Source organism: Paenibacillus sp. ACRSA (assembly GCF_022346845.1).
Lineage (GTDB): Bacteria > Bacillota > Bacilli > Paenibacillales > Paenibacillaceae > Paenibacillus.
On sequence record NZ_JAKRNP010000019.1, the window covers coordinates 1 to 57,671 of the forward strand.

The following is a 57,671-nucleotide window of genomic DNA, read 5'->3' on the forward strand; positions in this document are numbered from 1 at the left end:
TCCCGAACACGACCGTTAAGCCCTCTAGCGCCGATGGTACTTGGACCGCAGGGTCCTGGGAGAGTAGGACGCCGCCAAGCAAAGAACCACTGCCGATGTTATTCGGTGGTGGTTTTTATTTGTTTATTGCTCTTTTCTGAAAATATGATATCGTTTTGACATTTTCTAACGAAAAGAAGGTAACAGTTTTGTTACGGAAAGAAAGCTCAAAACCAGTATAATAGGACTATGTTAATTATGCTAAAAGTACCTCAACACAGAGCTGGAATGTGCAGCTGTGAAAAGGAGGGTGTGTGTGTTAAGTCGGCGAAGACTCGGACTATGTTCATTTCTAATGATCTGCATGTTGGTTATACTAACCGCTTGCGGTGAAACAGGAGTCGCATGGACTTCTTATGAAGGAGCGGTTAATGAGAAAGGATTCCCCGTTCCCAAGGTAGCCAATAAATCTGACCAATCTGAAGGTAATTCGGATATGGATTATGTACGATATACATTGTCTGGTATCAGTGAAAGCACAAGCTTGCCTGAAGTATATCTAAACGAAATCAAAAATTGGGGCTGGACAGAGGAGCAAGCTAAGCGTAATTCCAATACCTCAAGCTCCCTACGTGTATTTGCTAAAGAGGGACATATCGTACAGTTAGCTGTGCATGATGGATTCTTTACGCTAATGGTTCCAAAGAATGATACAGCCCAAACGACTGTGAAATCATTGGATGACGAGGACTAGCGATGTCCGTGCATGATCATGAAGTAGTTTAGATTGATGAAATCAAGCCTATATATAAAAGCGCTCGTTACATTGACGAGTGCTTTTTTGTTTGGAAGTAGTGGACTTTATTTAATGCGAGAGGATACACTTGAGAGTTTAATATTAAAGAACCTTAAGATTGGACAAGTAAGCCCAATGACGTTTAACAATTTTCTCAAGACTAAGGTAGCTAAAAGGGAAATAAGCGCAGATGGAGTAGGGCGAAGACAGAAGCATTAAGGTAATCATATTCCCGATATGAAGGGCATAGAGAGAAACAGAGAAGGCAAGGTGCAGAAGCTGTATAAGATACGGTTGGGATCTGTGTGAAGCCCAGGCATAAGGGGCATAAGATTTGACGTCATCTCTATCTTCCTCCGGTTTGTTACTGGCAGTAGCAGTCACCTTAGGTTGAGGGGAGAGTGAGCTATAGAGGCAGGAAGATACGGGACATTATCTAAACTAATTGGTGGGGATAACTCTGATGGCTTGTACCCAACGTGTGGATAAAGGAGTATTTAAGCGAAAGGAAAAAAGGTTATCCACAGTGGATAACCTTTTTTATGTTGGTCGATTACTTATCTTGAATATGGAGTGATTCAATTTTAAATTAGGGTAGTAGATAAGCGACAATAGTGAAAACAATATGTAGTACTTAAAATTGATCTCAATCTGCATGAGACCGGATTCATTATTGAAGATAATAAGAGACATCTTGATTAGTCAATTTAATCAGACCATCTTTGCGTTCTCTGGAAAGAAACAGAATTACATATAAGCGAGGTACAAGCAGCCAGGTATGCCAGAATATTAACGCAAACGTAAAGGATAGCGGTGACCAGATCAGACATACTGTGATGATGCATAGGCCAATCCAGCAAATATTAAGATGTACGCGAACAAACATACGGTAGCTGAAATGCTGGTCAGGAATATACCCAAGCCAAGGCATACGGAGGCTCCAGCGCCAGCGTTTGGTATAAGAGCTACGCACTAGAAGGAGTATCGTCCTGGCGATGACATAGTGAATCCAAATTGTAATGGGGCCTGCTAGTACAAAAGATAACAGACCCATCCAGGAGAATGCGAGTAAGTTAAAGAAAAGCATGATAATAGGCAAGCAGAGATAGCTGTAGATGACACTACGAGCGATGACCTTTTTTTTCAGAAGCCGGTATTGATAGAATGTAGCTTTATTCTCCGGTTCAGCGACCATACGTGGACAAATCCTCCTTCAGGGATCACGTTAATGTGCAAAGATGCTTCAATCTAGTTGTGGTGTGAATCCTTATGCTTATATGAACCTTGTAAGTCATGGTGGGATGATGTACAAGATGTTTAACCTTATTGAGTCTAGAATCAATTATACTCCCGATGAGACAGACTGTCAGTTTCCAATGGTGATGTATTATATATCGGCTGAAAATACAAGATTTTTTAAGGTAATAGAATATTAGTTTTGGAGCGCATCCTAAAAGGTGATATTTAACGTTTAAAACATAAGCACGTAGACTGCCTAATCCAGCCCTAAGATCGTAGAACATGCATGAATAGACGCTTTTTAAAATGATGGTGATGTTTATTATAGGTACAGACACCCAAGAGGGGGGAAGTGAATATATATATTTTGTAAAAGAAATGCACTATGAAAAGGTTTAAAATAATAGAAACTGTGCAATACTGATAGTAAACGTAAAACAAGGTGGGATGGTTGATGGAAGAACACACCGAACACACATGTATCATATGCGAGCAACGTAAACGAGACGGCATTTTTATTGTATCCGAATTTATATGTGATACTTGTGAAGCTGAGATGGTTCATACCGATGCGCAGGATGCGAAGTACAATTATTTTGTCCATCAGATGAAGCAAATATGGGTGCAAAAGAACGCTTAAAGAAAACAAAACAATATATAGGTGTAGGTATGATCGAGACCCCGGGAGGGTCTTTTTTCTGTGTATTCAAGGGTATGAGTGAGAAAGAGGGGAAATCATCTCATGAGTGCGGTAAAAAGGGATATGCTAAAATGGAGATTGAGTTAAGAAATCAATTGAGTTCAACGGATAGAGGATCATTGGTGGAGAGCTTCGTAGATCATATAGGAAGAGTTATGGAGTCAGTGTTATTTTTAATCTTAAAAGAAAGATGGATTAGCACTAGATTTATTAAAATACTGAGCGTATGGGAAGGTTAAGATATGAAATTGAAATCACATCGTGCACCGCTTTATGAAGCATTACTTGCGTATCGGGACTCTGGACAACGATCATTTCATGTACCCGGACACAAAAATGGACAAGTATATCGAGCTGTATTGCAAAAGGAAGAAAACGCACATTCTGATGATAAAGTTGCAAAGCTTAATAAGAGTCATTTAGGGAGAGAGCCCTTAGAGCAATCACAACTACATATAGTAGAGGGAGAGCATGTAAGTACCGGTGATAGACAGGTGCCTTTACAAGATACTACTCTATGGGAAGAGAAGGATCAGGAGGGGCAGCCCCAATTCAATATTGTACCCACGAGAGCATTCCTAGAGATGATGCGTATGGATGTGACAGAAATCTCGGGTACGGATGATTTGCATCATCCTGAGGGAGTTATTTTGGAGGCGCAGCAGTTGGCAGCGGATTGTTATGGTGCTGAGGAAAGTTTCTTTTTGGTCGGGGGGAGCACGGCTGGCAATCTATCGTTACTCTTAACCGTGTGTGATGAGCCGGAAAGTATCGTACTGGTACAACGTAATGTACACAAGTCCGTTATTCATGGGCTGATGCTCGCCGGTGCCAAGGCTGTATTCCTAGAGCCTTGGGTTGATCCTACGTCTGGACTTGCCGTTATGCCGTCTGTTCAGACGGTGCAAGCAGCTGTCCAGGTATATCCCGAAGCAAAGGGACTACTTGTCACTTTGCCTAACTATTATGGGATGGGCGCTGATCTAACGCCTATAGCCCGTATTTGCCACGAGGCCGGTATGCCGTTGCTCGTGGATGAAGCGCATGGCGCGCATTATGGGCAGCATCCGGAGCTGCCTGCATCTGCACTGTCCTGCGGAGCGGACGGTGTAGTGCAGTCTACGCATAAGATGCTGTCTGCCTTCACCATGGGAGCCATGCTGCATGTTCAGGGAACACGGATTAACCGTTCCCTGCTGCGTCAGCGACTGGCCATGGTGCAGAGCTCAAGCCCATCATACCCGGTGATGGCTTCGCTCGATCTTGCGCGCCGGCTCCTGCATGTGCAGGGCGCGCAGACTTTCACGGCGGGGCTCGCCGCCGTGAGCACCTTCAAGCGCGGCCTCGCGGAGCTGCCGCGCTTTCGATTGCTGCAGCCTGCGGCGCTGCAGCAGCAAGAGCTGTCAGCCGAGGTGGAACCGGCTGACCAAACCTTCCGTGCATCTGCTGCACAGCCAGAGCAGATGCACGGACAATCGGCGGCAGAGCTGGGCCACGCCGCCGCAGGATACACCGCTCAGGATCCATTCAAGGCCGTCATTTATGACGGATTAGGAATACTGAGCGGTTATGGCTTGCAGCAGCAGCTTGAAGCGCGCGGCTGCATACCCGAGATGAGCGACGAACGATACGTCGTCTTGCTCTTCAGTTTGGGCTCTACAGAGGAGGATGCCCAGCAGGTGTTACAGGCTTTGCAGGACATCAGCTTGGCTCCTACTGAGAGACGTATACTTTCTCCTGAGGAATCAGGGGAACATATGAGAGAAGAGAAGCATTACATTTCCACGTGGAACAATTTTCAAGAAAAGGTAACCTACTCAGAGCCGATCCCATTTTCACTCCAGCCCATTAGAGAAGAGCACACAATAGAAGTACCTATTAATGAATGTGCTGGGCGCTATTCTGCAGAGATGGTTATTCCATACCCTCCAGGTATTCCTCTCATATATCCTGGGGAGCGTATAAGCCCCACAATACTTGCACGTATACAGCTTCTGCGGGATGAGGGAGCTAAGTTCCATGGCGTAACCGATGCTTCTCTGCAAACGATGAAGGTAATGAAGAACCAATAGAGAGAGTTATTTATTTTCAATAGAGAGAAAGAAGGTACATCGTTGGGTATTCCGCTAAAAAAATATACAGGAATAGTCCTACAAGTCATATATATGTATGGCTTCTATTGGATAGGAAACATGATTCAAACCATACTGAATCTACCGCTTACGGGTAGCATCATAGGGATGTTAGTATTGTTCATTGTTATTCAACTAGGCTGGATCAAAATAAGCTGGGGTGAAGAAGGCTCGTCTTGGCTTCAGTCCAATCTGCAATTGTTATTTGTGCCACCAACTGTCGGTATTATTAATCATTTCGATTTCTTCCGAGCCAATACCATCTTACTTGTCCTTGGCCTAATTGTAAGTACACTAATTACTTGTCTGTTATCTGCCTTAACCAGTCATTGGATTATGGCTTGGAGGGAGAAGCATCAACAGAAGGAGGAACTCTCGTGTCATCAATCCTCCTTGGATTAGGAATGATTATATTGACGGTTGTGATGTATGTGGGAGCGACATATATGTATCGCCGATTCAAATGGCCTATTGTTATGCCTGTTCTAACGACAACGGCTGTCATTGTTCTAATTTTGGTTATCACAGATATCCCGTTAGATACGTACATGCTTGGGGGGCAATGGATTCAGGAACTGCTCGGCCCTGCTGTTGTTTCCTTGGCGTTTCTCTTATCCAAACATATCCATGTGTTAAAAAAGAATATCCTTCCCGTTATAGGTGGCACCATTATAGGTAGCGTTACAGGCATGTTTACAGGTGCATCGGTGGCAATTGTGCTAGGATACCCGAAAGAGATGGTCATCGCCATTTTGCCCAAATCGGTAACTACACCTGTTGCTATTCAGCTTGCTGATCAGGTTGGAGGAAATGCCTCTTTTACTTCACTGTTTGTGATGATCGCGGGTTTCTCCGGTATATTACTGGGTCCCATGCTGCTAAGGTGGGCAAAAATAAAGAGCAGCCATGCCTATGGGGTTGGTCTAGGTTCAGCATCTCATGCACTGGGAATGGCTAGATCTTTCGAGTATGGGGAGAATGCTGTGGCATTAAGCTCTGTTTCGATGATTATGAGTGCGATTATTGGATCAATGATGCTTCCGCTCTGGGTATGGGTGCTGTATTAGAGGCATCTCAGCGTCGAGTATGGGATTCAGCCAAAATAAGTGGATAGTTACGAAGTTTGTTTTCTTCGCAAACAATGAGTTGCTCACGTAGTTTGGTCTACGCTCCGCTACTCCATTTCTAGCTTCATCCCATCTTCTCGGTACTGAAAACCGTCCTTTTTGAACATGATTATAAGGGAATTGCTGACCATCAGCCATTGATCATGTATAGTAATATAAATAGAAGCTTGTACAAAAGTAGACAGTGAGGCTTCTGGGTGCATGGTCATACACCTTCAAGCAGGCTACTTCATAGTCTGGAGTATGTAGCCCAGTGTAAGACATGATAAATTCAGCTATGTGAATTTAACTAACGGCAATCTGGATGAGTTTTTATTATCAGAGATCAGTCGTAGAAGTTATGTAGCTGAACTTACACAGAGCATATTCATTACACAGTACTCACGATCACACATTTAGACGCAATAATCGATATAGAAAGCAGGGAAGCATATGCAGGGCAGAGGTAAATTCATTACGCTGGAAGGGGGAGAGGGTTCCGGAAAAACAACGATGATCAGCAGGTTAGGTTCTTACTTGGAAGAACAGGGTATACCATTGCTAGTTACTCGTGAGCCTGGTGGGATTGAGATTGCTGAGAAAATACGTTCCATCATCCTTGACCCTCTTCATACGTCAATGGATTCACGAACCGAAGCACTGCTCTATGCGGCTGCTCGTAGTCAGCATCTGGCAGAGAAAGTGGAGCCAGCACTGAAGGCAGGTAAGATGGTAGTCTGTGACCGGTTTGTTGACAGCAGTCTGGCTTACCAAGGATATGCTCGTGGACTTGGCATGGAATCCGTGTGGTCTATTAATAAGTTTGCGATCGGTGACCTAATGCCAGATGTGACGCTGTATCTGGATATTGAACCTGAAGAAGGGCTTGCCCGGATCAATGCTCATAATGGACGTGAAGTAAACCGTCTAGACTTGGAAAGTTTAGAGTTTCATCGAAAAGTACGTGAGGGTTATTTTCTTCTAAAGGAACAATTCCCAGATCGGATTCAAATTATTGATGCTTCCCGCAAGCCAGATGAGGTTGCTGCTTCAATGATTTTGTCGCTTAAGGCAGGGATTTTGAAGGATTTTGACGAGTAATTGTCTAATATATAAACATGGCATTTATGAAGTGCTTATTATTGAAGGAGGTTATGCAGGATGAAACTAATTGTTGCGATTATACAGGATAAAGACAGCAACCGATTATCCAGCGCCCTGGTCAAAGCGAATTATAGAGCTACGAAGCTGGCCAGTACCGGTGGGTTTTTGAAGGCAGGCAACACGACGTTTATGATCGGTGTCGATGATGGTCAGGTCGAATCCGTAATGAACGTCATTCGCAGCAGTTGTAAGGTTCGTGAACAGCTCGTAACGCCAGTTACGCCAATGAGTGGAACAACCGACTCTTACCTGCCGCTACCTGTTGAAGTTCAAGTCGGGGGAGCAACCGTGTTTGTTCTGCCAGTTGATCGTTTTGAGCACTTTTAAGAGGAATTAAGCGTAATCTCTAATACGCCTTGGATGAATCATGCCTCAAGGCATAATAGAGAAAAGTTACGTCTTTCTTAAGATCAACAATCGACATTCTTTGTCCAAGAAAAATAATCCATAATAGTGCATGTTCAAAAGCTTTTTGAACAACCTCAACTATATAGGACGGCTCTTCTTGGACGAAGGCTGACTATTCTAGAAATGAATAAATTGCACATGATGGTGAATTTTCTCTACCATTATATATAGAGGTTTATACAGCTCATAATAAAGGCTAATTTCACGCACAGGCGCAATGCGCACTGTGCTGATGGGCGATTGCCCTACAGAGGACGTATTTTGATAACACGTATTATAATAGAAAGCGGGCGTATCCATGAAAATCAATCCTGGGTTCCGGCCAATGCAGAGCGGTATCAGTTCTTCTGATTCTAGCTCTAAGCCGGTTCAATCCAAAAACTTCTCTGATATGATGAATCACCAGGGTGAACGAGCGTCACAGGCTGAATTGAACCGTAGATTAAGTGAGATTCAAATGCAGGGTGACCGCTTGTCTCGATCCATGACGATCCGCGAACTCAAAGCTTATAAGCAGCTCGTAAAGCGGTTTTTAGAGGAAACGGTTCGTCGCGGTGTCTCTATGAAAGAAACTCGGGGATGGGATCGCAGAGGACGGGGTAAACGGTATAAATTGATTGATGAAGTCGATGCAGCCCTGTTAATAATGGCAGATGAGCTGCTTGAGACTGAGGATGGAAAAATTACACTGCTTCAACAAGTCGGTGAAATTCGGGGAATGCTTATTAATTTAAGCTTCTGAGGAGGAAGTATGTCTTTTCAACAAATTATGGGTCAGCAGGCAGCGAAGCAGATGTTACAGAGCAGCTTAAGGCGTGAGGCGGTCAGCCATGCATATTTGTTCAGCGGGCCATCTGGCAGCGGGCAATTGCAGACAGCGATTACGTTTGCCAAGGCGATATTCTGTACAGAGCTAGAGGACGATGCCTGCGGTCAATGTTTAGAATGTCGAAAGGTAGAGCATGGCAATCATCCTGATCTAACTATGCTTGCTCCAGATGGAAACAACATCAAAATTGATCAAATTCGGGATTTACAGCGCATTTTCTCTTATCGTTCAGAGGCTGGACATCCTAAAGTGTACATTATAGAGCAGGCTGAAAAAATGACGGTTCAAGCGGCTAATAGTTTGCTGAAGTTTCTGGAAGAGCCTCAGGTACCTGCAGTAGGTATCCTGATTACCGATAACGGGCAGGCAATGCTACCAACCATTCGTTCACGTGCGCAACTCGTTCCATTTAACGCGCTCAATCCGGAAGAAATGCTTCAAATATTGATTTCGGAAGGACACCCAGCTAATCTAGCTCGTTCTGCAGTCCATTTAGCGTCAGGTTTGGAAGCATGTAGAGAAATTCTCCAGCAGAATTGGTTTGCAGAAATTAGAAACGTAATGTTACAATTAGGGAAGGAGTCCCTGGGTAGAGGAAGTACATCGTTGATCTCTGCACAGCAGAAGCTTTTCAAAACCGGACTCTCAGAACATCTGGATATGATGCTTAGTCTATTCCATTTATGGTTTAGAGATATGCTCTATATTCAGTACGGTAGGCATGAACATATCGTTTTTATAGATCAGTTGGACATGCTGTCTCAATTGGCCAGAACCCGGAGTACAGATCAGTGGGTCTCCTATATGGATTCGGCCGCGGCATGTAGAAAAAAATTGCGTTTCAATGTCAATGGCCAGCTTTGTCTGGAGCAATTTTTGATCGGTTTGGCATAAGACTGGGAGAGGACAGGTTTGTTCCAATCATATGCAAACGGTTATAACTTCGGGGGGTTCCTTAAGAAGATAGGGCTTCAGACGAAGTGGGATTGGCTTACAAGGGGGTTAATTTTTTGTATAGTGTAGTGGGTGTCCGTTTCAAAAAAGCGGGCAAAATTTATTACTTCGATCCCCTGGACCTTCCCATTGAGAAAGAAAACTGCGTTATCGTGGAGACAGCGCGGGGGGTAGAGTACGGTAAGGTTGTAGTTGGTAAGAAGGAAGTAGGCGAGTCCGATGTGGTATTGCCGCTGAAGAAAGTCATCCGCGTAGCAGGTGAGACAGATGCTCGTGTGGTAGACGAGAACAAGCGTGCAGCCAAAGAAGCATTCGGTACTTGTTTAAATAAAATCAAAGACCATGCTCTCAAAATGAAGCTGGTCGATGTGGAATTTACGTTTGATCGCAATAAAATTATTTTTTATTTTACAGCTGAAGGAAGAGTTGATTTCCGAGAGCTGGTCAAGGATCTAGCAAGCATTTTTCGAACGCGGATTGAGCTTCGTCAGATTGGAGTTCGAGATGAGGCGAAAATGCTTGGAGGAATCGGACCTTGCGGCCGTGTATTATGTTGTTCTTCCTGGCTGGGAGACTTTGAGCCGGTATCAATTAAGATGGCTAAAGATCAGAGCCTGTCACTGAATCCGACGAAAATTTCCGGGTTGTGCGGAAGACTCATGTGCTGTCTGAAGTTTGAGCATGATAACTATGAAAGTGTGAGAGAAGAACTTCCGGCTGTAGGCAAGTTGGTCGTCACCTCAATGGGTGAAGGAAAAGTTGTTGGGATCAACGCCGGTAATCGCACAGTCCATGTTCAACTGTTCGACATCAGTAAAGTCAAAGAACTTCCGCTGGATGACGTCGTTATCAAGTAAACCATAAAGGTTGCTTCGGGGTGGAAACTTGGAAAAGAAAAATCTGTTTACGCACATTCATGAAATGGAAACTCAATTGGGTCAGTTGCACAGTGATTTAGGTGAGTTAAAAATGATTGTCAAAGAGCTGCTTGAGGATAATCAGCGGCTTACGATTGAGAATGAGCAGTTACGTAAACTGCTTAAGCGTGAAGCTCCAGCTGATCTGCCTGCTGCTTCTGCACTAGCTCCGATCGCAAGGCCCGCAGGGCCGGCTACCGGAGAAGATGTTGTAGGTGAAGGGTATGATAACTTAGCTCGGTTGTATCACGAAGGCTTCCATATCTGCAATGTCTATTATGGACATTTACGGACGGAAGGCGATTGTCTGTTCTGCCTGTCTTTTCTTAATAAATGAAGTGACCGTAGGGAAGATACCCTACGGTTTTTTTTAAGGTTAAAGCATTTTGAGGTTAAAGAATGTAACGAAGCATAGCTTACCGGAGGATGAGTGCATCATATGACAGAAAATTCAGTAATGTTACATGAGTCAGAGCGGATTGATGACTTGCTCTCTCACGATCTGAAGATTATTCAAAGTGACGAAGTGTTTAGCTTTTCCATGGATGCTGTGTTATTAGCGAGGTTTGCCTCTGTACCTAAACGTGGTCGGGTGCTTGATCTATGTACAGGTAACGGGGTCGTTCCGATTTTGTTAACGACACGCACACAGGCTAATTTGGAGGCGATTGAGATTCAGCCACGATTAGCAGATATGGCAAGACGTAGTGTGCAGCTCAATGGACTGGGCGAGTCGATCACCATTCGTGAAGGGGATTTGCGCGAGCTTGTCAAAGTGACCGGACATGCAGCTTACGATGCAATAACGGTTAATCCACCATACATGCCACTGAATGGTAGTGATCTGAAGATGAATACCCATCAGGCTATGGCACGCCACGAGGTCGGATGTACATTAGAAGAAGTAATTCAAGCATGTAGTAGACTGCTTCGCAATGGCGGAAAAGTTTCGATGGTTCATCGTCCTCAGCGTATTGCCGAGATCATTTCTCTCATGCGGGAATACAAACTGGAACCCAAGCGGATTCGAATGGTTCACCCTCGTTCACATCTGGAAGCAAATATGGTATTAATAGAAGCTTCTAAGGATGGAAAGCCAGAAGTACGGATGCTTCCACCACTCATTGTGTACAATGAAGAGGGAACCTACTGTGAGGAGATTATGGATATCTACTATGGCTCACAGCACAAACCACACCCCGTGGAAGGAGGGCTATAGATGACATTGAAAGTTCAGAAAAGCTATGTAGATTTATCGGAAGGCTCAGGAAATTTATATTTGGTTGGAACCCCAATTGGTAACTTGGATGATATGACCTTCAGAGCCATCAATACGTTGAAGCAGTGTGATATCATCGCGGCCGAGGATACTAGACAGACGAGAAAGCTCTTAACCCATTTTGATATTACACCTTCCATGCTGTTTAGTTACCATGAGCATAATAAGGCCGCAAGTGGACCTGAACTAATACGCTATATAATAGAAGGAAAAAATTTGGCACTCGTCAGTGATGCAGGTTTACCGGCTATTTCTGACCCAGGTTCTGACCTTGTGCAGCTCGCCATTGAAGCTGGAATTCGTGTTATTCCGATCCCAGGACCGAATGCAGCATTGTCTGCTTTGATCGTATCGGGATTACCGACAGAACGATTCACCTTTGGTGGTTTTCTGCCACGAGAGAAAAAGGATATGCGAAAAGTGTTGGAGGCTTTTGACGAATCAAACGGCACTTTGTTGTTTTATGAGTCACCTCATCGCATTCGTAAAACACTATCTCATTTGGAAGAGATCTTAGGCGATCGTCCGGTAGTTTTGGCTCGAGAATTGACTAAGCGCCATGAGGAGTTTGCAAGAGGTAGCATTCGAGAATGTATCGAATGGCTTGAAGAGCATCCACCGCTCGGAGAGTACTGTCTTCTGGTCGATGGAATCAAGGAGCATGAACGAAAAGCAGAACGTGAAGCATGGTGGCAACTGCTTTCGTTGGAAGAGCATGTAGCCCATTATGAGTCCGAGGGTCTAGGTCGTAAGGATGCGATGAAGAAAACGGCAACAGATCGAGGGTTAACGAAGAGAGACGTGTATAACGCTTTATTATAAATTCAACCCAATCTATGTACAGACTGACAAAACTAAACCTTAAAGCAACCTTAATTGGAAACTTAAAGAAATATTAAAATGAAGATGCGGTGGAAAATAATTAAATATGTATATAGCATTAACATTATACCTCTTTATATTGTCATATCGGATCCACCGCTTACTTCGCATTCGCCTCAGTGGCAAGACAAGTAGGCTTTTTTTGGGTAAAGGAACAAAAAAAGACCTTCCAACGGTGGGGTTCACACCGGGAAGGCAAGTAAGGAATATAAAAAGGTTAGAAATAACTATTGAATAAGTCCATTATACCTGATTTTTCTTATTTTGTCACAGGTGCAGGGATCTCGGAAATACATTCGTTACAAACGATTTTACCTTTGAAGTAAGTTACGTTCTCAGCATTACCACAGAAGATACAAGCTGGCTCGTATTTTTTCAACATGATGCGCTCACCATCAACATAGATCTCAAGAGCATCCTTTTCGCCAATACCCAACGTACGGCGCAATTCGATTGGAATAACTACCCGTCCCAGTTCGTCGACTTTTCTTACAATACCTGTTGATTTCATCATTATAATCAGTGCTCCTCTCAGCTACTTATCATTGTCATTATTCGACATTATTTTATGTTTTATGATACCCATCATACCAACGATTCCCAAAACAGTCAACCTTAAAATTAGCTTAAAATTAAGGCTGTTTTTGATAAAATTAAGATGGGTAAGGGATTGGAAGCTATTTTTCACATTTAAACACGAATGTCAGCTTTGTCGATTTGGAAAACATTATAACCCCTGTCTTCGACAGTATTCGACAAACAGTGTCGAATCGATGATGGATTTCGGGGCAGAAACGACAAAACAAATTAAAATAAATCAAAAGGAGTGACAATTATGGAACAGCGCTTAACGGAGGAAAAGGTATTCAAAGATCCCGTACATAATTATATCCATGTGCAAGACCCGATTATTTGGCAGTTGATCAATACCCCCGAATTTCAACGCCTGCGTCGTATTCGCCAACTAGGCACATCTTATCTAACATTTCATGGAGCAGAACACAGCCGTTTTTCACATTCGCTAGGTGTGTACGAGATTACACGTAAAATTATTTCACAATTTGAAAGAAGTCATTATTCGGATTGGCCGAAAGAGGAGAAGATTGTGGCTCTCTGTGCTGCCTTACTGCATGATTTGGGCCATGGCCCGTTCTCTCACTCAATTGAAGAAGCTTTTGATATGAATCATGAAGATTGGACTTGCCGCATCATTATGGGCGATACCGAGGTAGGGGCTATCTTAAGACGGTATGCGCCAGACTTTCCAGAGAAAATAGCATCGGTGATACAAAAAACGTACGAAAAACCTATTGTGGTCAATTTGGTTACAAGCCCGCTTGATGCTGATCGCATGGATTACTTACTCCGCGATGCATATTTCACAGGTGTTAACTATGGTACGATTGACCTTGATCGGATTTTGCGTATGCTCCGTCCATACCACGGACGAATTGTGGTCAAAGAGTCGGGTATGCATGCTGTTGAGGATTACTTGATGTCAAGGTACCAGATGTATTGGCAGATCTACTTCCATCCAGTTACCCGCAGTTCTGAGATTATATTGCGTCAAATTTTCAAACGAGCTAAAACGCTGGTGCAGCAGGGATTTAATTTCCGTTTCATGTTAGATCCTCTGCCGCAGTTGTTTGAAGGCGAACTTGCTGTTCATGAGTATCTGCAACTGGATGAGGCATTGATCCAAACGGCATTCATGCAATGGCGCAAAGAAGACGATGCTGTTCTAAGTGAGTTGTGCGAACGATTTATGGATCGCAGACTATATAAGTATGTAGAGGTTGAACAGATCGATGTAGAGACGATTGAAGAGATGCGTGAAGCTTTCGCCAAGGCAGGATTAAATCCTGAGTATGATCTTGAAATTGATTTTCCGACCGATCTTCCGTATGATGTGTTTCGTCCGAATGAATCGACGGATAAGCAGATCTTGTTGCTAGATCGGCAGGACCAGCTGCATGAGTTGTCAGAGGTTTCCGATATTGTCCGTTCAATCAGTGGCATTCATCGTGGAAAGCATCATTTATACTATCCGCAGAATAAGGTTGATACCATTCTTCATGAGCTGCCATCTCATTTGCGCCCCTACTTCTCATGATTGGGTGGTGCGGCTTTATGCCAAAGTAGCTATGCTAAAAAGCATTTCTAACCTGAGATGTTCTCATGATACAGTAATCTGCTTTAATGGAGAGGATATGTAGATCGACATAATTTTGTAATCTTAGGTTTTTTTATAAAATTATATATCCCTAAACAGATCTACATATAGAGTATGTTGTGAGCGATTCATCCCACATATTGTAGTTAGTTAGGGTCAAATGGATTGAAAAAACCTGTATAGGCTAATTTTATCCACCCTAAAAATTTACTTTTTTCAAATAAAATTAATCAGATATGGTTGCACATTGCATAAGCGTGAATAGACAGCCTATTTATTCTGATTCGACAGAAAGGGAGAACGAAACATGATGTTATTCGACACCCATACCCATCTAGATGCGCCCCAATTCGACGAGGATCGTGAAGCTATGATTCAAAGAGCTGTTGATGCAGGAATTAGCCGTATGATTAATGTCGGTTTTAACCGAGAAACGATCCCATCCACTATGAAATTAGCCGAGACATATGACTTTATTTACGCAGCTGTTGGGTGGCATCCCGTGGACGCGATTACGATGCAAGAGGGTGACTTGGAATGGATTGCATCTTTATGCAAGCATGAAAAAGTCGTTGCGATTGGCGAAATTGGTTTAGATTATCATTGGGATACATCACCAAAGGATGTGCAACAGCGTGTATTACGACAACAGATTGGACTAGCTCGTGAGTTGAACATGCCCATCGTCATTCATAATCGGGATGCGCATGAGGACATCGTGAAAATTTTGCGGGAAGAAAAGGCTGGGGACGTTGGCGGAGTAATGCACTCCTTCTCAGGTAGCTGGGAAACAGCGAAACAATGTCTAGATCTCGGGTTTCACCTCTCGTTCGGGGGGCCGATTACGTTCAAAAATGCGAAGCAACCCAAAGAGGTACTGGAGAAGGTTCCGATGGATCGATTCTTCCTTGAAACCGATGCTCCTTATTTGACTCCACATCCATTTCGCGGTAAACGAAATGAGACAGCGCATGTACGTCTGGTTGCAGAAGCAGCTGCGGAAATTAAAGGCATTTCGCTAGAGGAAATTGCCGCAATAACCACCAAAAATGCCATGGAACGATTTGGTATTCGTTAAAAACTAGAGCAAATGGGATGAAAAAGTGAGCTATGCGGAGGTAATTTGCTTTTTGATCCAAATAAATCAAGAATATTACAATATTTTAACCAAATATTTAGAAAAACGTACTTGAACAACGCTTTACAACATGCATCGAAACAGGATATCATCTTTTCAGTGAATTGTTGTGCGGAAAATTGGACAGATGTTCGGGGGATGAACAAAGGGACACTTTCCGATGAACAACATTACTTTCATGAATCGATCTCGCTGAGTCTCCGTTATCGGAGAGCGGGGGAACCAATAGGGCTTAAACATCGGTGAATATAGCCGGTGCGCATCGTTCGCTGACCCAAAAGCAGCGGAATGATCTGCGAAGCACTATTTGATTTCTTCTTTGGGTCTCGGGGTGAATTCAAGGGCATCCGCCATGAGCGGGTGACCGGAGATAGGGCGGCTCTCTTTCGCCCGAACCCGACAGCTAACCTCGCAAGCGGAAAAAGAGAGGCAACCTCGTGCATGAATTTCCGATATTCAAAATCATTCGGAAGCCACGAAAGAGTCCTCTTACACTCTTTCTTTGGCTTTTTTTGTTTTTGAATAAAAGAAATACTGTCATCATACGGTAAGTATTCAGGAGGATGACATCATGTTGCGAAGATTGATTCATGGTGCAGAACCGGCTAGGTTGATCTAATCCTTGTTCTGTAGAAAATCAGGTATAGTCGCGTCAAAGACATCATGCATTACTCTAGACGGCGAGGCTATGAAGGAGGACGGAGAAGTGGGCACATTCCAAACAGAAGAGACCCATGAGTCACGATCATCCAGTAAGTCTTTCGCGTTACGGTGGAAGCATGAGAACATGCGTCAAATGGCATTGATCGCGATATTCTCAATTGCGCTTACAATCATGATCTTGTTAGTCGTATATGGTCAGGCCGGAAAACAAATTTCGCTGGTTATCGATGGCAAAGCTCAGGCAGTAGAGACTCGTACAGGAATGCTTCAAGAATTGTTAGAGGAGCAGTCAATCACAGTCAGCCCTCACGATCAGGTATCCATGCCCTTAAATGGGGCGATTGCAGATGGAGACCGCATCGTTATTGAGCGGGCCATTCCAGTAAATATTACGGCAGACGGAGACACCAAGACTCTGTATACAACCGATGCTTCGGTAGAAGAGGTCATTCAAAAGTCAGGTATTGAAATTGCAAGTAATGATAAAGTTTACCCTGCACTCGGAAGTTCAATCAAAGAGGATATGAAAATCCGTGTAGTGCGTGTAACAAAGCGTACAGTTGATGTGGAACAGCCCATCGCATTCAAAGTCATCAAAACGGCTGACCCAAGCTTGTACAAAGGTGATAACCGCGTCATCGTAAGTGGTAAAGAAGGTACACTCGTACAACACATTGAGAAAGTGTTCCAAGATGGAGAATTAGTCTCCAAAAAGATGGTTGGTAAGTCGGTTGCGACGAATCGTGTAGATAAAGTCATCGCTGTCGGAACCAAAGCTAAACCTGCACCTGTCGTGAAGGAGCCTGAGATCCAAACAGTATCGGCTAGCACTTCGAAGACAAAAACAGCAACAAAAACGGCATCATCGAACTCGGATAAACCCTCTGCCTCGGGCAGCAAAGTCATTACCGTTTCAGGTACTTCTTTTAAATATTCTAAAGTTCTCAAAAATGTGTCTATGACAGCATACTCTTCAGAAGAGCCTGGCATTGGCACCAAAACAGCCTCCGGTACTCGGGTAACAGAAGGTCGCACCATTGCGGTGGATCCGAAAGTCATTCCAATCGGCTGGTGGGTATACATTGAAGGTCTCGGTTTCCGTCGTGCTGAAGATACGGGCGGAGCTATCAAAGGTAATAAGATTGACGTATATTATGACAGTGTGAAGCATGCCATTAACTTCGGTCGCAAAAAAGGCAAGACGGTCTATGTGATCGGTCCGGTGAAGCCGGAAGCGAACTAAAATCGTTTTACTTTGAAATGGGAATGCTATAAAATATAAGGCATGAATGATTCATGCGGAATATGCGGCGGGAGGGTCTGAATTCAGTCTCGCCCGCCGTTTGCCAGAGAAGAGGGATATTCCTCTTCTTTTTGCGTTAGAAAGGAAGAATTGGAACATGATAAAAGAAGTGATCGTGGTTGAAGGCCGTGACGATACGGTGGCGATTCGACGCGCCGTTCAGGCGGATACCATTGAAACAGGCGGCTCAGCCATTAATCAGCGGATTCTGAAGCGTATTGCACTTGCTCAGGAGCGGAGAGGTGTCATTGTTCTGACCGACCCAGATCATGCTGGTGAGCGGATACGGAAAATCATCGCCAATAAGGTACCAGGTTGTAAGCACGCCTTCATTCCTGAGGCTGACGCAACGCGCAAAGGAGATATCGGAGTCGAGAACGCTTCGCCAGAAGCCATTCGCCATGCCCTAGCACGTGTGCATACGTCCTATGAGGGGGCACCGAGTCTGATTGATTGGGAGGACCTCATCGCTGCTGGACTCATTGTGCATCCACAGGCTGCCGCACGTCGTATGGAGATGGGGAACATACTCGGCATCGGATATTGTAATGGTAAGCAGTTCCACAAGCGGTTAAGTGTGTTTCAGATCACCCGAGAAGAATTCTCTGCCGCATTATCGCAAATCGAATGTGAAGGATTGTGAAGTAAATGAAGGGTATGGAAGAGACGTTGGAAATCGCAACACCCAAACGAACGAAAGAGATTATTCAGAAGCATGGATTTTCATTTAAGAAGAGTCTAGGACAGAACTTCCTAATTGATCAAAATATATTGAACAAGATTGTTAACGCTGCAGATTTGGACGAGTCCAAAGGTGCACTTGAGATTGGACCTGGAATTGGAGCACTAACGGAGCGGCTTGCTAGGGTTGCGGGCCCTGTAACGGCAGTAGAGATTGATCAGCGGCTCTTACCGATCTTAGGTGAAGTGATGGAGCCTTATCCCAATGTACGTGTTCATCATGGAGATGTATTGAAGCTGGATCTGGAGGAGTTATTCCGAACGGATTTTGGTCAAGTAGACAAAGTCAGCGTTGTTGCGAACTTGCCTTATTATGTGACAACACCAATCATGATGAAGCTACTGGAAGAAAAACTGCCCGTGGACAGCATCGTGGTCATGATTCAGAAGGAAGTAGCAGAACGAATGGCTTCCGCACCTGGCTCCAAGGAGTACGGTAGCTTAAGTATTGCCGTACAATACTACAGCGTCCCTGAGCTCGTCTGTGTTGTTCCACCGACCGTATTTATTCCTCAGCCTAATGTGGAATCGGCGGTTATTAAACTTAAGGTTCGGGAACAACCTCCAGTACAGGTTCCAGATGAAGCACACTTCTTCGAGGTGGTACAGGCTTCTTTTGCACAGCGTAGAAAGACCATTTCTAACAATCTGAAATCTCGCTTTTTCACAAAGGATAACCGGGAGCAGGCTGACCAATTATTGGAGCAAGCAGGCATTCAGCCATCTAGACGTGGTGAGACTCTTAGCTTGGAGGAGTATGCAACGTTAAGTACGGTGATGTGGGAAGCTGGAGTACGTGCAGCGCTATAGTCATTTTAGTATAGACAATGCATTTTTTTAGAATTGCCTTCTTGTGAACTGTCATTTGTTAAATCTTAGGTCTGCAAGGTAATGTAGTAAAATCGGATGAACCAATCCGGGTGCTAGCCCATACGATGGGTTAGAGGTGATTATGTTGATGAATATCGGAGACTTGGTCGTTCGGAAGTCATACGGAGGAGATGTGACTTTTCGGGTGGAAGGCCTTCAGGTGGACAGTGCTGTTATTAAAGGTACCGAGTTCCGGCTGCTCGCTGATTCCCCGGTGGATGATTTGATACAGGTTCCATATGAACCGCAGAGCGCTAAGACTCGACAGGCGCATGTTAAGGCTCACCAGACGCTCTCTCGTCTACAGCAGAATCGGATGGAACAGGCGGAGCGGAATAGAGAAGGATTGGGTCAGGAATGGACCCAACAGCAAGAACCTGCATATTTCGAAATGCCTGGCAAAGTGCTTCACCTGGACGGAGATCCAAACTATTTGAAAAAAAGTATGAATCTCTACGAACAGCTTCGCGTTCCAGCGGAGGGACAGTATGTACATGAGTCTGCTATGGCTGATACGTTGTATCATCTTTTACCCAAGGTTAGGCCGGACATTGTGGTTATTACAGGACATGATGGCGTGCTGAAGACTCGCCAGCCGTACGATCTGTATAGTCTGGGAAGCTATAAGAACTCTCAGAACTTCGTGGCAGCGATTCAGGTTGCAAGGCAGTACGAACGTCACCTGGATGCACTCACCATCGTCGCAGGGGCGTGTCAGTCTCATTTTGAGGCTCTGCTGCGAGCAGGGGCGAACTTCGCTAGTTCACCAGGCAGAATACTGATTCATGCGCTTGATCCGGTATATGTGGCAGCCAAAGCCTCCTTTACTTCAGTTAGAGATACGGTGAACATGAATGACATTCTGCATAATACGATTAGCGGAAGCCAAGGCGTGGGTGGCGTCGAAACGCGGGGCAGTTACCGTGTCGGATTACCTGGATTGAACGATTTATCTACGTTAAAAGTGAACCCGTCTGCGGTTTGAGTATGTACGAAGAAAGTCCCAGTTCGGGGCTTTTTTTATTTTCAAAAAAATTCATTGACAGAAACTTTTCGATGCTGATATAATAATTAGTTTTAGTTTGACATAGACTGTAAATTAAGGTATAATGGACAAGAAAAGAGGTGGTCGTCGACAATGGCTAAAAATACGCTGTTGGATATCAAACGCAATCTCGACGCTCATATAGGTCAGAAAATTATGTTGCGGGCTAATGGTGGCCGCCGTAAGACTATCGAGCGTACGGGTGTATTGGAAGAAACGTACCCTTCTGTTTTTATTGTTAAGCTTGATGAGGAACAAGAAACTTTCAAGCGAGTATCTTATAGTTATGCAGATATACTTACGGAGTCGGTGGAAGTCATGGTATTTGATCCAGGCAGCCAGACGCATAGTTCTTATATGGAGCCGTAAGCATCGTTTTACAAGCGATTCGCCCCACAAGGCGGATCGCTTTTTTATTTTCATAAAAGAGGAATCCCACCACTCCATCAATTTAGGAATGAGGTTTAGGTAGTTACGACATACTACATATACAGGTTCAAGTGATCCTAAGGATTGCTTCTTCACCAGCTTGAGCCTGTTCGTCCGTCATTTCTGCATTAACGAACTGGACTAATTGATGAGCTTAATCTAAGGGGGATGGTTGCATGAGCCGCAGAAGAAGAAGTGTGATGTCAGAGGAGCTTAAATACGAGCTGGCCAAAGACCTCGGTTTCTACGATACTGTTCAGCAAGAAGGCTGGGGCGGTATCAAAGCCAAAGATGCGGGCAACATGGTGAAGCGAGCGATCCAACTCGCTGAGCAGGCAGCACGCAAATCCTAATTTAAATTTCATCTGGTTTGGAGAGCGGGGCAATCCATCAGGATCACCTCGCTTTTTCCCCATAGATGCGGAATAGAAATGACTTGACAGCCCTATTTTGATATAATATGTTAAGTTGTCTTAGGGAAAAGGTGAGGACGGGTGAACGTCTTGAAAATTTACGAAAAAGCGCCTGCTAAAATTAATTTAATGCTGGACGTTTTACATAAAAGAAATGATGGATTCCATGAAGTTGAAATGATCATGACTATGGTCGATTTGGCTGATCGGTTAGAATTCTCCGAGCTTCCTCGGGATACGATCTTCATCTCTAGTCAGGCTGGATATATTCCGCTAGATGAGAAAAACCTGGCTTTTCAGGCGGCAAGGCTGATCAAAGAACGTTATGATGTTCGATCAGGGGTGCATATTCATCTGGATAAAAAGATTCCAGTGGCTGCCGGTCTTGCAGGCGGCAGTAGCGATGCAGCAGCAACGCTGCGTGGCTTGAATCGTCTCTGGCGTCTTAATATTCCCGATCAGGAGCTACAAGAGCTTGGAGCTGAACTTGGATCAGATGTACCATTTTGCATTACTGGAGGTACAGCTCTAGCAACAGGTCGAGGTGAGAAGCTGACGCCAATCCCGAATCCACCGCAATGTTGGGTCATACTGGCCAAGCCGCCTATTAATGTATCTACAGCAGATGTGTATGGTCGTTTCCGCAGTGACAAGATTGTTCGACATCCGAGCGCTGCCAAAATGGAACAGGCGATTCGCAATCAGTCGTTTGCTGAGGTATGTGGACAGATGGGGAATGTGCTTGAGGATGTAACCCTGAAGTTATATCCAGAGGTACTGCATCTGAAGGAAGCCATGATCAAATTGGGAGCAGATGGCGTATTAATGTCCGGAAGTGGCCCAACTGTGTTTGGGTTGGTGTCGAAGGAGTCTAAGGTCGCCCGGATCTATAATGGTCTTCGTGGCTTCTGTAAAGAAGTATATGCTGTGCGAATGCTGACATAGCATTCGCTTTTAGCAGTTGTTCAAAAAGGCCGCTTTTGATTACAAAGGATGCTTGACAGCATCTCAGCATTGAAGATGGGATTCAGCCGAAATAAGTGGATGCTTACGAAGTTTGTTTCTTTCGGAAACAATGTAGTTGCTCACGTAGTTCTGCTTACGCTTCACTACTCCATTTCTACCTTTATCCCACCTTCTCGGTACTGAAAACCGTTCTTTTTGAACACGAACTTTTGGTGGTTGTTCAAAGCGTTCGCTTTTTGAACACATACTTTTATGATGTACAAACACGTATAAAGGTGATATATTTTTATATAATTATTCGGATTTGGATGTTTTCCGTGATCGTGAGGATGGATCTCTGTGAAGAAATTAAAACGAAGCGCAAGGCTGGTTGAAATGACGCAGTACTTATTGTCTAGACCGCATACGGTGATTCCGCTCACCACATTTGCCGAACGTTATGGAGCTGCGAAGTCGTCAATCAGTGAAGATTTGGCGATTATCAAGGAAGTGTTCGAAGAAGGTGGGTCAGGAGAACTGCAAACGTTGGCCGGAGCAGCTGGGGGAGTCAAGTGGATTCCTAAGGTGTCCAGAGAACTGGCTCTTACTTTTGCTGAGCGACTCAGTACCCAATTGGAGCAACCGGATCGGATTCTGCCTGGTGGATACCTCTACATGTCGGATTTGCTTGGTCAACCTGCATTAATGAATGAAGCAGGCAAAATTTTTGCCACTGCATTTGGTAATATGGGCATTGATGTAGTTATGACGGTAGAGACCAAAGGCATACCACTCGCATATGCGACGGGTGCCCAGCTCAACCTACCTGTTGTGCTCGTGCGCAGGGACCATCAGGCTACGGAAGGATCAGCCGTAAGTATCAATTATGTATCGGGCTCACATAAAAGCTTGCATACGATGTCCCTATCGCGCCGGGCGATGCGTGAACATTCGCGGGTACTTATCGTGGATGACTTCATGAAAGCTGGGGGCACGGTTCAGGGGATGATCGATCTGTTGGCCGAGTTTAATGCGACTGTAGCTGGGGTAGGGGTCTTGGTTGAATCTGGTTCTATCGATTCAGAAGAACGCCTATTGACCGATTATGTATCCTTGGCGAAGTTGACTGCAGTAGATGCGAAGAGCAGACACATTTCTGTCAAGCCTGGCAACTATTTTGATCTGTAGAAAGATGACGAATAGCGTGTCGGGAAAGCTTCTTTTCCATCGACCTGGCACTAACGTTGTCGAATTGTGTATTAAATAAAAAAATTCCTGAAATTAGGACATTTTTGTGGTTATAAAAAGAAGGAGTTCGTATAGGCTGTGTGGAATTATACACCAAGTTCTGATGGAAAAAGGTGGTGAACACACACATGCAAATTACGGATGTCAGACTCCGCCGCGTTAACTCGGAGGGGAGAATGAAGGCTATCGCATCCATTACCATCGATAACGAATTCGTCGTTCATGACATTCGTGTCATTGATGGTAACAACGGAATGTTTGTTGCTATGCCGAGCAAGCGGACTCCTGACGGAGAGTTCCGTGATATCGCCCACCCGATCTCTTCCGGTACTCGTGAGAAGATTCAGGCGGCTGTATTGACTGAATATGATCGCGCTGCTACTGAGGAAGAAGTCATTGAAGAAGGTGCCTGAGAACATTATTGGGGTTCGAAGGAAAAGAGAGCCATGTCTTATGGCTCTCTTTTCTTTTTGACCGGAATAAGATATATTCAGTATTGAGTTTATTCGCAGAGTAGTGTTTCATAACCCATTGGTTATGAATGTTGAAGAACAAAAAAGCGCAGCGTGCGCTTGGTGACAGGGCGGCATCTTAGGAATCATGGGATTCGGTTAAGCTCGCAGGTACACGGCGTATACATATAAGGTCACGATGGTTGGTGTCCGCGTTGTTACGCGTGAATACAGGACAGCAAGCGATGAACAAGACCGGCGCAGAGCCGGCTGAACGATACTCATCGAATAGGGATATGCAACCCGAGAACGATGGGATTTTCAGAACAGGAGGTCGTGAATTTTGAAACGAATGGCTATTGTTCTTGCCGCAGGGCAAGGAAAACGGATGAAATCCAAATTGTACAAAGTACTGCATCCCGTATGTGGTAAACCGATGGTGGGTCATGTGCTTGATGCGGCTCTACGCGCAGGTGTAGAACGCAGTGTAGTCGTGGTGGGTCACGGTGCCGAAGCGGTGCAGTCATTTTTGGGTTCAAAAGCAGAATATGCTCTTCAGGCTGAACAGCTGGGAACAGGTCATGCAGTTCAACAGGTGAAATCTCTGCTCGGCAATGAAGCCGGATCAACGATTGTAGTCTGCGGAGACACTCCGCTTGTAACGAGTGAAACGCTGGAAGGTCTAATGAAACTTCATGAGAGTCGCGGTGCAGCAGCTACCGTACTTACAGCTGAATTGGACAATCCCAAAGGATACGGACGCGTTATTCGCGGAGAAGATGGTTCTGTACAACGAATTGTGGAGCAGAAGGATTGTAACGAGCAAGAAGATGCTGTGAAGGAGATTAACACAGGTACTTACTGCTTCGACAATGCGAAACTGTTTGCAGCGTTGGAGAAAGTAACGAATCAGAATGCCCAAGGAGAGTACTACCTTACGGATGTTGTTGGCATATTCCGCAACGATGGAGAAGTGGTTGAAGCCTACATGTCAGATGATATTGCAGAATCCATTGGGGTAAATGATAGACTCGCTCTTTCACAAGCGGAAGCATTCATGCGTGAACGTTTAGCCGTTAAACATATGTTGAACGGTGTTACGATCATTGATCCGTCATCGACATATATCGGAGCGGATGTTACGATTGGATCAGACACAGTACTGTACCCAGGAACTATGCTTAAGGGCACAACCTCCATTGGTGAAGCTTGCCATATTGGTCCGCATGCAGATATCGAAGACAGCATCATTCAGGATGGAGTTACAATTAAACATTCTGTGTTGTCGAGTGCTGATGTTGGTGCCGAGGCTACTGTAGGTCCATTTGCTAATTTGCGTCCAGGAACTAAATTAGGTCGCAACGTAAAAATTGGTGACTTTGTTGAAGTGAAAAATGCTACAATTGATGAAGGCTCCAAAGTGTCTCACCTTAGTTATATTGGGGATGCACAAGTAGGGAAAAACGTAAATGTTGGTTGTGGTGCAATAACGGTCAATTATGATGGTTATAATAAAGCTGTGACAACCATTGAAGATGATGCCTTTGTAGGCAGCAACGTCAACTTGATTGCACCCATTACGGTAGGAAAAGGCGCTTATGTCGTTGCAGGTTCCACCGTTACCCATTCCGTTCCCGAGAATGATCTCGCCATTGCTCGTCCACGCCAGGAGAACAAACCTGGTTATGCGGAGAAGATCCGCGGACGTGCCAAAGCCAAGAAACAAAACGCCAAACCCGAATAAGGGGTTTTGATAACAATTGCCTCCCGATCTTCGGGAGGTGCCGACATGTCGCAGACGCTTATAGATTCCAATGAACCAGCACGGAGGGTTTTTATTTTATGACTTATTTTGATTCGAAATTAAAAATATTTACTTGCAATTCTAACCCAAAGCTTGCCCATCAAATTGCTGATTATATCGGAATTCCTATGGGTGAATCTCACACAACTAGCTTCAGCGATGGTGAGATCCAAGTGAAGCTCTCCGAGAGCGTACGGGGTTGTCACGTTTATATCGTGCAGTCAACTTGTTTGCCAGTTAACGACAACTTGATGGAAATGCTCGTCATGATTGATGCACTTAAACGTGCTTCTGCCAAGACGATTAACGTTGTAATTCCTTACTATGGCTACGCTAGACAAGATCGCAAAGCACGTTCCCGTGATCCAATTACAGCGAAGCTGGTAGCTAATCTGATTGAAAAAGCAGGCGCAACGCGTGTAATCGCGATGGATCTTCACGCAATGCAAATTCAAGGATTTTTCGATATTCCAGTTGACCATCTGCTTGGTGTACCGATTCTGGCACAATATTTCCGGTCGAAACAGATCGAAAATCCAGTTGTCGTATCACCTGACCATGGTGGCGTAGTACGTGCACGGAAACTCGCTGACTTCCTGAACGCACCACTGGCGATTATCGATAAACGTCGTCCTGAGCCTAATGTCAGTGAAGTCATGAACATCATTGGTAACATTGAAGGCAAGACGGCAATCCTGATCGATGATATCATCGATACGGCAGGAACGATTGTATTGGGGGCAAATGCCTTGATGGAAGGCGGCGTGAAGGAAGTATACGCATGCTGTACTCACCCAGTATTGTCTGGCCCTGCTATGGAACGTTTGGAGAATGCACCATTGAAGGAAGTCATCGTAACGGATACAATTCCAATTACGCATGCTAACCCGACAAGCAAACTCAAAGTGTTGTCTGTAGCGCCTTTGCTCGGAGAAGCAATTATCCGGGTTCATGAGGAATTATCAATCAGCAAGCTGTTTGAAATTGAATAAGGATGTCTGCATAAAGTAGTAGAGGGGTTACGTTTTCCGGATCAATGGAAAATGTAACCCCTGTCGGCGTGCCGTATTATAAAAGTGGAATTAACCGCCCGGTTATCTTCTATATATGTTTGAACTAAACTTATATATCTAATAGCCTGGGCGGGAAATGAAACGGAATCGGCGCCGATGGAAAAGCGTGTCGGCAATTTCGACAAATTGATTATCGAAGCGTGTAATTAATCCAATCTCAATATGAGTGTCGCGGTCGTATACCTGTACAGGTACGTGATATTCAAGATGATAGATAAAATCGCTATGTTGAGTCAGTTGTCCAGTGTCTTCGCGCAAAACCCGCTCACCTTCCTGGGTTAATAAAATATATGATGTAAACACGTATATAAGATCATCCAAACATGGAACAGTTGAAATTATATCGTAAAAAAGAACTTCACTTTCTAGATATTATATGAAATATAACAAATGAAGTCTATGCTACAGCTCAAGTGATGCCAAGGAGGAAACGAGATGAAGTGGATTGTTGGCCTCGGAAATCCGGGCTCTAACTACGCCAAAACCCGTCATAATATTGGCTTTATGGCGCTCGATCGACTGGCAGATCGTCATAATATCTCCATTACCCAAAGTAAATGCAAAGCTTTAATTGGAGAGGGCAACATTGGCGGTGTCAAAACGGTATTGATTAAACCCATGACATTCATGAATCTGTCCGGTGAGTCGGTACGAGCCTATATGGATTTTTATAAGGTGAGTCTAGAAGATCTAATCGTTGTGTATGATGACATGGACACGGAAATTGGTAAAGTGAGATTGCGTTATCAAGGTAGTGCAGGTGGGCATAACGGAATTAAGTCTATTATTCAGCACACAGGTACACAGCAGTTTAACCGGGTACGCATGGGAATATCCCGTCCAGAACCTGGACATGCCATTGTAGACTATGTTCTTTCGACATTCATGAAGAAGGAAAAGGAAGCACTAGAACAAACAATTGAGCAGACCTGTGACGCACTTGAACATAGCCTGAATCATACGTTTGAGCAAACGATGGCTAAATTCAATGGGTAGTTGATTCTAGGGCGTGTCTGAAAACTCCGAAGGGAGCAGATTTTGGCGAATTTTCGTTCCAGGCAAGGAAGTTTTCCGCAGGCGTGCCGGGGCACGTCAAGGGGAAGTGACGCAGCAGGGGGCGAAAAGGCGGTAAAAGATGCACTTCAGCGAGTTGTCAGACACGGCCTGGCATTATTGGCAAAAATGATCATAAACTGGGTTCGATTCAGTCTAAATGGGCATACTGGATGTATAAACTAGGTTCAGGAGGCATAAACATGTCAGTGAATTATGTATGCAGGCATTGCCGTACCTTTATAGGACAAATCGATTCTACCGGTATAACGGAAGCGCAATTGGGCTTTCATTTCTTGACCCCCGACGAGCGTAGGGATATAATAGCGTATAATTCGGGTGGAGATATCACCGTTCGGATTACATGTGACTATTGCAAAGAAGCACTGGAACTTAATCCTGAGCTGAGTCTGCTCGCTAGTCCTCTTCAATAGGGTGACGTGGTAGTGACAATACGTAATGACAGATGATGGAGGTAGCGGAATACTGCTCCACCTTTATAGCCTTGGCAGCCTGCTGAGGCTTCTTTTCAGTTGAACTGGAATCGTATTTTGGTTGATCAACGTCAAGGCACATCAAGCCGATGTGGCAAAACAGCGAATAATCCTTTATGATGAAACAGGGTAAAAAGGGATTTGTATCCAATTCTAAGAATGTTGTATTGCGCTTTGTGCGCTAGATAACCAAGTAAGTTATAAGAGAGGTGCCCCTTTTGTTACAAGCACTTATACAAGCTTTTTCCAAAGATCCTGACTTCGGATCCATAACCGCCGGTATTACATCCGGGATGAAAGAGCAGTTGGTATCCGGTCTATCCGGATCAGCACGTCAAATCATGCTGGCTGCCTTACATCAAGAGATGAACCGGCCTTTGCTCGTCGTTACGCACAATATGTTTTCTGCACAAAAAATTGCAGAAGATTTACAGGAAGCGCTTTCACCTGATCAGGTATTGCTCTATCCTGCCAATGAACTTGTCGCCGCTGAAGCTGCTGTTTCCAGTCCGGAAACACTAGGTCAGCGTATTGATGTGTTGGTTCGCTGCGCCCAAGGTTTTCGGGGCGTTGTTGTTATTCCTTTTTCCGGAGTACAGCGATATCTTCCACTTCCAGAGATCATGGCAAAAGCCCAAATCACAGTCAAACAAGGAAGCACGCTTGAGCTAGATGCCTTCCTGCTGGAAATGGTGAAGCTAGGTTACGAGCGCGTAGAACGCGTAGAATCCCGGGGTGAGATGAGCGTACGTGGTGGAATCATTGACTTCTATCCGGTTACATCACCGATTGCTTACCGGGTGGAGTTATTTGACGATGAGATTGATTCGATTCGAACCTTTGATCCTACGGATCAGCGCTCTATTGAGCGGATAGAAGAAGTCGTTGTATTGCCGTGCAAAGAGTTGATCGCAGATCGTGAACGCATGGAGAAGGCTGCAGATGCGGCCGTTATTTTGCTGGAACAACAGCTTGAGAAGATGACAGATCGGCAGGCGAAGCTGCGACTTCGTGAAGAGATTCATCGCGAAATTGAGATGCTTCGTCAGCATGTATACTTCTCAGAGATGTATAAATATATCTCACCACTCTATCCGGAGCACAAGACCATTTACGATTACATGCCTGAGGATACGTTACTTGTACTCGATGAGCCTGCAAGACTTGCCGAGACATCTAAACAGTTGGATCGGGATGAATCTGAATGGAATCTGCATTTGATGCAAAATGGTAAGACACTACCTGACCTGCATTTATCGGCTGATGGAGATGAGCTTCTGTATGAACGTCCATTCCAGACAATATTTATGTCCATCTTCTTACGTCAGGTTCCACACACGCAGCCACAGAACATTCTGAACTTTATCAGCCGAGGTATGCAGGATTTCCACGGGCAAATGAATGTACTTAAGGCAGAGATGGAGCGCTGGCAGAAGGCTGGAGTTCATGTATTGATGCTGGCGAGTGGTGAGGAAAGACTCGACCGTATGCGTCGTGTATTGCTGGATTATGACATACCAGAACCTGAGATGCTCATTGGTAATTTGCAAACAGGATTCGAGATGCCATCCATTCAACTGGCCGTTGTTACGGAAGGGGAGATGTTCTCCCAGAAGCAACGGAAAGTACGGAAACCAATTCGAAACGTAGACAATGCGGAGCGAATTAAATCATATAGTGAGCTGAAAGTGGGCGATTATGTCGTTCACCAAAATCACGGTATTGGTAAATACATGGGGATCGGTACCCTTGAGGTAGCTGGTATCCATAAAGACTATATGCATATTTTGTATGCGGGTGGAGACAAACTGTCTGTACCGATCGAGCAGATTGATCTGATTCAGAAATATGTGGGCTCAGAAGAGAAGGAGCCTAAGATCTATAAGCTCGGTGGCAACGAGTGGACACGGGTAAAAAACAAAGTTCGTTCATCGGTACAGGATATTGCCGACGATCTAATCAAACTTTATGCGGAGCGGCAAACGTCCAAGGGATACGGCTTCGAGAAGGACTCTGCAGAACAGCAGGAGTTCGAGGACATGTTCCCGTATGATGAGACTCGTGACCAGATGCGTGCAATTGAAGAAATCAAGAAAGACATGGAACAAAATCGTCCGATGGATCGTTTATTGTGTGGGGATGTCGGATACGGCAAAACCGAGGTTGCTATTCGTGCAGCTTTCAAAGCAGCGATTGAAGGGAAACAGGTTGCTGTGCTCGTGCCTACCACAATTTTGGCACAACAGCACTATGAGACCTTCCGTGAACGTTTCTCAGGTTACCCATTCAACATCAACGTGCTTAGCCGATTCCGTTCTCGCAAAGAACAAAATGAAACAGCCAAGGGTATCAAGCAGGGTACCGTTGACATTGTTATCGGCACACATCGCTTATTGTCACAGGATCTTGTGTTCAAGGATCTGGGATTGCTCATCGTGGATGAGGAGCAGCGCTTCGGTGTAACGCATAAGGAAAAGTTGAAAAAACTCAAAACAAACGTGGATGTGTTGACCCTTACGGCAACGCCAATTCCACGTACATTACACATGTCTATGCTTGGAGTCCGTGATCTGTCTGTCATTGAGACACCGCCAGAGAACCGGTTCCCTGTGCAGACCTATGTGGTTGAACACAGTCAAGCGCTGGTTCGAGAAGCAATTGAGCGTGAATTAGCTCGTGGTGGTCAGGTCTATTATCTGTACAATCGTGTTCAAGGTATCCAGGAAATGGCTGCCGAAATTTCTGAGTTGGTTCCAGAAGCTAAGGTTGGCGTGGGACACGGTCAGATGTCCGAGACGGAGCTGGAGAAGACGATTCTAGACTTCTTGGATGGCGAGTACGATGTACTGGTCAGCACCAGTATCATCGAGACAGGTGTCGATATTCCAAACGTAAATACGTTAATTGTCCATGACGCAGACAAAATGGGACTCTCCCAGTTGTACCAGTTGCGTGGACGCGTGGGTCGATCCAACCGGATTGCTTATGCGTACTTTACGTACCAACGGGATAAGGTACTGACTGAAGTGGCAGAGAAACGTATGCAATCGATCAAAGAGTTTACCGAGCTGGGCTCTGGATTCAAGATTGCAATGCGCGACTTGTCAATTCGAGGTGCAGGTAACCTACTTGGAGCAGAGCAGCATGGTTTCATTGCTTCCGTGGGATTTGATCTGTATTCTCAGATGCTTGCTGAGGAAATTAACAAACGGAAAGTGACGATGCTGGGTGAAGAGCCTGTACTTTCCGACCAATGGAATACAACGCTTGACCTTAGTATTGATGCATATTTGCCGTCTGATTATATTTACGACAGCATTCAGAAGATTGAAATTTACAAAAAGGTGGCTGTTATCTCTTCCTTCGATGATGCAATGGAGCTGGAAGATGAGTTAGTGGATCGTTTCGGTGATCTGCCAGAAGCTGTTATTAACCTCATGGCTGTGGCGAGGCTCAAAGTGTACGGCAAAATCTATGGAATTGAGTCTATCACACAGCGTGGGGATGACCTTACGGTGAAGTTCTATGAAGGTCGTGAGCACGCATTCGAGCTCTCCAATATTGCACACATTGGAAATCAGTTCGAAAGACGTGTACAATTTGAACAAGGACCCCATATGCTTATTCATGTCAAAGGCAAAGGGCTTGGGGACAAGCAACTCATGGAACTAGTGGAGAAATTCCTGGAATCCATGAAAAGTGCTTTTAAATCAAAGGGGGAACTAAAAGATGTTACAAAAGTATAAAACAGTGAAGAAAGTACTGTCCGTGGGTATGATTGCAGTGCTGTCTTTATCACTGCTAGCAGCATGTGGTAAGAAGGAAGAAGCAACAACACCAGAATCAACAGACACAAGTGCAGTTGTAGCAACGTATGATGGCGGTACAATTACAGCCAATGAATTCGACATGGAACAGCGTGTGATGAAATTCCTGTATCCAGAATATGCACAAATGATGGACATGGATGACTTCAAAGACTACTTGGTTCGCCAAGAAATTGCATACAAATATCTGAGTGAAAATGCGAGCGATGAAGCTAAAACGGAAGGTTCCAAAGTAGCTACTGAGCAATTCGACAAAATGAAGGCTCAAGTTCCAGAAGAACAATGGCCGGAAATGCTGAAGGCGCAGAACCTCACGGATGATAACATTAAGGATTATATGACTCGAATCATGACCGTGATTAAGGATAAAGAGACCGGCGTAACAGAAGACGACATGAAGGCTGAGTTTGATAAAAATAAAGAGCAGTATACGACGGCTTCCGTTCGTCATGTACTGATCAACTTCACGGATCCAAAAACACAAAAAGAGCGCAAAAAAGAAGATGCACTTAAAATTGCTGAAGAAGTAAAAGCTAAACTGGATGGAGGAGCAGATTTCGCAGAAGTTGCGAAGGAGTATTCTGAAGATCCAGGATCTGCAGACAAAGGCGGTTTGTACGAGAACGCGGCTGTTGCTCAGTGGGTAGAAGCATTCAAACAAGCAGCAATAACGTTGCCTTTGAATAAAATCAGTGATCCAGTGGAAACGGAGTACGGCTACCATGTCATGAAAGTAGAAGCACGCACAGATGCGTATGACAAAATGACAGCAGAGCAAAAAGACAGCATCAAGAGTTCTATTGCAGCTGCCAAAATCGATACGTTCATGACAGGTGGCGAACTGGATAAACTCGTAAAAGAAGTGAACCTGCCAAAAACAGATAAAGCTGAAGAAGGCAGCACAGAAGGTACAGAAGGTACAGAAGGAACAGGAACAGATACACAAACGGGAACCGAAGGTGAATCCAAAACGGATGATACCAAAGGTACAGATACCAAAACAGATGCAGGTACAACAGATAAAGACGCAACAACAAGTGAAGGTACAGATTCAAGCAGCAAGTAAGGGATTAACCGTTGCATAGCTGCAATTGTGGACAAGCATGATAAGGAGTAAGGGGGACTTTTAGCCTCCCTTACTCCTTTTTATATTCAATCTCAGAGTGAATAGGTAGATGGTCATTTTCTTGCGAAAGAACATAACTATATTCTACAAATCATGTATAAGGAAATGGGAACAGATGAATACTATGGTCAAGATATCACACTAAACGTTCTGGGACTTTCCTCTACCCATTAAGGAACAGTAGTTGAAAAATCTTCTCGAGAAAGTGGGGCAACATGTAAATGAAAGCTACTGGTATTGTCCGTCGTATAGATGACCTGGGTCGTGTGGTCATTCCAAAAGAAATTCGTCGTACGCTACGTATCCGTGAAGGAGATCCGCTTGAAATCTTTGTGGATCGAGATGGAGAAGTTATTCTTAAAAAGTACTCCCCGATTGGTGAGCTTGGTGATTTTGCTAAGGAATATGCGGAGTCCTTGTATGAAAGTACAGGTCATGTTACGTTAATCTCTGACCGGGATACGATCATCACGGTAGCTGGTGGCTCCAAGAAGGAATATTTGGACAAGCAGGTAGGCCAGTTGGTTGAGAACTGTATGGAAAACCGTAAAACCATTATCGAGACCAATAATGGATCTTATGAAATTAGCAAAGATCATGACGAGACGTTATCTTCCTTTGTTATTGCGCCAATCATATCCGGTGGAGATCCGATCGGAACCGTCGTTTTGTTCAATAAGGATGAGTCGGTGAAGATGTCACAGATGGAAATTAAAATGTCAGAGACTGCCGCTGGTTTTCTCGGTAAACAGATGGAACAATAAGTTAAAACAACTCCTGGTGCCTATAGGCAGACAGGAGTTTTTATTTTGTGAATGTTCTAAATCGCAGACAATATAGGCAGAAAAACGGAATTCGTCTACGCAGCTCCAGCCAGTTATAATAACAAGAGATTGTTATTGATCCAGATGTATGGATACGCAGGAGGGACTTATGAAACAGCCATCAACAGGATCAAGGCTGCTGCAGGGCGCATTTGTGCTAGGACTTGCCGCCATTATCTCCAAAATCATTGGTGCCTTTCAGAAAATTCCGCTACAGAATCTAGGCGGAGACGGCGTCTTTGGTATATATAACACGGTGTATCCGTTCTATATGATGGTGATTACCATTGGGGCTGCTGGGCTACCTGTGGCCATATCCAAATTCGTGGCTGAACAGCACGTACTTGGTAGACCGGAAGAGGGAAGGCGAATCATACGATTGTCATCTATGCTGCTAGGTGGAATCGGATTAGTGTTAGCAGTCTTGATGTATACAGGGGCTCCATGGATCGGAAAATGGATCGGGAATGGACATGTTATCCCATCGATCCGTGCTGCCGCACTGGCTTTACTGGTCGTTCCATTGATGACGGGACTGCGCGGGTATTTTCAGGGGATGCAGCAGATGGTGCCTACAGCCGTATCACAGGTCGTAGAACAGATCATTCGAGTCACAGTGATGATTGTGCTGCTGCTGTGGCTCATGGCACGTGAGGCTTCGCTAGATAAGATTGCCGCTGGGGCGATGATGGGTTCGTTTGCGGGTGGTGTAGCTGGTCTACTGGCGATGCTTATGTATGGATTCCGCCATCGGAAGCTAATTTCGAAAAAGATTCAAGCTAAGAGTCCTGAAGATCAAGGCAGTAGGAACGAGCTGAGTTCTGAAGTAGCTACGGTTGATGATTTGAAGCTTACTGGTTCAACGATGTCGATCGAAAGTAACGTGTTGAACGCAGATGAAGCGGTGGGTGTAGATGCAAAAGATCGAATAGTTGGCGCTGCTGAGCATCAGCGTTCCAATAGAGAGTGGATCCGAGCCTTGCTTGTTTATGCAATCCCGGTCTGCCTTGGATCTCTGGCTGTGCCTTTAATGAATCTGGTGGACACGTTCACCGTACCGCGGTTATTACAACAAGAGGGATTAAACGAGCTACAGTCTATGGTCTCGTTCGGCATATATAACCGTGGATTACCGCTCGTTCAGATGGTGACGATGTTAGCAATGTCACTTTCGGTGCTCTTTATTCCGGCAATGGCCGAAGCCAAGCTTCGTGGCGGGTCAGAAGCCGTGAGGCAGCAAGCGAGCCTGGCGCTGCGCTGGTTCTGGTTGATCGGCTTGGCAGCATCCGCAGGACTCGCGGTGCTGGCGGAGCCGATTAACCGCATGCTGTACGGTGATGCTGCAGGCACCGAAGCACTGCGATACATGGCGCTGACGGCAGCAGGCAGCACCGTCAGCATCATTGCAGCAGCGCTGCTGCAAGGCCTTGGCAGCGTGCGCGCGCCCGCGTTCAGCATGCTGGCCGCCGCAGGCGTCAAGGTGCTGCTGAACGTCTGGCTTGTGCCGACGCTGGGCATCGTCGGCGCGGCCATGGCTGGCGCAGCCGCCTATATGCTGGCGGCTGCCCTGAATGTGGCGCTACTGGCGCGATACAGCGCCCTGCGCCTAGCCCCTAGCGCCGTCCTGGCGAAGCCGGCGCTGGTTATTGCCGCCATGAGCTTGGCGGCGGCAGGCATGGCCTGGGCCACCGAAGCGCTGCTCGGTGGCATGGGAATCGCGGCTGACCGCAGGATCGCCGCGGTAGGCGTCAGCCTGCTTGGCGTAGCCGCAGGCGCAGCCGTGTTTGTGCTGGCGGCCGCGCACACAGGTCTGCTCACCGCTGCAGAGCTGATGGCTGTGCCCAAGGTTGGGCCACGCCTAGCCAAAGTTTTACGCAGCCTGCGGGTGCTGCACTAAACCAGCCTGTCAGAGCAGCTACACAGAGGCCTTTAATCCTTCACAGGTTGGATTGCCGGTTACTGTTAAAATGAATGCGATGTAATCATTATCCAACAGATTCAGAACTTGAAGAAATACATCAGTAAAATCGCAAATTATAGGATACCGCCTGATTCTGGTATAATACGTTTAATTATAGAGCGCTGCCTTGCGTGAAACTTCTTAGGCTGATCCATTTCATTTTCATGACTCACTTATGGGATGGGTTCACATATCAAGAAATTTACGCCGGCAGGTTGGTTCGGATGGAGGACTGGAACGATGAGTGCAGCTTTAACCGTGGTAGGTCTTGGATCAGGAGATGCAGATCAACTAACTGTAGGTATTATCAAAAAGATGAAGCAAGCGGCCATATTGTATGTCCGCACATTGGATCATCCCGTATTGCATGATCTGAAGCAGGAAGGGCTGCAGATGACATCGTTTGACGCCATCTACGAGGCAAAGGACTCCTTCCCTGAGGTGTACGATGAGATCGCAAATCGTCTAATTGAAGCGGCTCGGCAAGGCGAGCCCGGAACAGAGATCGTATACGCTGTACCAGGTCATCCTATGGTGGCAGAGGCGAGTGTACGCCTGTTGAAGGAACGTTGCCCACAGATGGGGATCTCACTTCGAGTGATGGGCGGTGAGAGTTTCCTCGACGAGGCATTTATACGACTAGGCTTTGACCCGATAGAGGGGTTCCAGCTTCTGGACGCCAGCAGTTTGAACACGGAACTAGTGCAGCCACAACTGCATACGCTCATTGGACAAGTCTATGACGTATTTACCGCGTCAGATGTGAAGCTGTGTTTGATGGACGTGTACCCAGACGATTATCCTGTATTTGTTGGACATGCCCTGGGGGTTCAGGGACAAGAGGTCATTCACAAGATACCGCTCCACGATCTGGATCGCATCGAGGGTTATGGCAACCTTTCACTCATTTATGTGCCCAAAAATACAGATGATGCATTGCGGCGGCGGTCGTTTGCCCGTTTGCATGAGATTGTCAACATTCTGCGTAGTCCCGGCGGCTGTCCGTGGGATCAGGAACAGACGCATCAGTCTATTCGCAAAAACCTGATTGAAGAAACCTATGAGGTCATTGAAACCATCGATGAAGACGATCCCGACCACATGAAGGAAGAGCTGGGTGATCTGTTACTTCAGATTCTACTTCACTCCCAGATGGAGGAAGAGGTAGGTACATTTAATGTGTATGACGTTATTGAAGGGCTGAATGATAAGCTCATCTTCCGTCATCCGCATGTATTTGGTGAGAATCAGGCAGAGGATGCGAATGAAGCTCTACAAAACTGGGAACAGATGAAGGCAGAGGAGAAAAAGCGCAAGGGGCTAGATCAACAGAATGATTCCGTATTAGACGGAATACCACGCGACCTGCCTGCTCTGATGAAGGGATATAAGTTACAGAAGAAAGCAGCTAAGGTAGGCTTCGACTGGGATGACGTTAATGGTGTATTTAGCAAAATTGAAGAAGAGTTGGCTGAGCTGAAAGAAGCTGTACAGCAGAATCAAACTGCAGAAGAACAGAAGCTGGAGCTAGGTGATTTGTTATTTGCTGCTGCCAACGTGGCGCGATTCATTCATACCGATCCAGAAGAGGCACTTGCGGCGACAAACCGCAAATTCACACAACGCTTCCAATACATTGAGGCACAATTGCATGAACAGGGTCGTACCCTTGCAGATAGCAATGTAGACGAGATGGAGCAATACTGGCAGGCAGCTAAGAAGGCAGGGCTATAACAAACTTTTGTTTTGGCTCATATTGGGAAAACGTATTCCAAGATTGCAGCTAGTGTGTTATGATACGAACAAGTGTTTCGTTTGAATGGGTAGACATACATGATTAAACCTTGGCTGTTTAGGGTACTGGACTTAGACTGCTGTTGGACAAGTAACTGCACGAAAGAAAAAAAGTCGTGAACCAAGGCAGGAATTCAGGTACCAAGCCAGAATACATGTGTAGTAACCATACGCGGGGTCAACAGCAACGATACGTTGCCAAGGCATCGCAGATACTTTTTTTTCAATTTGGGAGGCTTTTAAAAATGAACAAAACAGATCTGATTAACAACATTTCCACCAAAAGCGGTTTGACTAAAAAGGACGTTGAATCCGTATTGAACGGCTTTTTGGGAGAAATTACAGATGCACTTGCTAGCGGAGACAAAGTACAATTGATCGGCTTTGGCACTTTTGAGACCCGCAAACGTTCCGGTCGTACTGGCCGTAACCCACAAACAGGGAATGAGATCGTGATTCCTGAGTCCATCGTTCCTGCATTCAAAGCAGGTAACAAACTTAAAGAAGCCGTAAAATAATGCGTCTTGATAAATTCCTGAAGGTCTCCCGGCTGATTAAACGCCGCACAGTAGCCAAAGACGTCTCTGAACAGGGACGTGTTCTGGTAAACGGACGTGAAGCGAAACCTAGCGCCGCTGTCAAAGTGGGCGATGAGCTTACCGTTCAGTTTGGTCAGAAGCTAGTTACAGTGAAGGTGGAACGTCTAGCAGAGAGCACCAAGAAGGATGAGGCGAGCAGCCTCTATACCTTGGTTAAGGAAGAGCCGATTGCCAAGGACAACGGGCTGGACTGGTAACAGCACTGCCCAGCATCCCCTTTTACAAATGAATAACCTTTGAATAGAAACGTCTTTCCCATCTCGGGGAGGGCGTTTTTGTAATGTTAGATAGTAATGCTTCAGTGCACAATCCTTTGGTTCTATTCCGTACTTCTGCTCCATAAGCTAGGTGTATGAAGGAGGGGTACATGCCATGGTTGAGCACGGGAAGGCTAAACAGCATCATTTGAGCATGCAAAATCGGAAACTGTTAGATCTGACAGGCGTCTCCAATGTGGAGAGCTTCGACAGTGAAGAATTTTTGCTTCAGACTGAACTTGGGCATCTGACCATCCGGGGGCACAATTTACATATCAAAAATCTGAGCCTGGAGGAAGGTCTGCTGTCCATTGAGGGCACGGTAAGCTCACTTCAATATCTGGATCCCGGTTCTCAGAGTAAGAACAGTAAAGGCCTGTTTGGTAAGATGTTCCGATGAGTCCAGAAACACAATGGATCACATTGATGTGGATGCTGCTTTCGGGAGCCATGATGGGAGTGGCCTATGACAGTTACCGGGTACTGTCCGGTCAACTTCGGTTTCCAAGATGGAGCATCCACACGCTCGATCTATTATATTGGGTTGCCTCCGCGCTGTTCGTTTTTCGGATGCTATACGCCGGGAACTACGGACAACTGCGGTTTTATGTCTTTTTGGGGCTGATTTTAGGGGTTTGCTTCTATTTTTGGCTTTTAAGTGTTACAACCCAGCGTTTTGTGGTAATGTTAATTAAACTCGCAAGAACGCTGATTCATTGGTGTGGACATATCCTTAACATCCTGATCGTTATGCCAGCTAAAGGAGTGTACAAGTTAGTTCGTGTGCTGTTAGGTTTTTTGCTCGCGATCCTGCTATTCCTCGGCAAGTTGGTATTGCAATGTTTGGTACCATTCGGTAAGTTGTTCCGCTGGATGTTTAGGCCGCTCCTGAAATATTGGGTAACGCCACGCTTTTTGATCCGTGCGGGTGCAAGTATTGCAGCGATATGGAGACGCTTGTTTTAAGGAGGTCCGATAATGGGTAAAAAGCCTGTGGGTAGATCCACGGTTCCAACAGGTCAGGTTAAATCTGCGGGTGCACGAAGACGTCTAATGCTTTGGATGACATTTGTGATTGTTTTTGTCATTTGGGCAGGATACACCTTCCTTGTTCAGAGTGCGCAGATTTCGGACAAGAGCTCACATCTAGCTACACAGCAAGCTTCTAAGGAAGATACGTTGAAAAGGCTAGATCAGTTGAAGTATGAGGTCAGTCGGTTGAAAGACCCTGAATACATAGGACAACTGGCGCGCAAAAAAGGTTACTATTTACCTGAAGAGACACCAATTAAGGTGGAAGAGTCAGGTAACTGATGGAATTAGGCTCATTACGGAGCAAGGGTTATAACTCATATATCTGAAGCCGTCATACCGGAAAAAATAGGCTCCCTTATAGGGTAGTGCTTAGTTGACCTTGGTTTGCGGCATAAGGTATAATTAAACCAGCACAGCATTGATTTTGGCATTCAAAAAATCGGGTTGTATATTTTTAAGGGAGGATCATTTTATTCTATGGCAATTGAAGTGGGCACCAAGTTAGAGGGCAAGGTGACAGGAATCACGCATTTTGGAGCATTTGTGGATCTGTCAGGAGGTGTCACGGGTCTCGTTCACATCTCGGAAATCGCCGACAATTACGTCAAAGATGTCAACGACCACCTGAAGCTGAATGACCAAGTTACAGTAAAGGTTATCAACGTTGACAAGGATGGCAAGATCGGACTTTCCATTAAGCAAGCTGTTGACAAACCGGTTGAGCAACAAACCCAATCCAGACCTCCGAGAGCTCCAAGACCGGAACGCAGTGGAGGAGATCGCGAACGATTCAGCGGCGGAGGCCCAAGTGGTGGCCAAGGTCGTGGTGGTGGCGGCGGATTTAACCGTGACCGCGGAGGCCGTTCTTTCAAGCCCGCAGCAGGCAAACCTTCATTTGAGGATAAAATGTCACGCTTCCTGAAAGATAGTGAAGAGCGGATTTCTTCGCTCAAGAAAAACACAGAAGGCAAACGCGGAGGCCGTGGAGCTAAGCGCGTATAGTCTGTCTCAACCTGATATCTAATATAAGAAAAGCCGTTGTCCTAAGGGACAACGGCTTTTTTGCATGCTCTTTTATTCGAAATTGTAGAGGTATGTGTATGTGGCAACAACATATTTACGCATTTTGAGGTTTACTGTCGTCCTTGTACGATGGACGGGATTAGTCGTCTTTTTTGTAAACTTATGCTCGGTCTCACCGATTTTCTGCGCTAGGCTGAAGAAGATATAAGAACATTTGTCGTCTACCATTTTTTACCGACATGTTTCCATGACATTCCGCAGGTATCCCGGTTAATACGAGCTTATGCTGGAGACATGACGGTTCATAATCAGACATATTGGTTCTCGCTTTAGAACGTCCAAACAGAAGAAATGGCAGTAAGGTCGGGGTATTGTCTCCTCCGCGCCAGTCGTATTTCTTTTGTCGTAAACTTTTTGAATCCTACCCACCTATTATGACAAACTACGTCTCTCAATCTATCTATAATCAGAAACATCGAGAACGAAACACGAAAATAACAATTATGCGAATGGGGTGCCTTGGGATGATGGAAAAGTGGAATGTCATTCAATTTCCGGGAATGAAAGCTGGTAAAGGGAGTACAGAAGCTCGGGAGGAGCTGTCGGTGCGCCTCAAACAGTGGATTAGTTCCCGCAAGGCTGTCCAGGTCGTAGCTACACGTAAATGGGTAATCCTGCTCACATTTATGGGTTTCCTGCTTGGCAAGGCAATGATACTAAATGAATTGTCACCGTTTGCTATCGCCTACTTCGCAGTCATTGCGTTCATGCGTAGAGATTACATTATTCCCGTCGGTGCTGCATTGTTAGCGGGAAGTCTCTTTGCCCCATTTCCAGTCCCACTCATCGTTGCCACAGAAATCGCTATCTTCTATCTCTTTTTTAGAGGTTTAGAGTCTTATGACCGTGCTGAATTATCTTATGCGCCAGCGATGGTGTTTACGACTACTTTTATGGTCAAGTTGTTCGCTGTTGTCATTGGGCCATCGTTCAGTTGGTACGCCATGCTGATGCTTACGATGGATTCCGTACTCAGCTTCGTGCTTACGCTAGTGTTTATTCAGGCGATACCGATTTTTACGTACCGCAAAAAAAAGTTCAACCTAAAGAACGAGGAGATCCTCTGCCTAATCATCTTGCTAGCTTCTGTCATGACAGGAGCAGTTGGGTGGACGATACAGTCTTTATCTGTCGAGCATATGCTCTCCCGATATCTGATTCTAATCTTTGCGCTAGTGGGCGGAGCCCCCCTTGGTGCTTCAGTGGGAGTTATTACAGGGCTTATCCTGAGCCTGGCTGATATGACAGCCATATATCAGATGAGTCTTCTCGCTTTTGCAGGGATGCTGGCAGGGATGCTACGAGAGGGGAAACGAGCAGGGGTAGCGTTAGGCATGCTGCTTGGATCATCGATCCTGGCGATATATTTAGGCGGACCAGGTGATGTTATGAATTCGTTATGGGAGACCTGCGCAGCCATCGTGCTATTTATGTTAACGCCAAAAAGCATGATGACGGCCATATCCAAATATGTGCCGGGCACGCAGGATCATACCAAGTCGCAGCATGAATATGCGAAGCGAATACGCGATGTAACCGCAGAGCGAGTAACCCGTTTTTCTCAAGTGTTTCGGCAATTGTCACGTAGCTTTGATCAGATGTCGGGCACGGGAGAAGCGGCACAGAATGAAGGCGGGATGGAGCATTTTATGAATGCTGTGGCAGAGGGATCATGTGCTAATTGCTTCAAACGGGCTCAGTGCTGGGATGCAAAGTTTATTCAGACGTACAAATATATGACCGATGTCATGAGCTCCATTGAAGCTAATCCTGAAATGTCTGGCAAGCAGATTCCAGCTGAATGGAACCGGGTCTGTGCCAAGCCTGAGGAGGTACTTGAGGTAATGAGAGCCCAATATGGGCTGTATCAGCATAACATGCAATGGAAGCGTCAGATCGTCGATAGTCGGCAGCTCGTGGCAGAGCAGCTATCTGGCGTATCCCAAGTCATGGAGGATTTAGCGAGGGAAATTCAACGTGAAAGTGAGGAGATGGTTCAACAGGAGGAGCAGATTCGAGATGCGCTTGAATCACTGGGGCTGTCTATCCATTCCATTGAAATTATAAATCTGGAAGCAGGGAATGTTGAAATTGAAATTGTACATGCGTATACACGTGGGTTCGATGAATGCCGCAAGATGATTGCGCCATTAATATCGGATGTATTAGACGAGCACATTGCGGTGCTGCATGAAACGATGATGGATGCTCGGCAAGGCTTAGCGACGGTAACCTTCGGGTCAGCCAAAACATTTGAGATCAGCACAGGGGTAGCTGCGGCTGCCAAAGGGGGAGATCTGTTATCAGGGGATAGTTTCAGTACGGTTGAACTGGGCAATGGTACTTTTGCAGTGGCGCTAAGCGATGGTATGGGCAATGGGGAACGTGCACGCATGGAGAGCAGTGCAGCGCTGAATATCCTGGAACAATTACTTCAATCGGGAATGGATGAGAAGCTGGCAATCAAGTCAGTAAATTCTGTGCTTATGCTTCGGTCACCTGAAGAGATGTATGCCACAGTAGACATGGCTTTGATTGATGAATATACGGCAGAGACCACATTTATGAAAATTGGTTCGACGCCAAGCTTTATTAAACGAGGGCAGGAGGTTATTCAGGTATCAGCTAGTAATTTGCCTATTGGTATTATCAAGGATATTGAGGTCGATCTGGTAACGGTACAGCTTCAGCCTGGGGATATTCTGATCATGATGACCGATGGCATCTATGATGCACCCGGCTATGCCGTCAACAAAGAATTATGGATGAAGCGACTTATTCAAGAGATTGACAGTGACGATCCGCAAGATGTGGCAGACTGCTTGCTTGAAAGTGTTATTCGATATCAGCAACATGAGATCTATGATGATATGACTGTGGTTGTAGGCAAAGTAGAGCATTATCGCCCGGAGTGGGCTACACTTCGCGTGCCTGGCATTAATCGAATGGAACGACCACGAACGGTGAGTTAATTCTCTCTACTCTGTTTGAACTCTCTCCAATCTGGCAATGCTATTCATAGAGTTGGAGAGTTATGAAGCGGAGGGATATCGAATGAAGCAAATTTTGTTGATAACCGACGGTTGTTCAAATGTAGGGACAAGCCCAGTACTCGCTGCTTCTGAAGCGAACGAGGAAGGGATTACGGTCAATGTTGTTGGCGTTATAGATTATGGCACGATAGGTGAGCTAGGAAGCCGGGAAATAGAAGAGATTGCGAAGGCTGGGGGCGGGATCAGTCAGATTGTGGGGACAAGGCAGCTTGCTCACACCATGCAGATGATGACTAGAAAAACAGTGGTTCAGACGATTCAGCAGGCGGTTAATAGAGAGCTAACACAAATTTTGGGAGATCAAAGTCCCAAAACGGTGACTGACCTTGACCCAGAGCGTCGTGCTCAGGTCGTGGAAGTGATGGATAATATGGCGGAAACCGCCCCGTTGCAGGTCATTCTGCTAATCGATGTAAGTGCGAGTATGAAGCCTAAGCTTGCAGCCGTAGAAGAGGGAATACGAGATTTGATGTTAAGTCTACAAGCTCGTGCTGGATCAAGCCGACTTTCGGTATTTCATTTTCCTGGACGTCACAGTGGTGAGGATGCTGTCATGGATATTAACTGGACAACCGATCCGAGTAGTGTCCGATCTCTGTTCGGACGACTGCAGATGAGGGGAGCGACGCCCACAGGTCCTGCGATTCAGAAGGTGATTGATTTTTACCGATATGGTACACTGGAGGGACAGCAGGAAATAGAAGGGAAATATCGCATTGAAAGAGAAGGGATGCTCGGTGACAACGTTGTCTGACGCCTCTTTCCCGCCAGGAACAGTTATTACTGGGAAATGGAATCGCAGCCGTTATACGATTCGAAAGTTGCTGGGCAAAGGAGCTAACGGCATCGTTTTTCTTGTCCAGCGGGGTGAAAATGGCAAACACTATGCACTTAAAATGGGGTTTGATCCCGTAGATTTGCAATCAGAGATCAATGTGCTCAAATCTTTTCAATTACAGCGCAATCATGAGGCCCTTCGGCAGAGCGGCATTCCCTCCTATCTCAAAGATGTGGATGATTATGCCGTTCGTGACCGTGATATTCCTTTTTACGTGATGCGTTACGTTCGAGGTGAGGCTTTACATCACTTCATTCGACGTCAGGGTACGGAATGGACACTTTTGGTTGGACTCAGACTTCTGCAAAAATTGGCACAGCTGCATCAGGCAGGGTGGGTATTTGGTGATCTTAAACCCCAGAATGTACTCGTATCCGATTATGGTCATGTAGAACTTATTGATTATGGTGGAGTTACATCGATTGGTCGAAGTGTCAAACAGTTTACAGAGTGGTACGACCGTGGATTCTGGAATGCTGGAAGTCGGACTGCTGACAGCAGCTATGATGTATTTGCTTTTGCCATGCTGATGATTCATGTATTGGAGGCTGATGCGCTCAAGGCACTTGCTGCTGAAGGGTTACCACAATTGCGGAGTGTGAACCAACTGGTGAGCTTGGTGGAGCGGAGTGAACGACTCAGACCGTTTCGTCATTGGATGATCCAGGCGCTGCGAGGTCAATTCCGGGATGCCGAACATGCGACCAAAGGTTGGAAGGAGCTCATGGCTCGGCCGATTCCTTCGAGACGTCGTTCTCAGCACTCAACACCAAGATGGCTCAAAAATTCATTTGCTGTATCCGTTATACTACTTATTGGGGTACTGATCTATGCGCTTCGGTTCTAATGTTCAGGGTGCATATACATAACGTAAGGAATGAGGAAAAGGTATGGAAGCTTTACGCTGGGACAAGCTGGTGAAACATGTTCTGGATGCAGCGGAAGAGCATCAATTATGGGTTCCTGGGGATCGGATTGTCGTCGCTGTGTCGGGCGGGCCGGACTCGGTGGCTTTTTTGCATATCATGCACGAGATAAGCTCAAGCCATATGCCGTTAGAATTGATCTGTGCTCATGTACATCATGGATTTCGAAGTGAATCTGATCAAGAAGCGGAAATGGTGGAGGCACTGGCAGCCCGTTTGGGATTGCCATTTGAGTGGATACGAGCAGATATTCCTTCTTATATGAAGATTACAGGTCAAGGATCTCAAGAGGCTGCACGAGATAGACGTTATGCATTTTTACATGAGGTGGCAAGCAAATACGATGCAGCAAGCATTGCACTTGCTCATCATGCCGACGATCAGGCGGAGACGGTCATGCTTCATTTGCTGCGTGGCAGCGGCCTATCTGGACTGAGTGGAATGAAGTTTAAACGGCGTGAAAAAAATGTGGAACTTATTCGTCCATGTCTTCGTATAAACAAGACAGACCTTGTAGAAGCTTGTAATACCAGGGGATTTCCGTACTTTACGGATGAGAGTAACTCCCTGCGTAAATATCGGCGTAATGCCATTCGCTTGGATGTCCTTCCTTTTTTGGGGCAGTATAATGGACAGTTAACGCCGTCATTGAATCGACTCGCTGAAATTGTAGGCGATGAAGACGATTTCATGGAACAAGGTGCATATGACGCATACAGGTGTCTAGTGCAGGAGAACGGCGGGAGGCTAACCTTTGAGGTGCCTTCCTTTTTGAAGTTACATGTCGCTTTACAACGAAGGTTGATTAAACTAATATTGAATTATCTGCCTTTGGACAGTGATTTTGTCGACTTTACCCGTATCGAAACCATTCGCCGGAAGGTGATGGAGCCCTCTGTGACGACCTGGAGCCTGGATATAGGACAGACACTTGTCTGTACCCGGGAGTATGATTTGATCTCCTTTGGCATACGGAATGACGTACAGGATCAAACCTACGAGTATCGTCTAACGAATTGGAGAGAAACGTATGAGTTTTCCCTCTCCGAAATCAATCGATTTCTTCGCTTGACGACCGTAATCCCCGAGGACTATCTTGTACCGGAATCAGCGAACCAAGCCGCATTCGATGCGGATAAACTGGTTATGCCGCTGATTGTGCGTTCACGGTTACCTGGAGATACCATGAAAGTCATGGGATTAAACGGAAGCAAAAAGGTGAAAAATATTTTCATCGATGAGAAAATCCCACCCTCTGTCCGTCCACGAATTCCAGTAGTGTGTGATGGAGCGGGCAACATTATTTGGTTGCCTGGTGTTCGTCGCTCGAACGTAGCACCGGTTCAAGAGGATACTTCCGCAATTTTATACATGACTGTAGGCGATTCAGCGATTCAGGGGTAGTGGTTATGGTTCAGGTAAGGCTTTCATAGTATAACTTTAGGAGGTTCGCACAGTTGCAGAATGATATTCAAGAAGTATTGATTAGCGAAGAAGAGATTCAGAGTAAGGTTAAAGAATTAGGCGCAACATTAAGTGCCGAGTATGAAGGTCGCAACCCTTTGGTCATTTGCGTGCTCAAAGGTGCGTTTATATTTATGGCTGATTTGGTTAAGAACATAACGGTACCTGTTGAAATGGATTTTATGGCAGTATCCAGTTATGGCGCTTCCACCAAATCGTCAGGTGTTGTCAAAATCATTAAGGATCTGGATGTTTCGGTTGAAGGTCGCGAGGTCCTGATTGTCGAAGACATTATTGATAGTGGACTCACACTCAGTTATTTGATTGATCTTCTTGAAAACCGTGGCTCCAAGTCTGTGCGTGTAGTCACGCTGTTTGATAAGCCATCAGGCCGTAAGGTCGAGCTAGAAGCTCATTACACAGGCTTTGACATTCCTGACGCATTCATCGTTGGATACGGTTTGGATTACGCTGAGCAGTACCGGAATCTTCCTTATATCGGGATTTTGAAGCCGGAAGTCTACACCAGCTAATATCATCCTGGACCCAAGCCTTGAGAGTTTTTTGGCTTCTGTTGAGAAGCCGTGTCGGGCTATGTTAAAATAATTAAAGTGTCTCGAGAGGAGGTAGGGGATGAATCGGTTCATCCGGAATTCTGCTTTTTATTTAATTCTTTTTTTAGTCGTGGTGGGCATAGTCCAATTCGTCAGCAATGGCGGCGAAGCCACCGATAATCCTAGATATGATCAGTTGCGTGCAGCAGTTAAGGCAAACAATGTTGCTGAATTGACGGTTCAATTCGACGGTCAGTCGTTTCTGGTAACCGGTCAATACAAAGAGAAGCCTGCAGAAGCCAAATCAGAAAACTTCTCAACGTATATTCCTCCTACGGATGAAGCGATTAGTGAGCTTGTAGCGGCAAGTGAAACTAATAATTTTCAGTTTAATCAGGAGCCAATGAGACGTGACAGTATCTGGCTGACACTGTTGACCTCTTTTATTCCTTTGATCATTATGTTCCTGTTGTTCTTCTTCCTGTTTAATCAGGCGCAAGGCGGCGGCGGTAAAGTAATGAACTTTGGTAAAAGTCGTGCTCGTCTCTATAACGAAGAGAAAAAACGGGTTACGTTTGAAGACGTTGCTGGTGCTGATGAAGAGAAGCAGGAACTTGTTGAAGTCGTTGACTTCCTCAAAGATCCTCGTAAATTTGCAGCAGTAGGTGCACGTATTCCTAAGGGCGTATTGCTCGTAGGTCCTCCGGGTACTGGTAAAACATTGCTCGCACGTGCCGTAGCCGGTGAAGCGGGTGTACCGTTCTTCAGTATTTCCGGTTCTGACTTCGTAGAAATGTTCGTCGGTGTCGGTGCATCACGTGTACGTGATTTGTTTGAAAATGCGAAGAAAAATGCCCCATGTATCATCTTTATTGATGAGATTGATGCTGTGGGACGTCAGCGTGGAGCTGGCCTTGGCGGTGGACACGATGAACGTGAACAGACGCTCAACCAGTTGCTCGTTGAAATGGACGGATTCGGCGCTAACGAAGGTATCATCATCGTAGCTGCAACGAACCGTGCAGATATTCTTGACCCTGCCTTGCTGCGTCCAGGACGTTTTGACCGTCAAATTACGGTTGACCGCCCAGATGTTAAAGGCCGTGAAGCTGTCTTGAAAGTACACTCTCGTAACAAACCTCTGACCAAAGATGTGAAGATGGATGTTATCGCGAAACGTACAACGGGCTTCTCTGGTGCTGATCTAGAGAATCTCTTGAACGAAGCGGCATTGCTTGCAGCACGTCGTAATCGTAGAGATATCTCCATGAAAGAAGTTGACGAGGCGATTGACCGTGTCATTGTTGGTACGGAGAAGAAGAGCCGTGTTATCAGTGACCGTGAGAAACGAATTGTTGCTTATCACGAAGCAGGTCACACCATCGTTGGTTATTTCTTGGAACATGCCGATATGGTACATAAAGTTACTATCATTCCGCGCGGACGTGCGGGTGGATATGTAATCATGTTGCCAAAAGAAGATCGTATGCTTGTCACCAAGCAAGAGCTGCTCGACAAAGTAACAGGACTCCTTGGAGGCCGTGTTGCAGAAGAATTGTTCATCGGCGAAATTGGTACGGGTGCGTACAGCGACTTCCAACAAGCGACAGGTATTGTTCGTAGCATGGTTATGGAATATGGTATGAGTGAAAAATTGGGTCCAATGCAATTCGGAAGTTCACAAGGACAAGTGTTCCTTGGTCGTGATATTGGACATGAACAGAATTACTCTGATTCCATTGCATATGAGATTGATCAGGAAATGCAGCGCTTTATTAACGATTGTTACGAGAAATGTAAGGACTTGCTCGTAAAACATACGAGAGAGATGCATCTGATCGCAGAAACGTTGCTTGAAGTGGAGACTTTGGAAATGGATCAGATCAAGCAATTGATCGAGACAGGTTCTCTGACTCCGGTAGCTGAGAGCAACAATGATGATGAAGGTACGCCGAGCGAAAGCGGAGAGCCAATCGTTGATAACATCGGCGATGTGCGTGTCCGTATTCAAGGCAAGGATGAAACACCTGGAACACCATCGGGTGATATTCCTAACGAAACTCCGAATCTGGATAAACCTAACGGTAATGATCCAGATGATGGTGGAACGAAACCAACATCATAATCTAAATTAATGATCTGTCTAATGACAGATACAAAGAGGAGAGCCCAAGGGCTCTCCTTTTTTATGTCTTAGAATCAATTCAAGTGGAATGATGATATACATACCGATTATTTTAAATTATATATAACGATAATGACGAGATTGAGGAAGAACCATGCAGAAAATGGGTAGTTATCGGGGAGTTCTGCAGCCTTTTCATTTATTGACAGAGTCGTGAACGTTGTGTACATTAGGTGTTAAACCGCTTGTGATTCGTTTCTCAAGCGAAAAATGGTGACGTAGACAGTCATACGAAACAGTGAACAACACTGTCCCGATAAAGGAGAGGATCACAGGTGGAAGCTCTGGCTTTAGAGCGCAAGGCTGAGATGAACCGTGAGTTGCGTGAGCGGCTGATGGAGTTGAAAAAGGAACGTAATGCTATTATTCTTGCTCATTATTACCAACGTGATGAAGTACAGGAAGTTGCCGATTTTCGCGGAGATTCATTTCTGTTAGCTCAAAAAGCTGCAGAGACCGATGCAGATGTAATCGTATTCTGCGGGGTTCATTTTATGGGTGAAAGCGCTAAAATTCTGGCACCAAACAAAACGGTTATTATTCCGGATGAACGTGCAGGTTGCCCGATGGCCGATATGGTCAACGTTGAAGGGCTCCGTAAGTTAAAAGCACAACATCCAAATGCCAAAGTGGTTACGTATATCAATTCCTCGGCGGAGATCAAAGCAGAAACGGATATCTGTTGTACCTCAGCAAATGCTGTTAAAGTGATCCAATCTGTTGATTCCGATGAAATTATCTGGGTACCTGATAAAAATCTAGGTCATTATGTGCAGCAACATACGGACAAAAAGATGATTATCTGGGAGGGCTACTGCAATACCCACGATATGCTTACAGTTAAAGATGTTGTAGAGATGAGAGCTAAATATCCGAATGCTGAATTTGTTGTCCATCCTGAATGTCGCCCAGAAGTAGTGGAGATGGGTGATTTTGTAGGCAGCACTACGGCTATTCTTGAATACTGCAAGAAGTCCACAACGAAAGAGTTCATCGTAGGTACAGAAGATGGAACAGGGTATCAGCTCCGTCTGGATAGCCCAGATAAACAGTTCCATTTTGCCACCAAGTTTCTCGTTTGCCCTAACATGAAGGTGAATAACCTGAAGAAGCTGGTGAAGTGTCTGGAAACGATGAAGCCGCAAATTTACGTACCACCAGCTGTTGCTGACAAAGCTAGAGAATCACTAGAGCGTATGTTACTGGTGAAGTAACGTGCGTTACTCTTGCTCCAAGACGGGTGAATAATATGATACCTTCATACTTAGTCGATTTTGATCTCTCCTCGCTGCCTGTAGTCGAGACGGATGTGCTAGTGATTGGTTCAGGCATTGCGGGATTGTTCACTGCCATCAAAGCCGGTGAAGAGCGCCGCGTGTTGATGATTACGAAGAAATCGTTATTGGAAAGCAACACACGGTATGCCCAAGGAGGAATTGCCGCTGTCATTGCAGAGGATGATTCCCCCGCATACCATTTACAGGATACGTTAATCGCTGGAGCAGGCTTATGCCGCTCCGCAGCGGTTGAGGCGTTGGTAAATGAAGGCCCAGATGGTGTTAAGGAATTAATCAGACTGGGAACAGCATTCGATGAGGAGAACGGCGTGCTGGCATTGACGCAGGAAGGAGCGCATAGCCACCGCCGTATTTTGCATGCAAATGGAGATGCAACAGGGTATGAAATTGTGCGAGCGCTGGCTGTAGTGGCGAATGAACACCCTGGCATTGAAGTATGGGATGAACATTTTGTTATTGATTTGATCACTGATCATGGTGAATGTATAGGAGCCCTTGTCCAAAAAGCAGATGGCTCACAGGTGTTTGTAAAAGCTCAGGCAACAGTTCTATGCTCTGGCGGTGCTGGACAGTTGTATCGATACACTACGAATCCAGAGGTCGCAACGGCTGATGGGGTAGCTGTGGCTTATCGTGCCGGGGCTGTCATTCGGGACATGGAGTTCATTCAATTTCATCCGACCTCCTTATGTTACCCGGGAGCCCCACGTTTCCTCATATCGGAGGCGGTACGGGGTGAAGGTGCTGTTTTGCGCAATGTGAAGGGCGAACGTTTCATGGAACGCTATCATGAACAGCTTGAGCTGGCTCCTCGTGATATTGTAGCTAGAGCGATTGTCAGTGAAATGGAAGCCACCAACAGCACCTTCGTCTACTTAGACATTACGCATGAATCAACCGAACTGATCAAGCATCGCTTTCCCACTATTCATGAAACCTGCATGAGGTACGGGCTTGATATGACCACAGACTGGATTCCAGTTGCACCTGCAGCCCATTACATGATGGGTGGTGTGAAGACAGACCTTAGCGGCGAGAGCAGTATTGGCAGGTTGTTCGCATGTGGGGAGGTTTCATCTACAGGAGTACACGGAGCGAATCGTCTGGCGAGCAATTCCTTGTCAGAAGCCATCGTGTTTGGGCGAAGAATAGTGGAGCGAGTTCTTACCCTTCCGCCGCTGGCTCCAATACGTTATGAGCACTTTGCTGGAGGTATCGGAAGAAAAGTCGTGGCAGAGCAAAGACCTGTATCTGAACGACGTCTACGACTACAAAAAATGATGGTTCGTTATGTTGGTCTGCGCCGCAACGGGGTTAATCTGCAAGGAGCTATGGAACAGCTTCAGCATGAATTACACTATTTTGACCAGATGCTTACACAAAGGGAAGAGATGGAGTATGCCAACCTTTTGACATGTGCATGGCTAGTGACTACAGGTGCGTTACATCGGCAGGAAAGCCGAGGGGCACACTATCGGGAAGATTTCCCGCAGCGTGATGATGTAGTCTGGCAGAAGCATAGTCTGCAGCAGCGAGAACAAGCGATTGTGGAGGAATTGATGTCATGATATTGAACGGATATAATGAGGAACTCATCGAACAAATTAAAAGCTGGCTTCGTGAGGATGTTGGTGCCGGGGATGTGACCTCCAGTGTAACGATTCCAGCAGGCCATCAATCCAAGGCGGTTATTCATGCCAAAGACAATGGTATCATTGCAGGTATCAATGTAGCTGAACTGGTGTTTCAAGTCGTAGACCCCGCGTTAGTATTTAAACCGCTGGTTCAAGATGGCGACTTGGTTACAACAGGTACTATACTGGCTGGGGTGGAAGGAAGTACACACTGCTTGTTAACAGGCGAACGGCTGGCTCTTAACCTGTTGCAACGGATGTCGGGTATTGCTACTCGTACTCGTTCTTATGTGGAAGCAATTGAAGGCCTAGCCACGAAGCTTGTAGATACACGTAAGACTACACCGGGTCATCGATTACTTGAGAAATACGCCGTGCGTGTGGGTGGTGGATCGAATCATCGCTTTGGTTTATATGATGCGGTTATGATTAAAGATAATCATATCAAGGGTTCAGGTGGCATTACAGCCGCAGTTGAGCGTGCTAGGGCAGCTGTTCCGCATACCATGACCATTGAAGTGGAGACGGAAGACCTGAATCAGGTACGAGAGGCATTGCAAGCTGGAGCGGATATCATTATGCTGGATAACATGCACCCAGATCGTATGCGTGAGGCAGTTGCGATAATCCGTGAGCAGTCTCCGCATGTGAAAGTTGAGGCATCAGGTAACGTCTCTTTGAAAACGATTCGTGGCATTGCAGAGAGTGGTGTGGATGTAATCTCAGTTGGCAGGTTAACCTACTCTTTTGAGAGCCTGGATATTAGCCTTGATTTAAACGAAAAGAAAGAGGGGTGAACCTCTTTGATTCTTGTAGTAGACGTGGGCAACAGCAATATCGTTCTTGGTGTATATCAAGGTCGAACGTTGCTTCACCATTTTCGCTTGAGCACATCTCGTCAGTCCACAGTGGATGAATACGGCGTATTGATTTATAATTTATTTCATATGTCCGGTATCTCTACACGTGACATTGAAGGAGTTATCATTTCATCTGTCGTTCCACCACTGGTGAATGTGATTGAAACGATGTGTGCTAAGTATGTTGGCAAAAAGCCAATGCTTGTTGGGCCTGGAATTAAGACAGGACTTAATCTGCGTTACGAGAACCCTCGTGAAGTAGGTGCAGATCGAATCGTGAATGCAGTAGCAGCCGTTCATAAATATGGGGGGCCACTTGTTGTTGTTGATTTCGGAACAGCGACGACATTTGACTGCATTGACGAGAAAGGCAATTATTTAGGTGGTGCCATCGTACCAGGCATTCATATTGCCACCGAAGCACTGTACGAGCGGGCGTCTAAGTTACCCCGTATTGAGTTAGAGAAACCCAAGAAGGTCATAGGCCGTAATACGGTTCATGCCATGCAGGCGGGTATTATCTATGGTTATGCAGGGCAGGTAGATGGGATCGTGGAACGCATTCGTGAGGAGCTGGGAGCGAAGCCAAAGGTCATCGCGACCGGTGGACTTGCTGCCTTGATTGCAGAAGAAACCCGCAGCATCGAAGAAGTCGATCCGCTGCTTACGCTTGAAGGGCTGCGTATCATTTATGAGCGGAACCGGGAAAGGTAAGATCAAAGGGCGCAGACAGCGGGCTGATTAGACAGTCTTACGTGTTGTGCCGTTTTTTTTCTTCTACATTAGATGGACACACAAAAATAAATGGCAAAACGCCAAAGGAGGCTGAATGACTTGGAAAACAAAAAACAAGATCGATTAATTCGAGGTACAGCAATGGATGGACGGGTTAGAGCATTTGCTGTCCAGACGACAGAATTGGTTGAGGAGCTGCGCAGAAGACACGATACGTTTCCCACGGCTACAGCTGCCATGGGGCGTACCCTTACAGCTGCGGCTATCATGGGTGCTATGCTTAAGGGAGAAGAGAAGCTCACCATTCAGGTTAAGGGCGATGGCCCAATCGGCCAGATTGTAGCAGACGCTAATGCGAAAGGCGAAGTGCGTGGTTATGTTTCCAATCCACACGTGCACTTGCCTAGCAATAGTATGGGTAAACTGGATGTTGCGGGTGCAGTAGGAACGGAAGGTTTCGTCAATGTAACGAAGGACCTTGGACTGAAAGAACCTTACCGCGGTAGTGTCCCAATTATCTCTGGTGAACTAGGTGAAGATTTCACGTATTATTTTGCTAAGTCAGAGCAAACGCCGTCTGCTGTAGGTGTAGGTGTTCTGGTTGATACGGATAACTCAGTGATCGTGGCAGGTGGATTTATTGTACAGCTCCTTCCAGGGCTATCTGATGATGAGATTACGGTTATTGAAAAGTCCATCGGCACACTGCCGCCAGTTACAACCTTGCTGGATCAAGGACTTGAGCTCGAACAATTGTTGACTCGAATCCTCCCTGATGTACAAGTACTAGATGAGATGGATATTCGATTCCGTTGTGAGTGTTCACGGGAACGCGTAGAGCAAACGCTCATTAGCTTAGGCCAATCTGAGATGGAACAATTGATTGAAGAAGAAGGTCAGGCTGAAGTGGTATGTCAATTCTGTAATGAAGCGTATGATTTCAATAAGGAACAACTCGAGACCATTCTGGAGCAAGCCAAGAACTGATTCTAGCGGGGACGGGATACGGAATGACAAGGCAAGAAAAAGGATTATGGGCGGCTGTAATTGTCTTGACGCTTGGTATGCTTGTGATGGGTTCGGTCATGGTGGTGCAGGGTCTCAGGACAGGTCGTGAAGAGGGTGAGCTGCCCCATGATTCGGGTCAAGAGGAAGGTAGCGCTGTAGCCACAATTAACGGAGAAGTGATCACGGATAAAGATTGGACAGATGCTTTGAAGAAGCGCTATGGCAGCGAATTATTGCTTCAGATGCTCAACCGCAAAGCAGTATATGCCGAAGCCATTGCACGTAATCTAACGGTAACACCTGGAGAAATTGCGAAGGAACTTACCAATGCAATGGATGGATATGATTCGGAACAATCGTATTATGAAGAGATGCAATCTCAGCTCGGTTTATCTAGGCAGGATCTTGAACTGGAGGCAGGGTATAGGCTTCTCTTGGAGAAGATTGCAACGAGCAGCATTCAGATTAAGGATTCAGATATCGAGCGTTACTGGAACGAGCATCAAGAAGATTACGTTTCCCCGGAGAAGTATGATCTGTCCATGATTGTGGTGAAGGATAAAAGAGAAGCGGATTCCTTATTGGAAGCTCTGGAAAACGGGGCAGACTTCGAGCAGACCGCACGCGTCGAATCAACCGATAGCTTCTCTCGTGATTTGGGTGGGAAACTAGGCTGGATTGAGCAGAATGATCCATTTCAACCCGAAGAAGTATTGAACCTTGCAGGTCAATTGGAGATCGGCGATATTGCAGGACCTGTGGATATTCAAGAAGGTTATGCTATCATCAAATTGAACGATATTCAGGAACGTCAGGAGCAATCGGCAGAAGAGGCTCACGAAGAAATTCGGATGCAGCTGGCGTTAAGTCAAGCAGACCCTCTTCCCCAGGTGGAAGAAAGACTTCGAAACAAGTATGAAGCGGTGGTCGTTTCCGATATTCCGGCGTCATAATCTATGAATAGATCTTGCGAATTAACTTCATCGTGATAAAAATACTCTGTCTACAGGCTTAAGGCCCAAGGCAGAGTATTTTTTTTAGTACTCATATTGACAATAGGGCGTAAGGTTGATAAGATGAAAATAATCAAATACCTACTCGTTTACTCGGAATAAAAATAAAAACCAAAAAAGAAACCTACGGAATCCCCATACTGGTTAGAGGACATAGCTGTCAGCATGGATGTTAACGGATTTCCGCAGTTCTTCTATAACAACCAGAGGCTGCTTCAGCCGTACATGTATAGGTAACCGCACCAAGTATTATTCATCCAACTAAGGAGGGCATTCATATGGCTAAAGTAGTAAATAACGTAACAGAACTCATCGGAGGTACTCCGCTTGTTCGTCTGAACCGTATCGTACCAGAAGGCAGTGCTGAAATATTCGTGAAGCTGGAGTATCAAAATCCAGGGTCAAGCGTTAAAGACCGTATTGCAGTTAGCATTGTAGAAGAAGCGGAAAAAGAAGGCAAGTTGAAACCAGGTGATACCATTATTGAAGCAACAAGTGGTAACACAGGAATCGGTCTCGCGATGGTGGCTGCAGCTAAAGGCTATAAGTCCGTTATTGTTATGCCTGAAACAATGAGCTTGGAGCGCCGTAACTTGCTTCGTGCTTATGGTGCTGAGCTCGTGCTCACGCCTGGCGCTGAAGGTATGAATGGTGCTGTCAAAAAAGCGGAAGAGCTCCTGAAAGAGAATCCGACCTATTTCATGGCTGAGCAATTTAAAAATAAAGCCAACGTGAAAATCCACCGTGAAACGACTGGCCCTGAGATTGTTGAAGCGATTCAATCTGTGGGTGGTACGTTGGATGCTTTCGTTGCAGGGATTGGTACAGGCGGTACAATTACAGGAACAGGTGAAGTGCTGAAAGAAGCATTCCCTTCTGTAAAAGTTATTGCTGTAGAGCCAGCGGCTTCGCCAATTTTGGCTGGCGGTAAGCCAGGACCTCACAAAATTCAGGGAATCGGTGCCAACTTCATTCCTGAAATTTTGGATCAAGAAATTTACGATGAGATCATTCACATTGAGAATGACGATGCATTCGAAACAGCTCGCTTGGTAGCCAAAGAAGAAGGTATCCTATCTGGTATCTCTTCTGGTGCAGCGATTCGTGCAGGTTTGCAAATCGCTAAACAATTGGGGGAAGGCAAGCGTGTAGTGGTTATTGTACCAAGTAACGGCGAACGTTATTTGAGCACACCACTATACAACTTCGAAGCTTAATTTTGTACCGAATATACATTCAATCCTCCTTGCCCATATGAAGGGCGAGGAGGATTTTTTGCTGAACGCTTTTAAAAGGAGCGGTGCTTTAGTATACTATCAGACAATAGAACTAGCGACAGATGGAGGGCGGTACACCGCAATGACACACG

At 45.6% G+C, this 57,671-nt stretch carries 57 protein-coding genes, 1 rRNA gene and 1 riboswitch (1 of these 59 running past the window's edge); of the genes, 55 read left to right on the forward strand and 3 right to left on the reverse strand.

Going from position 1 to position 57,671, the window contains the following annotated elements:
* Positions 1-80: ribosomal RNA gene (gene rrf / locus MH215_RS29370) — 5S ribosomal RNA — on the forward strand; the annotation flags it as partial.
* Positions 81-295: 215 nt separating this feature from the next.
* A complete protein-coding gene (locus tag MH215_RS26950) occupies positions 296-733 on the forward strand; it encodes a hypothetical protein (protein ID WP_239294048.1) in 438 nt (145 codons plus the stop codon).
* A 712-nt stretch (positions 734-1,445) separates the two neighbouring features.
* Here MH215_RS26950 and MH215_RS26955 read toward each other — a convergent pair.
* On the reverse strand, positions 1,446-1,970 hold the full coding sequence (locus tag MH215_RS26955; RefSeq protein ID WP_239294049.1) for a hypothetical protein: 525 nt from the start codon (positions 1,968-1,970) through the stop codon (positions 1,446-1,448).
* Between the two features lie 498 nt (positions 1,971-2,468).
* Here MH215_RS26955 and MH215_RS26960 point away from each other — a divergent pair, with 498 nt between their 5' ends.
* The 13 genes from MH215_RS26960 (at position 2,469) to rsmI (ending at position 12,325) form a co-directional block, all read left to right on the forward strand.
* Entirely contained in the window at positions 2,469-2,654 is a 186-nt protein-coding gene (locus MH215_RS26960) for a sigma factor G inhibitor Gin (protein WP_056697365.1), read from the forward strand.
* On the forward strand, positions 2,633-2,953 hold the full coding sequence (locus tag MH215_RS26965) for a hypothetical protein (protein ID WP_239294050.1): 321 nt from the start codon (positions 2,633-2,635) through the stop codon (positions 2,951-2,953). Before MH215_RS26960 ends, MH215_RS26965 begins: the two co-directional genes overlap by 22 nt.
* 3 nt (positions 2,954-2,956) lie before the next feature.
* Positions 2,957-4,786: an aminotransferase class I/II-fold pyridoxal phosphate-dependent enzyme gene (locus MH215_RS26970; protein WP_239294051.1), complete on the forward strand. Its 1,830-nt coding sequence runs from the start codon at positions 2,957-2,959 to the stop codon at positions 4,784-4,786.
* A gap of 120 nt (positions 4,787-4,906) precedes the next feature.
* Complete coding sequence (locus MH215_RS26975) at positions 4,907-5,248, forward strand: CidA/LrgA family protein (RefSeq protein ID WP_239294052.1); 342 nt, start codon at positions 4,907-4,909, stop codon at positions 5,246-5,248.
* The gene (locus MH215_RS26980; protein ID WP_239294053.1) at positions 5,224-5,913 is read left to right on the forward strand and encodes an LrgB family protein; all 690 of its coding nucleotides are present in this window, start codon (positions 5,224-5,226) and stop codon (positions 5,911-5,913) included. The genes MH215_RS26975 and MH215_RS26980 overlap by 25 nt, the downstream gene beginning before the upstream one ends.
* A 492-nt stretch (positions 5,914-6,405) precedes the next feature.
* Positions 6,406-7,053 (forward strand): dTMP kinase, encoded by a 648-nt coding sequence (gene tmk / locus MH215_RS26985; protein ID WP_239294054.1) that lies wholly within the window; start codon positions 6,406-6,408, stop codon positions 7,051-7,053.
* A 60-nt stretch (positions 7,054-7,113) separates the two neighbouring features.
* Complete coding sequence (locus tag MH215_RS26990) at positions 7,114-7,443, forward strand: cyclic-di-AMP receptor (protein ID WP_056697375.1); 330 nt, start codon at positions 7,114-7,116, stop codon at positions 7,441-7,443.
* A 379-nt stretch (positions 7,444-7,822) separates the two neighbouring features.
* On the forward strand, positions 7,823-8,266 hold the full coding sequence (locus tag MH215_RS26995; protein ID WP_239294055.1) for a YaaR family protein: 444 nt from the start codon (positions 7,823-7,825) through the stop codon (positions 8,264-8,266).
* A gap of 9 nt (positions 8,267-8,275) precedes the next feature.
* Complete coding sequence (gene holB, locus MH215_RS27000; protein ID WP_145053163.1) at positions 8,276-9,247, forward strand: DNA polymerase III subunit delta'; 972 nt, start codon at positions 8,276-8,278, stop codon at positions 9,245-9,247.
* Positions 9,248-9,363: 116 nt separating this feature from the next.
* Complete coding sequence (locus MH215_RS27005; protein WP_239294056.1) at positions 9,364-10,164, forward strand: PSP1 domain-containing protein; 801 nt, start codon at positions 9,364-9,366, stop codon at positions 10,162-10,164.
* 28 nt (positions 10,165-10,192) lie between these two features.
* A complete protein-coding gene (gene yabA / locus MH215_RS27010) occupies positions 10,193-10,561 on the forward strand; it encodes a DNA replication initiation control protein YabA (RefSeq protein WP_056697385.1) in 369 nt (122 codons plus the stop codon).
* 102 nt (positions 10,562-10,663) lie between these two features.
* Positions 10,664-11,443: a tRNA1(Val) (adenine(37)-N6)-methyltransferase gene (locus MH215_RS27015; protein ID WP_239294057.1), complete on the forward strand. Its 780-nt coding sequence runs from the start codon at positions 10,664-10,666 to the stop codon at positions 11,441-11,443.
* Entirely contained in the window at positions 11,444-12,325 is an 882-nt protein-coding gene (gene rsmI / locus MH215_RS27020; protein WP_239294058.1) for a 16S rRNA (cytidine(1402)-2'-O)-methyltransferase, read from the forward strand. It begins immediately after the preceding gene.
* A 319-nt stretch (positions 12,326-12,644) separates the two neighbouring features.
* On the opposite strand, the gene MH215_RS27025 is transcribed toward rsmI, so the two are convergent.
* On the reverse strand, positions 12,645-12,899 hold the full coding sequence (locus tag MH215_RS27025; protein WP_024633700.1) for an AbrB/MazE/SpoVT family DNA-binding domain-containing protein: 255 nt from the start codon (positions 12,897-12,899) through the stop codon (positions 12,645-12,647).
* 321 nt (positions 12,900-13,220) lie between these two features.
* Between MH215_RS27025 and MH215_RS27030 the strand changes: the two genes are divergently transcribed.
* From MH215_RS27030 to MH215_RS27090, 13 genes are all read left to right on the forward strand, one after another.
* Entirely contained in the window at positions 13,221-14,498 is a 1,278-nt protein-coding gene (locus tag MH215_RS27030) for an HD domain-containing protein (protein ID WP_239294059.1), read from the forward strand.
* 367 nt (positions 14,499-14,865) lie between these two features.
* A complete protein-coding gene (locus tag MH215_RS27035; RefSeq protein WP_200956163.1) occupies positions 14,866-15,636 on the forward strand; it encodes a TatD family hydrolase in 771 nt (256 codons plus the stop codon).
* Between the two features lie 240 nt (positions 15,637-15,876).
* Positions 15,877-16,130, forward strand: a riboswitch (cyclic di-AMP (ydaO/yuaA leader).
* A 272-nt stretch (positions 16,131-16,402) separates the two neighbouring features.
* Complete coding sequence (locus MH215_RS27040; RefSeq protein WP_056697393.1) at positions 16,403-17,602, forward strand: 3D domain-containing protein; 1,200 nt, start codon at positions 16,403-16,405, stop codon at positions 17,600-17,602.
* A gap of 157 nt (positions 17,603-17,759) precedes the next feature.
* Positions 17,760-18,305, forward strand: a complete 546-nt coding sequence (gene rnmV / locus MH215_RS27045) for a ribonuclease M5 (RefSeq protein ID WP_128099756.1) — start codon at positions 17,760-17,762, stop codon at positions 18,303-18,305.
* Positions 18,306-18,310: 5 nt separating this feature from the next.
* The gene (gene rsmA / locus MH215_RS27050) at positions 18,311-19,213 is read left to right on the forward strand and encodes a 16S rRNA (adenine(1518)-N(6)/adenine(1519)-N(6))-dimethyltransferase RsmA (RefSeq protein ID WP_056697397.1); all 903 of its coding nucleotides are present in this window, start codon (positions 18,311-18,313) and stop codon (positions 19,211-19,213) included.
* A gap of 148 nt (positions 19,214-19,361) precedes the next feature.
* A complete protein-coding gene (gene yabG, locus MH215_RS27055; RefSeq protein WP_239294060.1) occupies positions 19,362-20,258 on the forward strand; it encodes a sporulation peptidase YabG in 897 nt (298 codons plus the stop codon).
* Between the two features lie 153 nt (positions 20,259-20,411).
* Positions 20,412-20,687 (forward strand): biofilm formation stimulator Veg, encoded by a 276-nt coding sequence (gene veg, locus MH215_RS27060; RefSeq protein ID WP_056697400.1) that lies wholly within the window; start codon positions 20,412-20,414, stop codon positions 20,685-20,687.
* A 236-nt stretch (positions 20,688-20,923) separates the two neighbouring features.
* On the forward strand, positions 20,924-21,100 hold the full coding sequence (locus MH215_RS27065) for a small, acid-soluble spore protein, alpha/beta type (RefSeq protein WP_056697402.1): 177 nt from the start codon (positions 20,924-20,926) through the stop codon (positions 21,098-21,100).
* Positions 21,101-21,250: 150 nt separating this feature from the next.
* Positions 21,251-22,105 (forward strand): 4-(cytidine 5'-diphospho)-2-C-methyl-D-erythritol kinase, encoded by an 855-nt coding sequence (gene ispE / locus MH215_RS27070; RefSeq protein ID WP_056697479.1) that lies wholly within the window; start codon positions 21,251-21,253, stop codon positions 22,103-22,105.
* Between the two features lie 360 nt (positions 22,106-22,465).
* Positions 22,466-23,293, forward strand: a complete 828-nt coding sequence (purR, locus tag MH215_RS27075) for a pur operon repressor (RefSeq protein ID WP_056697404.1) — start codon at positions 22,466-22,468, stop codon at positions 23,291-23,293.
* Between the two features lie 188 nt (positions 23,294-23,481).
* Positions 23,482-23,766 (forward strand): septation regulator SpoVG, encoded by a 285-nt coding sequence (gene spoVG, locus MH215_RS27080; RefSeq protein WP_017691372.1) that lies wholly within the window; start codon positions 23,482-23,484, stop codon positions 23,764-23,766.
* Positions 23,767-24,157: 391 nt separating this feature from the next.
* A complete protein-coding gene (glmU, locus tag MH215_RS27085) occupies positions 24,158-25,549 on the forward strand; it encodes a bifunctional UDP-N-acetylglucosamine diphosphorylase/glucosamine-1-phosphate N-acetyltransferase GlmU (protein WP_481857495.1) in 1,392 nt (463 codons plus the stop codon).
* A 98-nt stretch (positions 25,550-25,647) separates the two neighbouring features.
* Positions 25,648-26,601, forward strand: coding sequence for a ribose-phosphate diphosphokinase (locus MH215_RS27090; protein ID WP_017691370.1), 954 nt, complete (start codon positions 25,648-25,650; stop codon positions 26,599-26,601).
* Between the two features lie 138 nt (positions 26,602-26,739).
* Here MH215_RS27090 and MH215_RS27095 read toward each other — a convergent pair whose 3' ends face one another.
* Positions 26,740-26,985 (reverse strand): hypothetical protein, encoded by a 246-nt coding sequence (locus MH215_RS27095; RefSeq protein WP_235540616.1) that lies wholly within the window; start codon positions 26,983-26,985, stop codon positions 26,740-26,742.
* 132 nt (positions 26,986-27,117) lie between these two features.
* Here MH215_RS27095 and pth point away from each other — a divergent pair, with 132 nt between their 5' ends.
* The 27 genes from pth to MH215_RS27230 all read left to right on the forward strand — a co-directional run.
* Positions 27,118-27,678 (forward strand): aminoacyl-tRNA hydrolase, encoded by a 561-nt coding sequence (gene pth / locus MH215_RS27100; RefSeq protein WP_056697409.1) that lies wholly within the window; start codon positions 27,118-27,120, stop codon positions 27,676-27,678.
* Positions 27,679-27,938: 260 nt separating this feature from the next.
* Positions 27,939-28,169, forward strand: coding sequence for an anti-sigma-F factor Fin (gene fin, locus MH215_RS27105; protein WP_056697411.1), 231 nt, complete (start codon positions 27,939-27,941; stop codon positions 28,167-28,169).
* Positions 28,170-28,447: 278 nt separating this feature from the next.
* Positions 28,448-31,975 (forward strand): transcription-repair coupling factor, encoded by a 3,528-nt coding sequence (gene mfd / locus MH215_RS27110; RefSeq protein WP_239294061.1) that lies wholly within the window; start codon positions 28,448-28,450, stop codon positions 31,973-31,975.
* Positions 31,959-33,122 carry a peptidylprolyl isomerase gene (locus MH215_RS27115; protein ID WP_239294062.1) on the forward strand — a complete coding sequence of 388 codons (1,164 nt, stop codon included), beginning with the start codon at positions 31,959-31,961 and terminating at the stop codon, positions 33,120-33,122. Before mfd ends, MH215_RS27115 begins: the two co-directional genes overlap by 17 nt.
* A 281-nt stretch (positions 33,123-33,403) precedes the next feature.
* Positions 33,404-33,946, forward strand: a complete 543-nt coding sequence (gene spoVT, locus MH215_RS27120) for a stage V sporulation protein T (protein WP_056697416.1) — start codon at positions 33,404-33,406, stop codon at positions 33,944-33,946.
* A gap of 169 nt (positions 33,947-34,115) precedes the next feature.
* A complete protein-coding gene (locus MH215_RS27125; protein ID WP_239294063.1) occupies positions 34,116-35,903 on the forward strand; it encodes a putative polysaccharide biosynthesis protein in 1,788 nt (595 codons plus the stop codon).
* Between the two features lie 303 nt (positions 35,904-36,206).
* Entirely contained in the window at positions 36,207-37,700 is a 1,494-nt protein-coding gene (gene yabN / locus MH215_RS27130; protein WP_239294064.1) for a bifunctional methyltransferase/pyrophosphohydrolase YabN, read from the forward strand.
* A gap of 305 nt (positions 37,701-38,005) precedes the next feature.
* The gene (locus tag MH215_RS27135) at positions 38,006-38,278 is read left to right on the forward strand and encodes an HU family DNA-binding protein (RefSeq protein WP_056697421.1); all 273 of its coding nucleotides are present in this window, start codon (positions 38,006-38,008) and stop codon (positions 38,276-38,278) included.
* A complete protein-coding gene (locus MH215_RS27140) occupies positions 38,278-38,556 on the forward strand; it encodes an RNA-binding S4 domain-containing protein (RefSeq protein ID WP_056697423.1) in 279 nt (92 codons plus the stop codon). The genes MH215_RS27135 and MH215_RS27140 overlap by 1 nt, the downstream gene beginning before the upstream one ends.
* 175 nt (positions 38,557-38,731) lie before the next feature.
* The gene (gene yabP / locus MH215_RS27145) at positions 38,732-39,016 is read left to right on the forward strand and encodes a sporulation protein YabP (RefSeq protein ID WP_056697424.1); all 285 of its coding nucleotides are present in this window, start codon (positions 38,732-38,734) and stop codon (positions 39,014-39,016) included.
* Positions 39,013-39,582, forward strand: coding sequence for a spore cortex biosynthesis protein YabQ (yabQ, locus tag MH215_RS27150; RefSeq protein WP_239294065.1), 570 nt, complete (start codon positions 39,013-39,015; stop codon positions 39,580-39,582). The genes yabP and yabQ overlap by 4 nt, the downstream gene beginning before the upstream one ends.
* Before the next feature lie 12 nt (positions 39,583-39,594).
* Complete coding sequence (locus MH215_RS27155) at positions 39,595-39,930, forward strand: FtsB family cell division protein (protein ID WP_056697428.1); 336 nt, start codon at positions 39,595-39,597, stop codon at positions 39,928-39,930.
* 198 nt (positions 39,931-40,128) lie between these two features.
* Positions 40,129-40,653, forward strand: a complete 525-nt coding sequence (locus MH215_RS27160; protein WP_056697430.1) for a S1 domain-containing RNA-binding protein — start codon at positions 40,129-40,131, stop codon at positions 40,651-40,653.
* A gap of 545 nt (positions 40,654-41,198) precedes the next feature.
* Complete coding sequence (gene spoIIE / locus MH215_RS27165) at positions 41,199-43,706, forward strand: stage II sporulation protein E (protein WP_239294066.1); 2,508 nt, start codon at positions 41,199-41,201, stop codon at positions 43,704-43,706.
* A gap of 82 nt (positions 43,707-43,788) precedes the next feature.
* Positions 43,789-44,541, forward strand: a complete 753-nt coding sequence (locus MH215_RS27170) for a vWA domain-containing protein (RefSeq protein WP_239294067.1) — start codon at positions 43,789-43,791, stop codon at positions 44,539-44,541.
* Positions 44,525-45,472 carry a serine/threonine protein kinase gene (locus MH215_RS27175; RefSeq protein WP_239294068.1) on the forward strand — a complete coding sequence of 316 codons (948 nt, stop codon included), beginning with the start codon at positions 44,525-44,527 and terminating at the stop codon, positions 45,470-45,472. Before MH215_RS27170 ends, MH215_RS27175 begins: the two co-directional genes overlap by 17 nt.
* A 43-nt stretch (positions 45,473-45,515) precedes the next feature.
* On the forward strand, positions 45,516-46,955 hold the full coding sequence (tilS, locus tag MH215_RS27180) for a tRNA lysidine(34) synthetase TilS (protein WP_239294069.1): 1,440 nt from the start codon (positions 45,516-45,518) through the stop codon (positions 46,953-46,955).
* A gap of 53 nt (positions 46,956-47,008) precedes the next feature.
* Positions 47,009-47,548, forward strand: coding sequence for a hypoxanthine phosphoribosyltransferase (gene hpt, locus MH215_RS27185; protein ID WP_056697438.1), 540 nt, complete (start codon positions 47,009-47,011; stop codon positions 47,546-47,548).
* 100 nt (positions 47,549-47,648) lie between these two features.
* Complete coding sequence (ftsH, locus tag MH215_RS27190) at positions 47,649-49,694, forward strand: ATP-dependent zinc metalloprotease FtsH (RefSeq protein WP_239294070.1); 2,046 nt, start codon at positions 47,649-47,651, stop codon at positions 49,692-49,694.
* Between the two features lie 335 nt (positions 49,695-50,029).
* Positions 50,030-50,968 (forward strand): quinolinate synthase NadA, encoded by a 939-nt coding sequence (gene nadA, locus MH215_RS27195; protein WP_056697442.1) that lies wholly within the window; start codon positions 50,030-50,032, stop codon positions 50,966-50,968.
* A gap of 35 nt (positions 50,969-51,003) precedes the next feature.
* Positions 51,004-52,620, forward strand: coding sequence for an L-aspartate oxidase (gene nadB, locus MH215_RS27200; protein WP_239294071.1), 1,617 nt, complete (start codon positions 51,004-51,006; stop codon positions 52,618-52,620).
* Positions 52,617-53,483, forward strand: a complete 867-nt coding sequence (gene nadC, locus MH215_RS27205; RefSeq protein ID WP_239294072.1) for a carboxylating nicotinate-nucleotide diphosphorylase — start codon at positions 52,617-52,619, stop codon at positions 53,481-53,483. Before nadB ends, nadC begins: the two co-directional genes overlap by 4 nt.
* Before the next feature lie 6 nt (positions 53,484-53,489).
* Positions 53,490-54,260 carry a type III pantothenate kinase gene (locus MH215_RS27210; RefSeq protein ID WP_056697447.1) on the forward strand — a complete coding sequence of 257 codons (771 nt, stop codon included), beginning with the start codon at positions 53,490-53,492 and terminating at the stop codon, positions 54,258-54,260.
* A 90-nt stretch (positions 54,261-54,350) separates the two neighbouring features.
* The gene (hslO, locus tag MH215_RS27215) at positions 54,351-55,268 is read left to right on the forward strand and encodes an Hsp33 family molecular chaperone HslO (RefSeq protein ID WP_145053202.1); all 918 of its coding nucleotides are present in this window, start codon (positions 54,351-54,353) and stop codon (positions 55,266-55,268) included.
* Between the two features lie 23 nt (positions 55,269-55,291).
* A complete protein-coding gene (locus MH215_RS27220; protein WP_239294073.1) occupies positions 55,292-56,242 on the forward strand; it encodes a peptidyl-prolyl cis-trans isomerase in 951 nt (316 codons plus the stop codon).
* Between the two features lie 338 nt (positions 56,243-56,580).
* Positions 56,581-57,519: a cysteine synthase A gene (gene cysK, locus MH215_RS27225; RefSeq protein ID WP_239294074.1), complete on the forward strand. Its 939-nt coding sequence runs from the start codon at positions 56,581-56,583 to the stop codon at positions 57,517-57,519.
* A 142-nt stretch (positions 57,520-57,661) separates the two neighbouring features.
* A protein-coding gene (locus tag MH215_RS27230; RefSeq protein WP_239294083.1) for an anthranilate synthase component I family protein crosses the window boundary here: on the forward strand, positions 57,662-57,671 show its start. Its footprint extends 1,586 nt past the window's final position; only the first 10 of its 1,596 coding nucleotides appear in the window; the start codon lies at positions 57,662-57,664; the stop codon falls past the right edge of the window.

What these genes read in the sequence shown, in the direction of transcription:
- MH215_RS27155 (WP_056697428.1), top strand. Translation starts at nt 39,595, where the DNA reads ATGGGTAAAAAGCCTGTGGGTAGATCCACGGTTCCAACAGGTCAGGTT.
- spoVT (WP_056697416.1), top strand. Translation starts at nt 33,404, where the DNA reads ATGAAAGCTACTGGTATTGTCCGTCGTATAGATGACCTGGGTCGTGTG.
- spoIIE (WP_239294066.1), top strand. Translation starts at nt 41,199, where the DNA reads ATGATGGAAAAGTGGAATGTCATTCAATTTCCGGGAATGAAAGCTGGT.
- yabP (WP_056697424.1), top strand. Translation starts at nt 38,732, where the DNA reads ATGGTTGAGCACGGGAAGGCTAAACAGCATCATTTGAGCATGCAAAAT.
- MH215_RS27170 (WP_239294067.1), top strand. Translation starts at nt 43,789, where the DNA reads ATGAAGCAAATTTTGTTGATAACCGACGGTTGTTCAAATGTAGGGACA.
- tmk (WP_239294054.1), top strand. Translation starts at nt 6,406, where the DNA reads ATGCAGGGCAGAGGTAAATTCATTACGCTGGAAGGGGGAGAGGGTTCC.
- MH215_RS26975 (WP_239294052.1), top strand. Translation starts at nt 4,907, where the DNA reads ATGATTCAAACCATACTGAATCTACCGCTTACGGGTAGCATCATAGGG.
- MH215_RS27115 (WP_239294062.1), top strand. Translation starts at nt 31,959, where the DNA reads ATGTTACAAAAGTATAAAACAGTGAAGAAAGTACTGTCCGTGGGTATG.
- tilS (WP_239294069.1), top strand. Translation starts at nt 45,516, where the DNA reads ATGGAAGCTTTACGCTGGGACAAGCTGGTGAAACATGTTCTGGATGCA.
- MH215_RS26955 (WP_239294049.1), bottom strand. Translation starts at nt 1,970, where the DNA reads ATGGTCGCTGAACCGGAGAATAAAGCTACATTCTATCAATACCGGCTT.
- MH215_RS27015 (WP_239294057.1), top strand. Translation starts at nt 10,664, where the DNA reads ATGACAGAAAATTCAGTAATGTTACATGAGTCAGAGCGGATTGATGAC.
- MH215_RS27135 (WP_056697421.1), top strand. Translation starts at nt 38,006, where the DNA reads ATGAACAAAACAGATCTGATTAACAACATTTCCACCAAAAGCGGTTTG.
- rnmV (WP_128099756.1), top strand. Translation starts at nt 17,760, where the DNA reads ATGATAAAAGAAGTGATCGTGGTTGAAGGCCGTGACGATACGGTGGCG.
- MH215_RS27065 (WP_056697402.1), top strand. Translation starts at nt 20,924, where the DNA reads ATGAGCCGCAGAAGAAGAAGTGTGATGTCAGAGGAGCTTAAATACGAG.
- MH215_RS27030 (WP_239294059.1), top strand. Translation starts at nt 13,221, where the DNA reads ATGGAACAGCGCTTAACGGAGGAAAAGGTATTCAAAGATCCCGTACAT.
- rsmA (WP_056697397.1), top strand. Translation starts at nt 18,311, where the DNA reads ATGAAGGGTATGGAAGAGACGTTGGAAATCGCAACACCCAAACGAACG.
- rsmI (WP_239294058.1), top strand. Translation starts at nt 11,444, where the DNA reads ATGACATTGAAAGTTCAGAAAAGCTATGTAGATTTATCGGAAGGCTCA.
- MH215_RS27125 (WP_239294063.1), top strand. Translation starts at nt 34,116, where the DNA reads ATGAAACAGCCATCAACAGGATCAAGGCTGCTGCAGGGCGCATTTGTG.
- MH215_RS27140 (WP_056697423.1), top strand. Translation starts at nt 38,278, where the DNA reads ATGCGTCTTGATAAATTCCTGAAGGTCTCCCGGCTGATTAAACGCCGC.
- MH215_RS26990 (WP_056697375.1), top strand. Translation starts at nt 7,114, where the DNA reads ATGAAACTAATTGTTGCGATTATACAGGATAAAGACAGCAACCGATTA.
- MH215_RS26965 (WP_239294050.1), top strand. Translation starts at nt 2,633, where the DNA reads ATGGGTGCAAAAGAACGCTTAAAGAAAACAAAACAATATATAGGTGTA.
- nadC (WP_239294072.1), top strand. Translation starts at nt 52,617, where the DNA reads ATGATATTGAACGGATATAATGAGGAACTCATCGAACAAATTAAAAGC.
- MH215_RS26995 (WP_239294055.1), top strand. Translation starts at nt 7,823, where the DNA reads ATGAAAATCAATCCTGGGTTCCGGCCAATGCAGAGCGGTATCAGTTCT.
- yabN (WP_239294064.1), top strand. Translation starts at nt 36,207, where the DNA reads ATGAGTGCAGCTTTAACCGTGGTAGGTCTTGGATCAGGAGATGCAGAT.
- veg (WP_056697400.1), top strand. Translation starts at nt 20,412, where the DNA reads ATGGCTAAAAATACGCTGTTGGATATCAAACGCAATCTCGACGCTCAT.
- spoVG (WP_017691372.1), top strand. Translation starts at nt 23,482, where the DNA reads ATGCAAATTACGGATGTCAGACTCCGCCGCGTTAACTCGGAGGGGAGA.
- glmU (WP_481857495.1), top strand. Translation starts at nt 24,158, where the DNA reads ATGGCTATTGTTCTTGCCGCAGGGCAAGGAAAACGGATGAAATCCAAA.
- hslO (WP_145053202.1), top strand. Translation starts at nt 54,351, where the DNA reads ATGGCAAAACGCCAAAGGAGGCTGAATGACTTGGAAAACAAAAAACAA.
- cysK (WP_239294074.1), top strand. Translation starts at nt 56,581, where the DNA reads ATGGCTAAAGTAGTAAATAACGTAACAGAACTCATCGGAGGTACTCCG.
- nadB (WP_239294071.1), top strand. Translation starts at nt 51,004, where the DNA reads ATGATACCTTCATACTTAGTCGATTTTGATCTCTCCTCGCTGCCTGTA.
- MH215_RS26970 (WP_239294051.1), top strand. Translation starts at nt 2,957, where the DNA reads ATGAAATTGAAATCACATCGTGCACCGCTTTATGAAGCATTACTTGCG.
- fin (WP_056697411.1), top strand. Translation starts at nt 27,939, where the DNA reads ATGTCAGTGAATTATGTATGCAGGCATTGCCGTACCTTTATAGGACAA.
- pth (WP_056697409.1), top strand. Translation starts at nt 27,118, where the DNA reads ATGAAGTGGATTGTTGGCCTCGGAAATCCGGGCTCTAACTACGCCAAA.
- holB (WP_145053163.1), top strand. Translation starts at nt 8,276, where the DNA reads ATGTCTTTTCAACAAATTATGGGTCAGCAGGCAGCGAAGCAGATGTTA.
- ftsH (WP_239294070.1), top strand. Translation starts at nt 47,649, where the DNA reads ATGAATCGGTTCATCCGGAATTCTGCTTTTTATTTAATTCTTTTTTTA.
- MH215_RS27090 (WP_017691370.1), top strand. Translation starts at nt 25,648, where the DNA reads ATGACTTATTTTGATTCGAAATTAAAAATATTTACTTGCAATTCTAAC.
- MH215_RS26960 (WP_056697365.1), top strand. Translation starts at nt 2,469, where the DNA reads ATGGAAGAACACACCGAACACACATGTATCATATGCGAGCAACGTAAA.
- MH215_RS27035 (WP_200956163.1), top strand. Translation starts at nt 14,866, where the DNA reads ATGATGTTATTCGACACCCATACCCATCTAGATGCGCCCCAATTCGAC.
- yabQ (WP_239294065.1), top strand. Translation starts at nt 39,013, where the DNA reads ATGAGTCCAGAAACACAATGGATCACATTGATGTGGATGCTGCTTTCG.
- yabG (WP_239294060.1), top strand. Translation starts at nt 19,362, where the DNA reads ATGAATATCGGAGACTTGGTCGTTCGGAAGTCATACGGAGGAGATGTG.
- MH215_RS27025 (WP_024633700.1), bottom strand. Translation starts at nt 12,899, where the DNA reads ATGATGAAATCAACAGGTATTGTAAGAAAAGTCGACGAACTGGGACGG.
- MH215_RS27220 (WP_239294073.1), top strand. Translation starts at nt 55,292, where the DNA reads ATGACAAGGCAAGAAAAAGGATTATGGGCGGCTGTAATTGTCTTGACG.
- MH215_RS27160 (WP_056697430.1), top strand. Translation starts at nt 40,129, where the DNA reads ATGGCAATTGAAGTGGGCACCAAGTTAGAGGGCAAGGTGACAGGAATC.